Consider the following 56,107-nt stretch of genomic DNA (forward strand, 5'->3'; position numbering starts at 1 on the left):
CGGATCGCGTGGTTCTGCTCCTGCGCCTTGTAGGTGGTCTCCGCGCGGGACGGGACCTCCTTGTCCAGCGGACGCCCGTCGAGCTCCCACTTCTTGCGGCCGCCGTCGAGCAGCTTCACCGCGTCGTGGCCGTACAGCTTGAAGTACCAGTAGGCGTACGCGGCGAACCAGTTGTTGTTGCCGCCGTACAGGATCACCGTGTCGTCGTTGGAGATGCCCTTGGCGGACAGCAGCTTCTCGAAGCCGGCGCGGTCCACGAAGTCGCGGCGCACCTGGTCCTGGAGCTCGGTGCGCCAGTCGACGCGCACCGCGCCCGGGATGTGGCCACCCTCGTAGGCGGTGGTGTCCTCGTCGACCTCGACGAACACCACACCGTCGGTGTTCAGGTTCTCCTCCGACCAGGCGGCCGAGACCAGGACGTCTTCACGGCTCATCGAGCTGCTCCCTGTTTCCTTTGGTTACTACGACGGGTGTTTCTAGGTGCGGACGAGGGCTGGTGCGTAGCGGCGCAGGAGCAGGAACATCTCGCAGCCCAGGCACAGGCCGAGCGCGGCGTTGAGCAGCGCGGCGGCGAGCGCGAAGGACGTGGCGACCACTCCGAGCGCGGTGAGTCCGGTGGCGTACCCGATCGTCCCGACCACGGCGAACGCGAAGCCGACCGCCTGGGCGAACCTGAGCGGCGCGGCCTCCTCGCGTTCCGCGGAGGGCGCGAGGCGCGGCAGCACGGCGACCCGGAAGACCTGCGTCCACGGGTTCCACCGCAGCGAGCCGAACGCGCCGAGCGCGAAGACGACCGCCTGCAACGCGAGCAGCCACCACCACGACGTGAGCAGCACGACCACCAGCACGGCGGCGGTGGCCCACGCGGTGAAGCGCGGTCCTCGCGGGTCTACGGGGGCATCCTTCGGCACGGCGAACCTCCTGACGGGGACATGGGGTCCGGATCAGGCGGTAACCACGGGCGGCCTTCCACCGTTAGACGGGTGGGAGCGCCGCCGGGGACCGCCCGGTCAGCTCGCCGCGCGACACAGGCTGCTGCGCACGCGGCACAGGTCCACCGCGAGGCGCTTGGTCAGCAGCGTGGTCATGGCGTCGAGGGTAGCCCGTCGTCCCTGCTGTCGGGAGTGGCGTCCACAACATGGGAGATCGCTGGTTCACCCGTTCGGTCGGGGCAGATGTGAGCGAAGCGCATCGATCAGCTCGCCGGTTTTCGGAACGCCGCCGACCCGCAACAGCTCCACCCCGGACGGCGTCAGCGCGAGCGTGGTCGGGGTCCGCAGCACGCCCAGCCCGGTCGCGACCTCCGGCCGGTCGGTGACGTCCAGCTCCACGTGCCGCAACCCGTCGGTGCGCGCGGCGAGGTCGGTCAGCAGCGCCTTCGTCTGCCGGCACGGCGTGCAGAAGGTCGTGGACAGCTGCACCAGCGTGACCGGCGCGGCCGGGTCGAGCAGCGCGCGCACCGGCTCGGGCAGCGCGACCTCGCGGCCCGCGCGCACCCGCCCGTCGCGCACCTTCTTCACCACGCCGACCGCGGCGACCAGCACCGCGACCGCCACCACCGCCCACACACCGGTCATCGTCAGCCGCCGTTCCCGTCCAGGGGGATGTCGTTGATGGTGCCCTCGACGGTCAGCGCGCCGCTCTCCACCCGCACCGCCGTCGGCGTCACGGTGAACGGCAGCACGCCGGGGTCGATCTCGACGCTCAGCGCCTGCTTGACCACGCCGAGCACCTCGGCGAGCCCGGCCAGCGACGTGTCGTCCAGCTGCACGTCGTTCGCGGTGATCTGCACCTTGCCGCCGTTGAGCGACACGGTGCCGTAGGCGGTGATGCGCAGCTTGCGGCCGGCCAGCGTGGTGTTGCCGCTCAGCTTCACCGCCGCCGCGGTCGGCGTGGGCGTCGCGTCGGGCGCCTGCTCGGTGCGGGTGTCCGGCTCGATCGCCATGTCGGTGAACGGCGTGACCTGGTTGACCACCCGGTTCAGGTCCGAGGCCTTGATCTTGACGCTGCCCTTGACCTGGTCGATCCGCCCGCCCTTGGTGTTGCCCGCGAGCAGGTCGGACAGGCCGATCCGGACGTGGTAGAGGTTCGCCCTGATCTCCAGGTCGCGCAGCTTGTCGGCCACCGGCACGCCGGCCGCGCTGATCTCGATGTCCTTGTAGTCACCGCCGAGCGCCTGGGTGAGGAACGGGAAGCCGTTGATCCGCACGTCCGGGTCCTCGCTCAACCCGAACTTCTGCCGCATCTTCTGCGCCACCTGGTACTCGCCCGCCGCCGCCAGCCCGAAGTCGGCGGCGACCAGCAGCGCCCCGAGCACCAGCAGCGTGATGATCAGCTTGCGGCCGCGGGCGGGGCGGCGCTTCGTCTTGGCCACGGGGGCGCTCATCGACTTCCTTCGGTTGCGTGGTCCAGCCAGCGGGCGATCCGGTCGACCAGGGCGGGCGTCATCGCCGACTCGGCGTGCCGGACGCCCGGCTCCAGCCACAGCTCGGCGCCGCCGCCTGCCGCGCGGTGCAGCGCGACGCCGTGCTCCGGACCGAAGTAGTGGTCCTGCTCACCGTGCACGAACAGCAGTGGGGTGGGCGTCACGCGGTGCACGACCTCCAGCGGGCTCTCCGGCGCGGTCGTCCACGGCGGACCCAGTCGCACGCCCAGCGCGCGGGCGGCGAGCCTGCCGTGGGGCTGTTCGAGCAGCCAGTGCACCCGGCGCATGGCGACCGTGTCGCGCACCCACCACCTGCTGGGACTGCTGACCGCCGCCACCGCGTCCGGTTTGTCCGGGTGCAGCGCGGCGTGCCGAAGCGCGACCGAAGCGCCCATGGAGAACCCGACCACCACCACGCGTCGGTACCCGAGGTCGCGGGCCAGCGAAACACCGGCGGCGATGTCGTGGACCTCGTCACCGCCCACCGAGGACCGGCCGTCGGACCGGCCGTGCCCGCGGAAGTCCAGCGCGACCACGCCGCCGTGCCGGGCGAACCGCTCCAGCACCCGGCGCACGTACGGCTTGCGCACGTGGTTGGTGAAGCCGTGACCGACCACGAAGGCCAGGTCCGTCACGGACGGTGTCGAGCGGACGTGCACGCCGCGCAGCAGCACGGCGTCGTGTGACAAGGACGTAACAGGGGTGACGCTCGTGGAAACAACTGTGACCCTGGCCTGTTGACCTGGGTCTTTCGTCGTGTGCACCGGTATCGTCTCCGTCATCCGCAGGCAACGGGGCCCGGTCACCGTACTTCGCCTTGCCTGGTCCGGTGACCAGACACCGGCCGAACAGGAGGGCGCCCGCGATGAGCATCGACGTGCTGCTGCTGACAACCGACCCCGACCCCGAGGCGGTGCTGCCCGCGCTGGCGCTGCTCCCGCACGAGGTCAGGCCGTTGCGCCCCGAGGTTTCGGCCCTGCTGGAGGCCGGTCCGCACGACGTCGTGCTGGTGGACGCGCGCACCGACCTGGTCGGCGCCCGGGGCCTGTGCCGACTGCTCGACTCGTCCGGTGTCGACGTGCCGGTCGTCGCGGTGGTCACGGAGGGTGGCCTGGTCGCGGTGAATTCGGACTGGAGCGTGGACGAGATCCTGCTGCCGACCTCCGGCCCGGCCGAGGTGGACGCCCGGCTGCGGCTGGTGCGCTCCCGGCGCGGCGCGAGCCGTCCCGACGGCGACGGTTCCATCCAGCTCGGCGAGCTGGTCATCGACGAGGCGACCTACACCGCCCGGCTGCGCGGCCGTCCGCTCGACCTCACCTACAAGGAGTTCGAGCTGCTGAAGTACCTGGCGCAGCACGCCGGTCGGGTGTTCACCCGCGCGCAGCTGCTCCAGGAGGTGTGGGGCTACGACTTCTTCGGCGGCACCCGCACCGTGGACGTGCACGTGCGACGGCTGCGCGCCAAGCTCGGCCCCGAGCACGAGTCGCTGATCGGCACCGTGCGCAACGTGGGCTACAAGTTCGTCCGCCCGCCGCGCCCGGGCGCCCGTCGCGGCTCCGTCGAGCACAGCGACGACACCGCGCACCGGGACGAGGAACTCAGCCGAGTGCGCTGACGCTCGGCTAACCTCGATCTTGTGCCTTCCCTGACGTGGTTCGACGCGCCGTCCCCCGAGCAGGTCGACGAGATCACCGACCTGCTCGGGGGAGCCCACGAGGTCGACGGCGTGGCCCCGGTGGGCGAGGCCGTCGTGCTGCGGCTGCGGCCCGGCGCGACGGGCAGCGCCCACCTGCTCGCGGTCGAGGGCGGCGTGCTCGTCGGCTACCTGCACCTGGACGTGGCGGGCGACGCCGACGGCAACCCGGTCGCGGAGCTGGCCGTGCGCCCGGAGCACCGGCGGCGCGGCGTGGGTCGCGCGCTGGTCGAGGCGCTGCTCGAGCGGGCACCGGGCGTGCGGGTCTGGGCGCACGGCGGTCACCCCGGCGCGGTCGCGCTGGCCGCCCGGCTCGGGTTCGCGAAGGTGCGCGAGCTGCTCAAGCTGCGCCGGCCGCTGGCCGACCTGCCCGAGGCGGTGCTGCCGGCGCACGTGGCGCTGCGCGCGTTCGTGCCCGGTCGGGACGAGGAGGCCGTGGTGCGGGTCAACGCGCGGGCGTTCTCCTGGCACCCCGAGCAGGGCTCGATGAGCGTGGAGGACGTGCGGCGCAAGGAGGCCGAGCCGTGGTTCGACGCGGAGGGCTTCCTGCTCGCGGTCGACGCGGACGACGTGCTGCTCGGTTTCCACTGGACGAAGCGGCAGTCCGACGAGCTGGGCGAGGTCTACGTGGTGGGTGTGGACCCGGATGCGCAGGGTGGTGGGTTGGGCAAGGCTCTTACCCTGGCCGGACTTTCCTACCTTCGTGGCCAGGGACTACGGACCGTGATGCTCTACGTGGAAGCCGATAACGCTCCGGCCCTGTCCGTGTACACCCGGTTGGGGTTTGCGACCTGGGACTCCGATGCTCAGTACGCCCGGTAGTGACAAACCTGTCACGCGACGCAAACGCCCAGGTCACGGGGTCACCCTAACGGCGGTGTGACTAGTCACCTCCCGTGTGGAGTTCACCTCTCGTTCACTTCCTCCTCGGTGCCTGTCCACCATCGCTACCTACCGTCCGTGGCGAGCGGCGAAACGCGTCGCCCAGCTTCCGTATGGTGGAGGAACCCACGTGAAGACCCAGCGGCACGGCGCCGTTTTCGGCCTGCTCGCGGCCGGTGCGCTTCTGCTCACCGCTTGTGGCAGCGACAACAACGCCCCGACGGGCGGCACGTCCGCGACGGCAGGTTCGACCACAGCGGCCGCCGTCAAGCCGGAGTGCGGTGGCAAGCCGAAGCTGAGCGCTGAGGGCTCGTCCGCCCAGAAGAACGCGGTCGACTCCTTCGTCCAGGCGTACAAGGCGGCCTGCGCCGGCCAGGACCTCGCGTACAACGCGTCCGGTTCCGGTGCGGGTGTCAAGAACTTCAACGCCGGTCAGGTCGACTTCGCCGGCTCCGACTCGGCCCTGAACAAGGACAAGGGCGAGGTGGACGCCGCCGCCACGCGCTGCAAGTCCAACCCGGCCTGGAACCTCCCGCTGGTGTTCGGCCCGGTCGCCATCGGCTACAAGCTCGACGGCGTGAAGGACCTCGTCGTCAACGGCGACGTCACGGCCAAGATCTTCAACGGCACCATCAAGAAGTGGAACGACGCGGCCATCAAGGCGCTGAACTCCAGCGCGACGCTGCCGGACAAGGACATCAAGGTCGTCTACCGGTCCGACGAGGCCGGCACGACGGACAACTTCCAGAAGTACCTGAAGACCGCCTCCAAGGGCGCGTGGACCCAGGGCGACGGCAAGGCCTTCAAGGGTGGCGTCGGCGAGGGCAAGGAGAAGTCCGCCGGTGTCGCGCAGGCCGTCGCGTCCGTCGACGGTGCGGTGACCTACGTCGAGCTGTCGTTCGCGCAGGACAACAAGCTGTCGATCGCCAAGATCGACGCCGGTCAGGGCGCGGTCGAGCTGTCCGACACCACGGTCGGCAAGGCCATCGAGGGCGCGAAGATCAAGGGCGAGGGCAACGACCTGGTCCTGGACCTCGACTCGATCTACGGCACCACCGCCTCGGGCGCGTACCCGCTGGTCCTCGCGACCTACGAGATCGTCTGCTCGAAGGGCTACGACGCCGACACCGCCAAGGCCGTCAAGGCGTTCCTCACGGTGGCCGCGACCACCGGCCAGGACAGCCTGACCGCCGCGGGCTACGCGCCGCTGCCCAAGGCGTTCCAGGACAAGGTCCTGACCGCCATCAAGGCGATCGCCTGATTCCCCGTTAGATTCCAGGCGACGTCGCAGCGATGAACGACCGCACCGTGGCCAAGAGCCCCGCGGGCACCGGTACTGCCGGTGCCCGCGAGGGCTCGCCCGCCGCACGATCCGACTCGGAGGCTCCGATTCCCCCGACCACGGAAGCCGAACAGAACTCTCCCCACGTCCGGCCGGGCGACCGGATCTTCCGCGGTCTGGCCACGGGCTCGGGCGTTTTCATCGTGGTCCTCATCGGGGCCATCGGCCTGTTCCTCCTCATCCAGGCCATCCCGTCGCTGGCACTCGACCAGGTCAACTTCCTGACCAGTCGCGAGTGGTCGACCGGCGACGTCAACAACATGCGGTACGGCATCCTGGACCTGCTCCTCGTGACCGTGGTGTCCGCCGCGCTCGCCCTGGTGATCGCGATGCCGATCGCCCTGGGCATCGCGCTGTTCCTCACCCAGTACGCGCCGCGCAAGTTCGCCCGGCCGTTCGCGTACGTGATCGACCTGCTCGCCGCGGTCCCCTCGATCATCTTCGGTCTGTGGGGCCTGTTCGTGCTCGGCCCGAACCTCACGCCGATCGGCGAGTGGCTGGTCGACACGCTCGGCTTCATCCCGCTGTTCGCCAAGGGCAACGTGAGCATCGAGCTGGGCGGCACGATCTTCACCGCCGGCATCGTGCTCGCGGTCATGATCCTGCCGATCATCACCGCCGTGTCCCGCGAGGTCTTCGACCGGACCCCGCCGCAGCACATCGAGGGCGCGATCGCGCTCGGCGCCACCAAGTGGGAGGTCGTGCGCACGACCGTCCTGCCGTTCGGCAAGGCCGGTTACGTGTCCGCCTCGATGCTCGGCCTCGGCCGCGCGCTCGGCGAGACCATCGCGCTGACCATCATCCTGAGCAGCACCTCCGCCGCGTTCGGCTGGAGCCTGTTCGACGGTGGCGCGACCTTCGCCTCCAAGATCGCGCTGGCCGCGCCGGAGTTCAACGACCCGCGCTCGGCGGGCGCCTACATCGCCGCCGGTCTGGTGCTGTTCGTGCTGACCTTCCTGGTCAACGCGCTGGCCAGGTCCATCGTCGCCGGTCGCAAGGAGTACGAGTGAGCACCGACACGGCGGACCTGAACCGCCTCGCGACGCCGCCCACGTTCCAGAGCGTCAGCGGCGCCCGGAAGTTCAAGAACGGCTTCGCGACCTTCCTGGTCGGTCTGGCCTTCGCGATCGCCGTCGTCCCCCTGGTGTGGGTGCTCTACACGGTGATCCAGCGCGGTCTGCCCGTCGTGCTCGACGCCGACTGGTGGCAGAAGTCGCTGTCCGGCCTGCTGTCCCGGCAGAAGGGCGGCGGTGTCTACCACGCGATCTACGGCACCATCGTGCAGGCGCTGGTCTGCGGCGTCCTCTCGGTGCCGATCGGCCTGTTCATCGCGGTCTACCTGGTCGAATACGGCGGCCGGTCGCGGCTGTCCAAGGCGACCACGTTCATGGTCGACATCCTCACCGGTGTCCCCTCGATCGTCGCCGCGCTGTTCGTCTACTCGCTGTGGATCACCACGTTCGGCTTCGGCCGCAGTGGTTTCGCCGTGTCGCTGGCCCTGGTGCTGCTGATGGTGCCGGTCATCGTGCGGACCACCGAGGAGATGCTGAAGATCGTCCCGGACGAGCTGCGCGAGGCGTCCTACGCGCTGGGCATCCCCAAGTGGAAGACGATCGTGAAGATCGTCATCCCGACGGCGCTGTCCGGCATCCTGACCGGTGTGATGCTCGCCCTGGCCCGCGTGATGGGCGAGACGGCGCCGGTCCTGGTGCTCGCCGCGTACGCGCCGTTCATCAACTACAACCTGTTCGACGGTCCGATGGCGTCGCTGCCGCTGCTCATGACCGCGGAGCGGAACAACCCGACGGACGCCGGCTTCGACCGGATCTGGGGTGCCGCGATCACCCTCGTCCTGATCATCACCCTGTTCAACCTGCTGGCGACCGTGATCTCGCGGTGGCTGGCCCCGAAGACGAAGTGAGCGGGCGATGGCCAAGCGCATCGACGTCAAGGACCTGAATCTCTTCTACGGCAAGTTCCACGCCGTCGACAACGTCTCGCTCGCCGTGCCGCCGAAGAACGTGACCGCGTTCATCGGCCCGTCGGGTTGCGGCAAGTCGACCGTGCTGCGCTCGCTGAACCGCATGCACGAGGTCGCCACGGGCGCCCGCGTCGAGGGCAAGGTGCTGCTGGACGGCGAGGACATCTACGCCTCCACCATCGACCCGGTGCAGGTCCGCCGCACCATCGGCATGGTCTTCCAGCGCCCGAACCCGTTCCCCACGATGTCGATCCGCGACAACGTGGTGGCGGGCCTGAAGCTGGCCGGCGTCAAGAACAAGAAGCAGCTGGACGAGGTCGCCGAGCGCTCGCTGCGCGGCGCGAACCTGTGGAACGAGGTCAAGGACCGCCTCGACCGCCCGGGTGGCGGCCTGTCGGGCGGTCAGCAGCAGCGTCTGTGCATCGCGCGCGCGATCGCCGTGCAGCCCGACGTCCTGCTGATGGACGAGCCGTGCTCCGCTCTGGACCCGATCTCGACCCTGGCGGTCGAGGATCTGATCACGGAGCTGAAGAAGGAGTACACGATCGTCATCGTGACCCACAACATGCAGCAGGCGGCGCGGGTCAGCGACCAGACGGCGTTCTTCAACCTGATGGGCGTCGGCCAGCCGGGCCGCCTCATCGAGATCGACGACACGGAGAAGATCTTCTCCAACCCGAGCCAGAAGGCCACGGAGGACTACATCTCCGGCCGCTTCGGCTGATCCACCCCGGCACCACCCGAGAAGCCCTCCCACCCGCTGCCGCAGGTGGGAGGGCTTCTCGCTCGTCCGGGTGATGCCACCCGGCGGAACCGGGTGTATGCCATGGACGTCATAGTCGAGACATCGTTCCGGCACGCGCGGTAACGTGCAGGCCGGAAATGTGCGATCGGCAGGGGGTTCGTGGTGGCGCCAGCGGAGGCGTGGAGCGCGCAGTCCATGCAGTCCATGACGGCCGACATGCGTGGCCTGAAGCAGGCCGCCGATTCCGGCTCGTTCGCGATCAGCGAGGCCGGCGCGCAGGCCTACGTCAAGGCCATCGGCGACGCCCTGAGTGATCTCCGGAAGATGGAGTCGAGCCTCATCGACCTCCAGCAGGCGACCAAGCTCGGCACCAGCCCGGACGCCGTCTCGATGAGCCGCTACAACGTGGAGAGCGCGAACGGCGGCGCGGGGACCACGGGTATCGTGCCTGCGGTCAACCAGCTGCGAGACGCCCTCCTCGACGCACAAGCCGCGATGCAGAAGGCCGTCGAGAACTACCGGAACGTCGACGACGGTCACGCGAACAACCTGAAGCGATACTGAGGTGAGGGTTCAGTTGACCAGGACCACGGCTGTCCGAGTGGCCGCGCCGCTCTTGCTGCTCGGTGTCGTCCTCGCCGGGTGCACCACCGACGAACCCGGGAACGCGACCGCCGGCACGACGACCGCGGGCACGAGCGCGGCGGCCACCACGACGAAGAGCGTGCCGACCACGACCGCTTCGAGCGGTCCGTCGTTGGCGGACGTGAAGACCTGCGACATCTACCGGGAGCTGGCAAGCCAACTCGGCCTGTCCAAGATCGAGCAGGCGGACAAGGACAGCTGCTACGCCGACGTGTCCGCGAGCGAGTCCGTGCAGTTCGACCTGCACCCCGACAAGGGCCTGGCGGACTACGTCAAGAACGCCCAGACCGAGGTCTCGGAGACCACCGTCAATGGTCGCAAGGCGCTGTTGGCGAAGAAAGCGCTGACCTCCACCTCGTGCGTGGTGGCGATCGAGGTCACGGCGAAGTCGCGCGTGGACTTCGTCGGCACGTCGAACGACTCGCTCGACAAGTCGTGTGAGAACGCGCAGAAGGTCGCGAAGGCCGTCGAGCCGAAGTTGCCCAAGTAACAGCCAGGTCAGTCGGGAAGGAGAAGAGCCGTGGCATCGCCGAACTCGTCGCAGCAGCCGCAGCCCAACAGCCAGGCGTCGCGCACCACGTACGCCGGCCAGAACGACGCGCAGTTGCGTGCCGAGTACGAGCAGGCGCAGAAGGACAACCCCGGCGTCTTCACCACCATCTTCGACTACATCAAGTACAAGCAGCAGTCCCAGCAGTACCAGGACAAGCAGGAGCAGAGCCTGGAGCAGGTGGTCGAGAACTTCCGGCCGCCGATGGCGCCCGCCGGGTCGTTCTACATGGGTTACGACCACCCGGCGCTCAAGTCCATGGTCAACGACAACATGGACCCGGCGATGGCCAACCAGCAGGGCGAGGCCTGGAACAAGCTGGGCAACACGCTGGTCGACCTCCAGGCCAACCTGAGCACCGCCACGGCCGCGAGCAAGGACGCCTGGCAGGGCAAGGCCGCGTCCGCCGCGCAGGGGTACTTCACCAACGTGGCCACGTGGTCGGGCAACGCGGCGCAGGGGGCGCAGCTCACCGGGAACAAGCTCTACACCCAGAGCACGGCCGCCGAGCAGGCCAAGAACAACATGCCGGAACCGGTCGACTTCAGCACGGCCGACGCGTACAAGATGTTCTTCGCCGAGCCCAACCCGTTCAAGTGGGCCGACACGGTCGACAAGATCGAGCAGAAGTTCGAGGAGAAGCAGCAGGCCCACGAGCGGGCGGCCGAGGTGATGACGACCATGTCCACCTCGTTCCAGGAGTCCGGGTCCACGATGCCCGCGTTCTCCGCGCCGCCCGCCATGCAGGGCTCGGGCAGCGGCGACGGCGACACCGACACCAACGGGACCGGTGACGGGATCGGGAAGCGGCCCTCGGTGGGCGTGCCCAACGGCACCGGCAACACGGGCAACCCCAACGTCGTCCTCCCCGGCGGCAGCACCTTCAACGAGGGCGGCGGCAACACCAACCTCACCGGCGTCGGCACCTTCCCGGGCACCGGCACCGGGAACCTGCCCGGCGGCGGCACGCTGCCCTCGGGCACTCCCGGCGGCACGCCCGGAATCCCCGGCACGCCAGGGCTTCCCGGTGGCGGCGGCGTGCTGCCGCCCGGCGTGAACCCGCCCGGCACGACGCCGCCCGGGACCCGTCCCGGCACGCGTCCGGGCGGGCTGCCCGGTGGCGCGCGACCCGGCACGGGCGGGTTGTCCGGTCGGGTGCCCGGCGCCGGCGGCGCGGGCGGTGGTGGTGGCGCCGGCCGTGGTGGACTCGGTGGTCTCGGCGGCGGGGTTCCCGGCGGCAAGGGCGGTTTCGGCCCCGGTGGCGGTGGTTTCGGGCCCGGTGGCACGGCGACGGGTTCGCTGCCCGAGGGCGGGCGCAGCGGTGCCGGCGGGTTCGGGCCGAACGCCGCGGGCGGTCTCGCGGGTGCGGGTGCCGGCGCGGCCGGTGGGCGTGGCGCGGCGGGCATGGGCGGCATGGGTGGCGCCGGTGGCCGCGGTGGTGAGGGCGAGGAGGACAAGGAGCACAAGTCCGCCTCGTACCTGGTCGAGACCGAGGACGTCTTCGGTGACGGCACCATGGTCGCGCCGCCGGTCATCGGCGGGTGAGCGTGTTCCAGTTCGCCCTGTCCCTGGCGGCCGCCGACATCCTCTGGGAGGACCTGGAGCTCGGCAGCCGGCCCTACCCGTTCGACTTCCCCTACCTGGGACAGACCTTCGACGAGCGGCGCGGCATCCGCGGCGCCGTGCACCGGGACCTGGAATCGCGCGGCCTGATGTCGCGCGGCCGGGTCGTGCCGGAGGTCGAGGAGGCGCTGAACCTGTTGGTGCGCTTCGACTTCTCGCTCAACGCGATCGCGTCGCTGGACGCGCGCAACGTCGAGCGGCAACTGCTGGCGCGGGCCGGCGCGAAGGGCGAGCACGCCGCGATCGCGGTGCTGGACGAACGCCAGTTGAAGGTCGACCTGATCCGCTCGGGTCAGCTGGTGCGCACCGTCGTGGACCTGGTGCCGCCGTCCCGACCCGGTCCCGGCCAGTCGATCACGGTCGCGATGCCGGGTTCCGCGCCGCCGCCGCCACCGCGCAGGGACGAGGACTTCGGCGAGGCCACGTTCACCCGCGCGATGACGCCGACGAGCGGTGACGCGACGCAGACCCGCGCGTTGCAGGCGGTGTTCGAGCGGCCCCGGTTGCGGGCCGGGCAGTTCGGCGTCACGGTCCGCGGCCGGCACGGTCGGGAGTCGCGCGCGCCGCAGGTGGCGTGGTTCGACAACGACCAGGGTCGGTACATGGCCCAGACGCGACAGGGGCAGGACGGCCGAAAATGGCTCACCCACGCCCCTGCCGACAACCCGCGCATCGCCGTCCAGCTCACCCAGGAGCTGACCGGCCTGCTCGGTTAAACCTCGTCGGAACCGCCGTAGCCGGGCATCCGACCCGTGACGACGAAGACGGTCCGCTTGGCCACCGACACCGCGTGGTCGGCGAACCGCTCGTAGAACCGGCCGAGCAGGGTGGTGTCGACGGCGGACGGGACGCCGTGCTCCCACTCCTTGTCCATGATCACGGTGAACAGGTGGCGGTGCAGGTCGTCCATCGCGTCGTCCGCGTCCTCGAGCGAACGCGCCCGCGCGACGTCCTGGGTGCGGATGATGTCGGTGGCCTCGCGCGCCAGGTGGACCGCGATGCGACCCATCTCCGCGAAGTACGGCTTGACGTTCTCCGCGAGCACCGGGTTCGGGTGGCGGCGACGAGCTGCCTTCGCCACGTGCAGGGCGAGATCACCCATGCGCTCCACGCTTTCCGCGGCGTGGATCACCGCGAGCACGGTGCGCAGGTCGGTCGCCACCGGCGCCTGGAGGGCGAGCAGGGCGTACGCCTGCTCCTCGATGCTCGACCGGACGTCGTCGATCTTGACGTCGTCGCCGATCACCTGTTCGGCGAGGCCGAGGTCTGCCCCGAGCAACGCCGAGGTGGCGCGCTCCATTGCGTCACCGGCCATCGCGCACATGTCGGCGAGCCGTTCCGCGAGTTGTCCGAGCTGGTCATGGTAGGCCTCACGCATGGGGGCAGCCTACGTCGAGGTGGTCGCGGCAGCGACCCACCTCGGTGAACCGAAGATGAACCCGAAGCGTCCAGATGGTCTAGGCGCAGGGATTTTGGGCACCGTTCACAATGGACAGATCCGGTGGTGGCGTGGTCTTGGTCTGCTCGCCACCGCCGCCCGGTTTGGGCGTCTCGAACTTCTCCGTGAAACCCGGTGACAGCAGCAGTTGCACCGCGCCGCCCATGCTCTCGTCCAGCACCAGCTCGGCCTCCGGCACCGCCGCCTTCACCGTCGCCGCCCAGTCCTCGCGACCGGTGGCGTACTTGATGACCGTCTTGCCGGTCGCCGGACCGCCGCCGGACAGCACGACGTCGAAGCCGTACTCCTTCAACTGGTTCGACGTGGTGCCGGCCGCGCCGTCGACGCCGCCCTCACCGTTGAGCACCTGGACCTTGACCTGCTTCGGGTCGATCACGGCGCCCTGCTTGGGCGCGGCCTGGGTCGGGCTCGCGGGAGCCGCGGCGGCCGACGTCGTCGGTGTCGCGTCCGGGGTTTCGCCGGGCAGCGGGGTGCCGTCGATGATCGCCTGGAACAACGCCTTGGCCTCGTCGGTCTTGAGCTCCTCGGTGTTGTCGTCCGGCGAGAGCGTCGGACCTTCCTCGGTGTAGTGCGGGATGGTCACGAAGCTGACCCGGCCGGCGTCGAGGCTGCGCAACGACTCCGCCAGCGTCAGCATGTCGTTCACGCCGATGTTCTGGCCGACCGTCGCCGCCGCGAACGCGTTGAGGAAGGCGTTGAGCTTGCCCGGGTTCAGCAGGATCTCGCTCGACAACGCCTTGCGCAGCAACGAGGACAGGAACTGCTGCTGGCGGTGGATGCGGTCGTAGTCGGAGAACTGGTCGGTCTTCACCGTCCGCGCCCGCACGTAGTCCAGCGCCTTCTGGCCGCTGATCTCGTACTTGCCGGGCTTGTCGAAGATCATGCCGAGCTTGGCGTCGTCCATCACCTTCGGCACGCACACCTCGACGCTGCCGACCGCGTCGACCATGCCCTTGAACCCGGCGAAGTCCACCGAGATGAAGTGGTTGATGGTCAAGCCGGTCAGCTCGGTCATGAAGGTGCTGACGCACTTCGGCCCGCCGTCCGCGTAGGCCTGGTTGGCCAGCACGTTCTCCTCGGGCTTGAGCTGCTCGCCGGTGTAGGAGGCGGTCTTGTAGTCCCAGCGCTCGCACGCGGGCCGGGTGATGCGCATGTCGCGCGGCACCGACACGACCACGACGCGCTTCCGGTCCGCCGGGATGTGGGCCAGCATCAGCACGTCCGAGCGCGCGCCCGGCTCCTGGTCCGAGTCGCCGACGCCGTCCTGCGGCTTGGCGCCCGCGCGGGTGTCCGAGCCGACGATCAGGAAGTTCTCGTCGCCCAACTGCTTCTCCGCCTCGTGCACCGCGGCCGAGTTGGTGTTGAGCGCGTCGATCTCGGTGAACTTGCTGTCGATGTAGCGCATCGCGCCCCAGCCGAGGCCGGTCGCGAGGAACACCGCGACGGCGGCGACCAGCGAGACGATCTTGACCGACTTGACGATCCGGCTGTGCTTCTCGGTGCGCACCCGCCGGCCGCCGCCCTCCCCGTCCACCGGTTCGGCGAACTGGGTGGCGTCCTCGTCCTCCTCGGACTTCCACGGCATGAGCTTCTGCCGGCGTTCCTTGCGCTGGCGCACCTGCTCGGCGAGTTCGTCGTGGACGGCGGAGAACCGCGCGAGCGTGTGGTCCACCTCGCGCCGCTTCTTCACGTCGTCGGAGATGGCCTCCATCTCCGTGGTGAGGCTCGCCGGGTCGACCTGGTCGCGGCGCTCGGGCTGGTCGGCGGGACGGTCCGGCGCGGCGCTCTCGGCGTGCTCGACCGGTTCCTCGGGCGCGAGCCGGCGCGGGGCGTCGACCGGGGTGCGCCGGGAGGGCTCGCCGTCGACGCCGGGGTGCCGTGCGGCGTCCTGAGGCGCGCCAGGACGGCCGTTGTCGGCGCCGGGCTGGGGAAGGCGGCGGGACGGCTCCCCGTCGGCCCGGGGGCCGTTCTGGGGCTGCGCGAAGCGCCGGGAGGGCTCGCCGTCGGCGCTGGGGATCGGGAGCCGGCGGGACGGCTGGTCGGGCCGGCCCGGTTGCCCGGGTTGACCGGCCGGGCCGGGTGCCGGCGGTTGCGGGAACCGTCGTGAGGGCTCGCCGTCGGGACCGCTGCGCCGACCGTTCTCCGGCACGGGCGGTCGCCGCGGTGGCTCGCCGGGCCGCCGGGGGCCGGCCGGGTCGGGCTCGGCCGGTCGACGGGCACCGCTCGGTTCCGCGTCGCCGGGCCGGCGCGCGCCGGGGTCGGGCTCCGCGAGTCGACGCGCGCCCTCGGCCGCCGGGTGGTCGGGTTCGGCCAGGCGTCGGGGACCCGTGGCGTCCGGGCCGCGCCGGACGCCGCCGGGGTCGGGTTCGGCGAGCCGTCGCGGACCGCTGCCGTCCGGACCACCGGGCCGTCGTTGCGCGCCCGTGTCGGAATCGGCCGGTCGACGCGGACCGCCGTCGGGTCCGGTGTGGTCGGGCTCGGCGAGTCGCCGGGGGCCGCTGCCGTCCGGACCGCCGGGTCGGCGCGGACCGTCCGGTTCGGCCAGGCGGTGCGGACCGCTGCCGGGCTCGGCGAGCCTGCGGGGTCCGGTGCCGTCGGGGCCCGGTCGGTGCGGACCACCGTCGGGTTCGGCCAGTCGTCGTGGGCCGCTGCCGTCGGGACCGCCGGGTCGACGTGGACCGTCCGGTTCGGCCGGCAGGTGGGGGCCGCCGTCGGGGCCGGCGAGTCGACGCGGGCCGGTGCCGTCCGGGCGGCGCGGGCCGTCCGGTTCGGTCGGGCGGTGCGGACCACTGCCCGTCGGGTCGCCGGGCAGTGGTCCACCCGGGCCTGGTTCGGCGAGTCGGCGGGGCGCGGGGCCCGGTTCACCGGGGCGGCGCGGGCCGCCCGGAGGGCCGGCGAGTCGGCGCGGGGTGTCCGGTTCGGCCAGGCGGTGCGGGCCGCTGCCCGCCGGGTCGACCGGTCGGCGGGGAGCGCCGAAGTCCTGGTCCGCCGGGCGGCGCGGGTCGCCCGCGTCGGGAAGTCGGCGTGCGCCACCGGGTTCGGCGACGCGGTGCGGACCGCTGCCGTCCGGTTCGGCGAGTCGGCGCGGGCCGCCGGCCTCGCGTGGGCCGGGCTCGGGGAGTCGCCGTGCGCCACCGGGTTCCGCGACGCGGTGCGGGCCGCTGCCGTCGGGTTCCGCCGGGCGGCGGACGGGTGGTGGCTCCGGAGGGCGGTGCGGTGCGCCGGGGTCCGGCTCGGCGAGTCGGCGCGCGCCACCGAGGTCCGGACCACCGAGGTGGTTCAGTCCACCCGGGTCCGACTCGACCGGGCGGCGGGCTCCGCCGAGGTCGGGGTGGCGTGGTCCGGCCGGGTCGGGCTCGGCGAGTCGGCGTGCGCCGCCGGGGTACGGGTCCGTCGGGCGCGGCGGTCCGCCGGGGTCCGGGTCGACGGGGCCGCGCGTGCCGAAGTCCGGCGCCGCGGGGCCGCGCGGGCGACGCCTGCCCGTCGGCTCGGGTTCGACCGGTCGGCGCGCACCCGGCGGGTCGTCCGGGGCGAAGCGGGGTGGCTCCGGCTCGGCCGGCACGTCGCGCGCCCGGCGGCGACCGCCGTCCTGGGAGCGGGCCCGGCGGCCCGTCGGCTCGGCGTCGTCCAGCCTGCGGCGACCGGCGCGCGGCGCGGCCTCGGGTGGTTCCGGCGCGGCTCGACGGCCCGTCGATTCCGGGGCGGGGCCGGGTGGTTCGGGCGCGGCACGGCGGCCGGTGGACTCTGGCGCGGCACGGCGTCCGGTCGGCTCCGCGGCTCGGCGACCCGGTGGTTCGGGCGCGGCGCGGCGGCCGGTGGACTCGGGGGCGGTGCCCGGCGCCTCGGGCGCGGCGCGGTGGCCGTTGTCCGACTGGTCGGGCGGGACCGGACGAGGGATGTTCGTGCGGCTGTGCTGCTCCAGCAGTTCGGAGACGCTCAGTCCGCCACCGCCCTCCAACGACCTGCGGCGACGTCCGGTCGGCCGGTCGTCCTCGGGAGGCTGCTCACCTCGGGGTCCGGGGCCGCCGCGGCGGGGCTCGTCGGGCACCCGGTCTCCCTTCAGCTTCGGTCACTAGTGGGTCGTCATCACGAGTTGACGACGGCAAGGACACATTGGTTGCACCAACGGCGTGTCAGTTGCGTTGGCGATACTACGGATGACGGCCACTCCTGACGACCACTCCCGGTGATACAGGGGTGGTTCGTCGTTCGATACGCGTCGCAGACTACGTCCGGAAGAGTGAGCTTTCGCTCACCGATCAGTAACCGGCCACCCGCGATTCAGCGATCCCACGTCGCCCGGAAGCGGCACCGGCGAGGCGGACCCGGCCGCCCTCCCGGTACGCGACCGCGTTGCGTCCTGACTGCTTGGCGGTGTACAGGAGGCTGTCGGCGCGCAACAGCTGTTGCTCGGGGGCCACCGGCGCCCGCGCGGCGGGGTCCTCTCCGTCCGACTCGCACGCGAGGCCGACGCTCACGGTGACCCGCAGCCCCGGCGCGAGGGACTGCCAGGCGTGACGCTCGACACGCAACCTGGCGGCCTCGGCGATTTCCACGGCCGTCGTCACGTCCACCTCCGGCAGCACGAGGACGAACTCCTCGCCGCCGTAGCGCGCGCAGAACCCGCCCTTGGGCAGGTCCTCCTGGAGCAGTTCGACCACCCGTTGCAGCACCCGGTCGCCCAGCAGGTGCCCGAAGGTGTCGTTGACCTGCTTGAACCAGTCCAGGTCGATCAGCGCGATGGCGAGCCCGGGCGTGCTGGCGCCGCGGCCCGACTCCAGGTCGACCAGCCGCTGGTCCAGGTAGCGGCGGTTGTAGCTGTCGGTCAGGCTGTCGCGCAGGCTCTGCTCGCGCGCCTCGGCGTGCTCGCGGCGGAGCCGGTCGACCTCGCGGCGCAGCTGCTCGGGGATCTTCGGCTGCTCGTCCTGGTCGGCGCAGGCCAGGTCGAACGCCGAGCGCAGGTGCTGGTAGGCCTGCCGCCACTGACCCCGGGAGGCGAGCAGCGTCGCGATGGACTCGTGCAACTGCACCAGGCCGTTGCCCTCGGCCTGGGCGACGTCGGCCGGCCCGTCGCGGTCGGGTTCGGCGACGTCGGGTCGCAGTGCGGTCATCGTGCTCACCTCCCTACTTGCCAAGGTGTCGTCCCTGAAGAGGCGGCGCTTGAGCCGGCGGGACACGTCGCAGGAGGATTTCCCTCTACTGGTTGACCGTGCACTGCTCCGAACCGGTGAGGTTCCGTGATCAAGTTGGCTGTTCGTGTGCCGTGCGTGGTCACTTCGCGCAAGGGGCGAAGCCGTACGCCTTGTCGTTGAGCAGCACCACGTGCTGCGAGCCGATCTGGCTGCCGATCTCGACGCCGTCCTGCACCACCGTCAACGTTACGGCCACGACGAGCACCACGCCTCGCGGGTGTTCGTCCCCTTTCGGTGGAGTCCAATCGGGGTCCAGGCGCAACGTGGACAGCGTCGGCTGCACCTTGATGGTGCCCTCGGGCAGTTTGCAGTCGGTCTGCGGGAAGTCCGGGTGCTGGGTGTCCTCGAGCAGTGCGTGCTGCTTGGCCGCACCCTCCGCGCCCGCGGTGTTGAGGGCGCTGAAGTAGCCGGTCACCAACTGCCGGTCCGCGTCCGTCACGGTGATCGGGCCGGCGCTGCCCGCGATCGCCGAACTGCACCCCGTCAGCAGTAACGCGCACGCCGCCAGCACGGCCGCCCGCACCGGCTCACCCACCCGAGTGCATGACGTCGGCGCCCTCCGGCACGGTCGCGTCCTCCGGGTCGTCCAGCCAGCCCTCGGGCAGCACGACCTTGGCCGGCGAGCCCTGCCTGCCGCGCGGGCCCTCGGCGTCGTCCGGGAACGGCGCGGTCGGGTCGAGGCGGTCGACCAGGTCGTCCAGTTCGGCGAGCGTGCTGACCATCGCGAGGCTCCGGCGCAGTTCGGCGCCCACGGGGAACCCCTTCAGGTACCACGCCATGTGCTTGCGCAGGTCGCGGACGCCCTTCTGCTCGCCGAGGTGGTCGGCCAGCAGCGCGCCGTGCCGGCGGAGTACCTCGCGGACCACGCCCAGGCTCGGCCCGGGCGGTGGCGGCTCGCCGCGGAACGCGGCCTGGAGTTCCCCGAACAGCCACGGCCGGCCGAGGCACCCGCGTCCGACCACGACGCCGTCGCACCCGGTCGCGGCGACCATGTCGAGCGCGTCCCGGGCGCTGAAGACGTCCCCGTTGCCCAGCACGGGCACGTCGGTCACCGCCTCCTTGAGCCGCGCGATGGCGCTCCAGTCGGCCTGCCCGGAGTACCGCTGCGCGGCGGTCCGGGCGTGCAGCGCGACGGCCTGCGCCCCCTCGTCGGCGGCGATCCGCCCGGCGTCGAGGTAGGTGAGGTGCTCGTCGTCGATGCCGATCCGGAACTTCACCGTCACCGGCACGCCCGCGGGCTCGGCGGCCCGCACCGCGGCCCGCACGATCTGCCGGAACAGCTGCCGCTTGTAGGGCAGCGCGGCACCGCCGCCCTTGCGGGTCACCTTGGGCACCGGGCAGCCGAAGTTCATGTCGAGGTGGTCGGCCCGGTCCTCGCCGACGATGATCCGCGTGGCCTCCGCGACGGACGCCGGGTCGACGCCGTAGAGCTGGAGCGACCGCGGGTTCTCGTCCGGGCCGAACGTGATCATCTCCATGGTCTTGGAGTCGCGTTCGACGATGGCGCGGGCGGTGATCATCTCGCACACGTACAGCGAGGTGGGACTGCCGAACTCGCGGCACAGCTGCCGGAAGGCCACGTTGGTGATACCGGCCATCGGGGCGAGCACGACCGCCGGATCGACCTGGTGGCGGCCGATCCGGAGCGTGGGTGCGGGGTGCAGGGCGGTGGACATCGCCTCCCATTGTCGCCCAGCGGGTCCAGTGGCGGTCGCCACAACGGAAATCCGGTGCGACTCGGTTCGTGCCCGGAGCGGGCCGGGTGTGGTCGGCCGCACACCCCGAGCCGGGGGCGAGGCCGCCGGAGATCGCTACCCGGCCGACCTCCGTTCGACTGCGCACGGGGGCGCGGCGGTGTCGCGGGTTCCGGACCGCCGAGGCGTGACGTCACCCCCGACGCGCGGTGCGCGGAGCCGGAGCCGGAGGTGGGAGGTCATGGGGGCAATTGTGCCGAGGAGCACCGACAGTTTCGGGTTTACGCAGGTCAGCGGCCTGGGTGGGCGGTGCGCCACGTGATCGCCCGCCGTCCTTCGTCGCTCGTTCGGGCCGGGTTCACCCGCGGCCCCTAGCGTCCGGCAGCGGACCGAAACCGGTCTATACCTGTTATCCGAGGAGGCAGGGTGCGAGGCACACTCGCGTTGGTGCTGGGTCTGGCCGCGGCCGTCGTCGTGGTACCCGCCACCGCGCACGCCGCTCCGAAGACGCCCAAGGTGCTCGTGATCGGCCTGGACGGCGCCCGGTACGACAAGTTGCTCGCCGAGAACACCCCCAACGTCCACTCGCTCGCGCAACGGGGCTACTCGTCGCGCAGCGCCCTCTACGGTTCGGGCATGGCGCCCACGGTCAGCGGTCCGGGGTGGTCGACCATCCTCACCGGCGTCTGGCCGGACAAGCACAAGGTCAAGGACAACTCGTTCGGCGGCAACGCGCTGGCGAACTTCCCCAGCTGGCTCTCGCGCGCCCAGACCGCGAAGCCCGCGCTCGACACGTACGCGGCCGTGGACTGGAAGCCGATCTCCGACTACGTGCTGCGCGACGGTCAGGACCGGAAGTTCGTCCTCGACGGCGACAGCGCCGGGTACCCGGGCTCGGACGAGAAGGTCGCGGTGGACGCGGAGAAGCACCTGCGCGCCGACCAGGCCGACGCGTCGTTCGTCTACTTCGGACAGACCGACGAGGCGGGTCACGCGCACGGCGCGGAGTCCGGCCAGTACGCGGCGTCGTTGCGCACCGACGACGCGTTGATCGGCAGGCTGCTCACCGCGATCCAGGCGCGGCCGACGTACGCGGCCGAGGACTGGTTGATCATGATCAGCGCCGACCACGGGCACACCGCGGCCGGCGGGCACGGCGGTGACACGCCCGAGGAGCGGATGACGTTCGTGATCGCCGCGGGTGGCGGCGTGCCGACCGGGACCCCCGCGGTGCAGCCGAAGATCGTGGACATCTCGGCGACCGTGCTGCGGCACCTGGGCGTGTCGGCGTCGCTGGACGGGTACGCGCTGGGTCAGGTACCGGTGGACCCGTTCGACTCGGTGACGTTGAAGGCGCGCCAGGACGAGACGGGCGTGCCGGCGTCGGTGCTGGGGTGGACGCACACCGCGCCGTCGGGCTGGACGGTCCGGACGACCGGTCCGCAGGGCGTCGCGGAGTGGCAGGGCTGGTCGTTCACCACGGACGACTTCTGGACCCGCACCGCGCCGGGGCAGCAGCGCGAGGCCAACGTGCGGGCGCGCGGGGTGTTCGCGGTGGCGGACCCGGACGAGTGGGACGACAAGGGCTCGCCGTCGGCGTCGGGCAAGTTGGACACCAGCCTCGTGTCGCCGGGGTACGACGTGAGCGGCGCGTCGTCGGTGAAGCTGGCGTTCGGGTCGCACTACCGGCAGGACGGCACCCAGAAGGCGGCGGTGACGGTGTCGTTCGACGGCGGTGCGGCGAAGACGGTGCTGTCCTACGGCCCCGGGACGGCCGACGTGCTCGCGGGTCAGGTGGCGTTGACCGTGCCGGTGCCCGCGGGCGCGCGGTCGATGGCCGTGACCTGGCGGTTGTACGACGCGGGCAACAACTGGTTCTGGGCGGTGGACGCGCCCGGCGTGACGAAGTGATCCCCGCGGGTCCCGTGCCCTCGTGGCACGGGGCCCGTCACCGGGCCTCCACGACCGAGAGCACGGTCGGGGTGGGGATCACCCTGGTGAGTTCCAGGCCCGCGGCGGCGAACAGGGCGCGGAAGTCGTCCTCGGTGCGCTCTTTTCCGCTCAGTGAAGCCATCATCATCAGGTCCAGCGCTTTGCCCTGGTGCGGTTCGTCGCCCGGCGGGAGGACCGCGTCGACCACCAGCACCCGCCCGCCCGGGTTCAGGGCGCGGCGGCAGTGGGACAGGACGGTGGCGCACCGGTCGTCGGGCCAGTCGTGCAGGATCCGCTTGAGCACGTGGACGTCGCCGGGCGGCACCTCGGTGAAGAAGTCGCCCTCGGAGGTCGACCAGCGGTCCGCCGGCAACCCGCCGAGGCGGTGCCCGGCCAGCACGTGGGCCTGGTCGTGGAGCACGCCGCGCAGGTCGGGCCGGGCGGTCAACGCGGCCAGCAGGAACCCGCCGTGCCCGCCGCCGACGTCCACCACGGTCGCGTCGGTCGGGAAGTCGCAGCACGCGGCGATCGGGTCGTTCTCGATGTCGGAGAACGCGGCCATCCCGTCGTGGAACACCGCGGCCGTGTCGGGGTTGCGGGCGAAGTGCTCGAAGAAGGGGACGCCGAAGATCCGGTCGAACACCGGGTCGTTCCTCAGGCAGTCGGCCAACTCGCCCGCGGGGCGCCACATGGTCTCGTCGGTGAGCATCAGGACGGCCGATCGGACCGAGATCGGCGCGTCGGTGCGCAGCACGTCACCGGCGGGCGTCAGCCGGAACCGCCCCTGGCTGTCCTGGGCGAACAGGCCTTTGGTGGCCAGCAGGCGCAGGACCCGGTAGAGCCCGTCCTCCGCCGTGCCGGTGCGTTCGGCCAGTTCCGCCGCGGTGCGGGGGCGGTCGAGGTGGTCCGCGACCCCGACCGCGGCGGCGGCGCGGAGGGCGGCGGGGTAGAGGTAGCCGAGCGCCTGGTCCACGACGAGCGCGGCCGACCGCCGTGCCTCGAACGCCTCGCTCATGGGCAACTCCTCGGAAATCGACCGGCCGGCATCCGATCCTCCAACGCCCGTGCCCCAGCCACCACCGCCCGTGGCGTGACTACGGCTGTCACTCGTTCGGTGGTGGAATCGTCACCCAGGGTCGGTGCCGCAGTGGCAGTCCCGTTGCACCCCGAAGCGGAACCCCGCGCAGCCAGTCTTGTTCGGGGACGGGCGCGTAAACGGGGGTAAGTGGGGGATTCGATCTTGAAGCCGCTGAGCCCAGGGCTGTGACCTGGGGTTTTGGTGGGCCGCCAGGGACTCGAACCCTGAACCCGAAGATTAAAAGTCTCCTGCTCTGCCAATTGAGCTAGCAGCCCTCGACGCACACCTTACCGAGTGGGAGTCAGCCGTAGGGGCGGGTGGTCGTGTCCGCTTCGCCGTGTCTGCGCTCACGTAGCGGGACCCTGGTTCGGGGGTCGGGTGTCACCGCAGGTCCGGGGCATGGCCTCAATCGTCAGGACATCCCAGTGCGACACGCCATGTGCGGAACTTGGGAAAAGGTATCTACCGCCCCATTTCCGCGGTACGATCCCGCCATGTCTGAGCTGCCGGAAAAGCCATCTAAGGATCGCACCGCGGTCGAGCTGTTCGCTGGCGCCGGCGGGCTGGCGATGGCGGTGCGCAATGCCGGCTTCCGGCCCTTGCTCGTCAACGAGTTCGCCAAGCACGCGTGCGCCACGCTCAGGGCCAACCAGATCCTTCCCCGGGAGCGGGGCGACGTGGTGCCCGCGGCCGGGGATTCCCGTTTGTTGGTCGAAGGGGACGTCCAGAGGTTGGACATGCGCTACCTGAAGGGCGCGGTGGACGTCCTGGCGGGGGGACCGCCTTGTCAGCCGTTCAGCCTCGGTGGTGTGGCGAAGGGCGAGGAGGACAAGCGCAACATGTTCCCCGAGATGTTCCGCGCCGTTCGGGAGATCGAACCCAAAGCGGTGATCTGTGAGAACGTCAAGGGTTTGTTGCGACCGTCGTTCAAGCCGTATTTCGACTACATCCTCCGTGAGTTGGAACTCCCATTCGAGGAACGCGAGGACACGAACTGGGAGGTGCACGACAAGCAGTTGCGGGAGCGGATCAGGCGGGCTGATGTGGATCCCCATCAGCGCTACAACATCGTGTTGAGTTCTGTCAACGCGGCGGACTACGGCGTTCCCCAGGTTCGGAATAGGATTATCGTCGTCGCCTTCCGCGCGGACTTGGACGTCGACTTGGACGCGTTTCGAGCCGCTGTCGAGCCGACTCATTCGGAAGACGCGCTCATCCGCTCCATCTTGAACGGCGAATACTGGGAGAAGTTCGAGGAGATGCCGCCGGACCACGTTCGTGAACGTGTCGAGGGGTTGTACAAGGGGAAAGAACCGGCGGACGACGGCAAGCTCCCTTGGCGCACCTTGCGGGACGCGATCTACGGAAAGCACGATGAGCGTGGGGTGCTTCGGGATCCGCTTCCGCCTGTTCCGTGGGACAGGCTTGACCGGATGGATTTCGATCCGGGGTTCAGGTACCATGCGGGTTGGCCGGGAGCCCGCTTTTACCACGGACATACGCCGAACTACCTCGATCGCCCGGCGAAGACCGTGAAGGCCGGCGTCCACGGGGTCCCCGGCGGCGAATCCGTGATGCTGACCGACGACCTGGATTCGGGGCGGTTCAGTTCGTCGGACGGCTCGCTCGACGAGACTTTGAAGAAGTGGCCGTACAAACACCGCTACATGACGGTGCGAGAGACGGCGCGTGTCATGACCTTCCCGGATCAGTGGCACCTCGAAGGTCCACGTGGCGAGAAGATGCGCCAACTGGGTAACGCCGTCCCCGTGCTGCTCGGCGAGGTCTTCGCCAAGGCCGTCGCCGCGGTCTTGGACGAGGCGGAGAAGCGGTGAGCACGACCGCCAAGGCGGGTTGGAACGATCGGGTGCCGTCCGACCGCGCTTGGAAAGCACGTCCCGGTCGGAACAAGGCGGCGGTGTCGGCTGAACAGGATCGCGCCGCTGGGGGAAAGGATCGCCGCTGGATCGACCTGGGCGACGGACGGTTCGCGAGAGCCTCCGTCGAACTCAAGGTCCTCCCGCGCACGCGGCGGATTCGCGCCTATCTGCGGTGGTATGACAGCGGCAGGTCACCGACCAGGTATCTCGGAGAAGTGGACGGTACGCGCCGGGCGGGCAACCTCGCCGACGGTTGGAGGATTGCCGGGGAAAGGGGATTCCTGACCGAGCGGCCGCTGCCCGAGGATTCCTGGGCCGCGTCCCCCGCGGTCCGCTCCTCGATGCGGGGGAACAGGGGTAAGGACACGACCCCCGAGTTGAGGCTGCGCCGGATGCTCTACCGGGAGGGGTTGCGTTACCGGGTCGGAGTGAGGCCGGTGGCGGAACTGCGCAGGACGGCGGACGTCGTTTTCACGTCGGCCAAGGTGGCGGTTTTCGTCGATGGTTGTTTCTGGCATGGTTGTCCCGAACACCACCGACCCGCGCGGACCAACAGCGACTTCTGGCGGGAGAAGATCGAGGGAAATCGGCGTCGTGACGACGAGACGGACGAGGTTCTCCGGGGCGGGGGTTGGACCGTGGTCCGGATTTGGGAGCACGAGGACGCCGAACCGGCGGCGGATCGGATCGCCTCGATCGTCCGTTCGGTCAAGACTTGATCTTCTCGGTCGAGCGCGATACTCCCGGGATCAACTCGATCGGTTGTCCGAGGCCTCGAAATCCGATCGGATCGCCGCTTTGCGCACTCCGATGGTCGGGTGGGATCGGGCGGTGGTGGTGGACGGGGCGATCGCGCCGTATAGGGCGGTGATCTGGGCGGACGTCACGACGTACGGCCGCGGGTGAACGGTCGTAGACCACTCGTCCAGTGCCTTCAGGGGTAGTGGGGAACGCGACGCCACCACGACGACGCTGCCGGACGACTCCCTCAGGAACACCGTTGCGGTCGAGATCGCCGCCACGTGCGGGAGGACCTCGGCGGCGGCGGTCGCGGCTCGGCGGGTGAAGGTCAGGTCTTGGCCGTCGTGCAGGTTCGTGGTCAGCACGCCCTTCGGGGTCAGGACCTCGGCCGCTTCGGCGAAGAACTCGACGGTGGCCAACTCCGCAGCGATCTCACCCGCCCTGAACACGTCCAGCACCACCAGATCCGCGGTTGCCCTTGGCAGGGTCCGGATGCCTTCGGCACCGTCCTCGATCCGTACCGGTACATCGGTCGGCAGGTGGGTCAGCACGAACTCGACCAGCGGCCCGTCCAGGTCGAACACCACCTGCTCTGATCCCGGCCGGGTGGTCGACACATATCTGGGGAGGGCCAATCCGCCGCCGCCCACGTGCACGGCGCGCACTGGCAGGCCGGTCGGCAGGGTCTGGTCGATCACCGCGGCCATCCATGTCACGTACGGCATCCGCAGGTGGGTCGGGTCCGCCAGATCCACGTAAGACTGGAACACGCCGTCCACCGCGAGTGTCCAACCCCGCGGCGCGAACGGGTCCGGGAGCAGTTCGGCCTCGCCGAAGCGGACCCGGCGGCGCGGCACCTCTCGGCGGTCGGTCGTCATCGCGTCGATGGTAGGACCGTCTACCGTGGTACGGGTGCGGGTGGTCACGTGGAACGTCAACTCGGTGAAGCAGCGCGCACCTCGACTGCTGCCATGGCTGGACGAGCGACGTCCTGACGTCGTCTGCCTCCAGGAGACCAAGCTCGCCGACGACGCGTTCGACGCGCTGCTCGGAGCTGAACTCGCGGTTCGTGGCTACGAGTACGCGGCGCATGGCGAAGGGCGCTGGAACGGTGTCGCGATCCTGTCCCGAGTCGGTCTCGCGGACGTCGTGCGCGGCCTTGAAGGCGAGCCGGGCTTCCCCCACCCGGAAGCGCGCGCCGTGGCGGCGATTTGTGGCGGCGTCCGGGTGCACTCGGTGTACGTGCCCAACGGCCGAGTGCCGGACTCCGACCACTACCACTACAAACTCGCGTGGTTGGCGGCGTTGAAGGACGTCGTCGCGGACGGCCCCGACGAGGCACTGGTGTGCGGCGACATCAACGTAGCGCCCACCGATGCGGACCTCTACGACGCGGCCGCGTTCAAGGACAACACGCACATCACACCCGCCGAACGCGCGGCCGTCGCGGCGTTGGGGTTGCGCGACGTGGTGCGGGAGCGGTGGCCGGACGAGCGGGTGTTCAGCTACTGGGACTATCGCGCGGGCGCGTTTCACCAAGACCTCGGTATGCGCATAGACCTGGTTCTGTCGACCGACATCACCGCGCGACGGGTCATCGCCGCGTGGGTGGACCGGCACGCGCGCAAGGGTAAGGGACCGAGTGACCACGCGCCGGTCGTGGTCGACCTGGACGACGCGCCGGACGGTGATCTCGGCCCGATGGTGCCGCCACCTTCCGTTCGCGCCCGTTGATTCGGTCCGGCCCCGGATTCAAGCTGGACATGATGCCGACTCGCATATTTGGGCGTTCGGGCTGGTCGGAGGTGTGACGTGTGAGCTTCGAGTCGCGCGAATACCGCTCCCGCGGAAGGTTCCACACTGGTGTGTCCGAGCGCCGAGTCGGTGCCTATAACGCACCGTAGACGGGTTTTCAAGGAATGCTTCCCGTGTTGCCCTTCAGGGGCTACAGTCCTTGGCACGTGTCTCCGGTCGGTTCACTTCGGACATTCGACTCCGGGTGATTCGACGTGTCGTCACGCTTTTGTTCTCCGTTTCTTGGTTCGGCTTGGGGAGAGGGGTATCGGGTTCGTGAAGATCACGCCATCGGCGCGCATCCTCAAGATGCTCGGCGAGATCGAGTTCGATCCGTGGCAATGCATCGCGGAGTTGATCGACAACTCGTTCGACGACTTCACGGAGATCGTCCGGGAGGGAAAGCCCTGGGCCGGGGGGTTCAAGGTTTCGGTGACCCTGCCCGCCTTGAGCGCGAAGGCCGCCGAAGCCCGCATCCTCATCGAGGACTCGGGGCGGGGCATGAGCTACGAGCGCTTGGAGCAGTCCGTGCGCGCCGGCTGGTCGAGCAACGACCGTTTCGACAAGCTGGGCTTGTTCGGCATGGGGTTCAACGTGAGCACGGCGCGCCTCGGTCGGCGGACGAGGGTGCTGACGACACGGGCGGGGGACCCGAACTGGATCGGTGTCGAGATCGACCTCGACCGCATCGGTGACGACTACGAGGCCGAGGACATCACGGAACCCAAGGACGATCCGAACGAGCACGGCACCAGGGTCGAGATCAGCAAGCTCCACCCGGAGCGTGCGGGCTGGCTCCAGCGCAACGCCGCCAACCTCCGCACCACGCTCGGCAAGACGTATTCCTGGATCCTGGACAACCGCCCTTTCGAGCTTTGGGTCCAGCGCGTGCAGGTCAAGCCTCGTCGACACTGCCGATGGGGCGACGACAGGTTCGTCGTCTACGGCGGCGGCGCCTCCTCGGTGAAGATCCCGGCGTACATCGAGATCGACCAGAAGTTCGACCCCGCGGAGGCGTGCGCGGATTGCGGTAACTGGCAGTCGCCGGAGAAGGGCAGGTGCGACGAGTGCGGTGGTGCTCGACTCGTGCGTCGGGAGCGGCGGATCCACGGCTGGCTCGGAGTGCAGCGGCACCTGGACAAGCGCGAGTTCGGGGTCGACTTCATGCGCAACGGTCGGAAGATCCTCCAGTGGGACAAGCAGTTGTTCGACTGGAAGAACCCCAACGACCCGCTCGGCCTGGTCGACACCGAGTACCCGATCGAGTTGGCGAACCAGGGTGGCAGGTTGATCGGCGAGATCCACTTGGACCACGTCCCCGTCACTTACCAGAAGAACGCCTTCGAGTACACCGATCGTAGTTGGCGTGCCGCGGTCGACTACCTGCGAGGTGTGGGCCCGCTACAGCCTGAGAAGGCCAAACGCGCCTCATATCCAGACAACACGAGTCCGCTTGGGATCCTGTTCAAGGGATACCGTCGGAACGCTGCGGGCCTGCGGTGTCTTGTGCCCGGCGACGGTACCCGGCCCATTCATGAGGAAACCCGCAAATGGGCGCAGAAGTTCCATCAGGGCGACCCCGCGTTCCAGAGCGACGAGCGCTGGTACGAGGCGGTTGTGAACCACGAGGAGCAGGGCACACGGGCCAAACTGCATAAGGCCCAGGCTCACACCGCGCCGAAGGCGGACGAGGACGCGGTCCGGGAGGCGTTGGGCCTGGACCTGGACTCGTCGGAACCCGAGCGGATCGTTCCGGAGTCGCCGGTGCGTCGACCCGAGACGTTTCAGGATCGGCTGGTCCGGTACGGGGAAGCGTCGACCCTGGTGCCCGAGTTGTCGCGGGATTTCGGCCTGCCGAGGTTGGGGCACCTGGAGGTGGAGACCCGGCGACTGGCAGGCCTGCCGCTCACCGACGCGAACGGTGAACCCGCGCCGGTCCTGTTGGTGCAGGGGGCTGGTGGTACCGCGACTGCCTTCCTCGACTCCGGTCACGAGGCGTTCGTCAAGCTCGGTGTCCAGCCCGCGGAGTTGCTCTTGGTCGAGATCGCGGCGGTGCTGAAGGTCCGCGGTGAGACCGGCCGCAACCACGCGCAGTTGGTGACCGAACTGCGCGGCAGGTGCCTGCCGGACACAGTCGTCGACTTCGACGTGATCAGCGCCCAGGCGCGTGAAGTGCTGACCGAGGTGCGTCGACTGATGACGTCGGCTGTCGAGTCGGACGCGGGTCGGGCTTACCAGTACCTCTCGCCCGACGAGTTGACCACCACGGAGAACGAGGTGATCGCCAACGGACGCCCGGAACTCCTCGACAAGCTCGGGGTCAATGGTGAGTTCCTGCTCTACGTGCCGCCGCTGTTCATCGTCAGGTTGCTGGAGTCCTGGCCCGAGGCGTTCATGGACGGCAAGGTCTTCAGAGGACCGTACGCGGGAGTGTCCTCCCCGTCGGCGCAGCGTCTCAGCCTCGCGCGGGTGGCCGGCTACCTGAACGACGTCGCCACCTTGGTGAGTTTCAACTCCCGACCCGCCATCGCGCAGCTCCAGCGCACGTTGCTGAGCATCAAGCTCTTGGCGGACGAGTTCCCGGAGGAGTCGTGAGCCGAGGATTCCTCTCTCCGGAGGAGTTGCTGGAGGGAGGCCCCGCCGGTCTGGTGCACGCGTTGGAAAGGGCGTTGTGGCACCTGGGCTTCGAAGACGTCAGGGTCATCGACGGCACGGGCGATCACGGTGCCGACCTGTTGGCGGTGCGGAACCGTCAGCAGTGGGTGTTCCAGTGCAAGTGGTCCAGCCGCGGTCTCATCGACCGGGAGGGCGTGGACGATGTCGAGCGCGCGTTCACCCGGTACCGGGCGGATCGTGGAGTTCTAGTCACCAACACCGGTTTGAGGGCGAGCGCGGAGGAGCGGCGGGCCGCTCTGGAGGGCATCGGTGTCAAGATCGCCGTGTGGGACTCGCCCACGTTGGCGGAGATCTGGACCCGGATGCCGGACCGGGTGCCGGCTCGCTACGAGCCGAGGGATTACCAGATCGAGGCGATCGAGGCGATCGAACGCGATCTCGGGACCCGGGGGGCCTCCCTGCTGGTACTCGCCACTGGTCTGGGCAAGACGGTCGTGGGCGGTGAGGTGATCAGGAGGTTCCTGGACCGACGGCCGGACGCCTCCGCGGTGGTCACCGCGCACACGAAGGAACTCGTCGAGCAGCTCGAGCGCGCGATGTGGCGTCACCTCGACAAACGTACTCCGACGCGCCTGCTGACCGGCGACGTCAAGCCGCGAGCACTCGACGGTGTGGTGGTCGGCACGGTGGAGTCGGTGCTGGGTGTGGTTCGCGCGGGTCTCGCGCCCGACTTCGTGATGGTCGACGAAACCCACCACGTGGGCGAGCACGGGATGTTCGCCGAACTGCTCGACCGCTGCCCCGGCGCTCTTCAGCTTGGCGTGACCGCGACGCCGTGGCGGGGTGACAAGTTCGACATCACCGCGAGGTTCGGTGCGCCGAGCTTCCTCATGGGCATCGCGGAGGGGATGGCGCGGGGGTACCTGTCGACCGTCGACTACAAGCTCTTCGTGGACAACCTGGATTGGGAAGCCGTTCGAAAGGCGAGCAAGCACGGCTACTCGATCCGGGAGTTGAACCACATGCTCTTCCTCCCCCAGCGGGACGAGGAGATCGTGGAACAACTGCGCGAGGTGTGGCGGCGGACCGTCGAACCCAGGGCGATCGTCTTCTGCCAGACCATCGAGCACGCCGAACGCATGGCGTCGCTGTTCGCGACGTCGGACCACGCGTGGAGGCGCGCCGCCTGTCTGCACAGCAAGCAGGCCAGGCAGCGCAGACAGGTCCTGCTCAACGAGTTCCGGTTGGGGCGGGTCCCCATCATCACGTGCGTGGACGTTTTCAACGAGGGGGTCGACGTTCCGGACGTGAACCTCATCGCTTTCCTCCGGGTCACGCACAGCAGGCGGATCTTCGTGCAGCAATTGGGTCGCGGCCTTCGCCTGAGTCCCCTGAAGGAGGCTCTGTCGGTGCTCGACTTCGTATCGGACATCCGGAGGGTCGCGGCCACACTCGACCTGAAGAGGTCGCTGGAGGCCGAGGCGGAGTACCTGAGGATGAACACCCGGTCGGGGGGCGGAGTGCGCTTCAGTGACAGCTCCGCAGGCAGCCTGCTCGACCATTGGATCAAGGACGCCGCGGACCTGGAGACGGCGGCGGACGAGGTCCGACTTCAATTTCCACCGTTCGAAGGGGGTTTCTGATCGTGGCCATGGCAGATGAGACCAAGCGGAAGATCGTGGCCGAACTGTTCCGCAGGGCGAGTGAGGTGGGGTGGCGCAACCTCTCGGACCAGGAGCACAGTCGGTTGTACAACAAGTGGGTCGACGAGGACGGGATCGGCGGCCTTCTCCGCAGCGAGTCCATGTCGGCTAACCAGGTTCGAACCTGGCTGAAGGACAGCGTGATGAAGGAGTACAGCCGCGCGATGTACGGCGTGGGCCTGTTCAAGGACTTGGTGCCGGATCCGGCACTCGCGGTTGATCACCTCGTCAAGCGGGCGCTGGGCGACGAGTGGCGCAATCTGTCCACCAAGCCAGCGATCAAGCCGCTGCGGGTGGTAGTGGGCAGCCAGGACGGCGAACACGCGAACTTCACCTGGGGCGCTCAGCGCGACCTGAAGCATCTGGTGTGGGCGGCCTTGAACGCGACCGCGCGTATGGGCAAGGAGAAGTGGGTGTTGTGCCTGGTGGAATCCTTCGAGGCGCCGACTCCCGCCGATCAGAAGCAACTCGACGTGAAGATCGGCGAGCAGTGCGGTTGGGTCGTGACGCACGTCCGGGGTTGGTGAACCCCCGACTTGGACGCGAACGGGATTAAGGCCGAGGCCCTGCGAGTGGCGTTGTCGCCCTTGGACGCCCGTGCTACCGCGATCGTACGGGCCAAAAGAAACGGGGCGACGTTGCGGGCGATCGCTCGTGAACATGGGATGTCGGCCGAGCGGGTTCGTCAGATCGTGGGCGAATCCGCGAAACGGGTCGGCGCGGAGTACGACCTCGTGCGGCCGGGCTGGAGGGAGGCGGCACGGGAACTCCTCGGCCGGGAATTGGCGGTGTCGGCGGCGACCTTCCTCAGCGTCGTGGGCGACGCCGAGGATTCGGTCCTCTGCCTGCTCGCCGAGGAGGTCGGCGCGGTTGAGGTGCGGAGCTGGGCTGGTACGAGTTCGCGTCTGTGGACGATCTCCCAGGACCTGGTCACCCTCGCGCTACGCGCGCTGGTAGCCCAGGCGCCGTTCGCTGCGGCCGAGCTGGCGCCAAGGTGCGAGGCGTTGGGGTTGACCTTCGTCGTCGGGGAGGTCGAGCGGATCCTGGGGCACGCGAAGAGCGCGCTCGTCTGTTCACCCCGAGGGGAGTGGCTGCGCAGGAAACGACGATCCGCGGACGGCGCGTACCTGTGGTTTCTCGAGGAGGGAGAGCCGAGACGGATCGAGGAGGTCGCCGAAGCCCTCGACCTTCCCGTCAGGGCTCTCGGCGAGGCCATGCGCCGGGACGGCCGGTTCGTGCGAGTCCGACCGGAGGGGACCTGGAGCCTGGACAGCTGGCCGGACGCGGCGAAAGCCGTGTACCGCAACGCCCTCGATGTAGTGGTCGACGTGCTGGGGGAGACCGGTCCGCTCACTTTCGAGCACCTCGCGTCCCGTGTCGTCGCGAGGTACCCCGTCACCACGGGACGCGTGCGGCAGTGCCTGGACAGCGAGCTGATCGGACTCACCGCGGACGGCCGGATCGATCTCGTCGAGCGCGGAGCGGTCCCTCGAGAGGAACCCGAACCGAAGAGGCCGGAGACCGTCTGGGTCGACGAGATCAACCAGCGGGCGGCCTTCCTGGTCCGTGTCGATCAGGAGGTCTTGCGGGGCAGCGGGGTGCCGATCCACCCCTGGATTCCCTGGTATCTCGGTCTTCGCCGGGCTCCTGCGGAGTCGGCGTTCACCGGCGCCGACGATCTCGGTCCATTGGTGGTGCGGCGGAGCACCAGTGGCTCGCACCTGTCGAGTCTCCGGTCGAGGGCGCGGGCTCTCGGGGTGGTCGAGGACTGCCGGTTGATGGTGGTGCTCGGGCTCGACGATCGATCGGCCGGGGTCTCGCACGACTGCGAAGACGAGCGTTGCCCGGCGACACAAGGGCGCCGCTGACAGCGCTTCGGGGCGGGTTCGGGGTTGCGCGGCCGCGGTTCGGGATCATGGTCCGACCGCACACCGAGGAGCAGCCGTGACCGACGTGACCGAGGACTACCTGGCCGACGAGAGCCTGCACGGGGTGATGCGGGGGTTGGCGTTGCCGCCCGCGTTGCGCGCGCAGTACGGGCACCGGCTGGTGGACCGGCCGTTCTTCCTGGACCGGGTGACGGCCGACGCGGTCGCGGCCGACGTGCGGGCGTTCTTCGAGCTGCTGTACTCCCTGCCCGGGCGGATGTTCGGCGGCAGCGTGCCGCGGTTCGCCCGCGCGCTCGGCATCCCGCCCGAGGAGGCCGAGCTGATGGGCGACGACCGGCCGCCGGTGTACGGGCGCGCCGACCTCTACCGGGTCGGCGACGGGTTCCGGTTGTTGGAGATCAACGCGGGGGCGCAGCTCGGCGGGCACGACCTCGGCGAGATCGCCAGGGTGCTGAACGACGACCCGACGCTGGCGCCGTTCGTCCGCCGGCACGGGCTGCGGCACGTCAACCCGGTGGAGAAGCTGATCGAGGCGGTCGGGTCCGACGGCACCATCGCGTTCCTCGAGGAGGGCGGGATGCTCGAGAAATTCGGCCGCGGTTTCGCGTCGTTGCGGGAATCCTTCGCCCGGCTCGGCGTCGAGGTGCTCCTCGGCGAACTCGAGGACGTGACCGAGCGCAACGGTTACCTGCACCTGCGCGGAACCCGGTTGGACAAGGTGATCCGGTACTTCTCGGCGCGCCAGGCGGTCGACTACGACGTGCTGCGGAAAGCAACCGGAACTTTCCTCTTCACGCCTTTCTCCAGTTACCTCTACGGCAACAAGTCGACGCTCGCGCTGCTGTCGGAGCACCGGGAAACGCTCACCGCCGGCGAAGGCGAGTTGGTGGACCGGTTGTTGCCGTGGACCCGGTACCTGGACCGCGTTCCGCGCGACCACGTCCGGGAAAACCGCGCGGACCTGATCCTGAAAGCGGCCGGGGAGTTCGCCGGAACCGGGGTGCACGCGGGTTGGCTGCACGACGACCGGGAGTGGGCGCGGCTGCTCGACGAGGTGGCGGGGCAGCCCTACGTGGTGCAGGAACGGGTGCGGCCGGTGCTGGACGTCGTGCCCGGTGACGACCGGCCGTGGCTCACCTGCTGGGGCTGGTTCGTGTCCGAGACGGGCTTCGCCGGGATGAGCATCCGGGCGATGCCGCAGGAGGACGGCGCGGTCGTCAGCTACGCGGGCAATCCGCTGACCCACGTGTCCGGACTGCTCGTGCACTGAGCGCGCCCGGGCCATCGCGTTCGGTCAAAGCGGTCCCACGTCGAACATCACCCGGATAGTGTTCGTGGCACACATCTGGGGGGTGCATGGCGCATTTCTTCGCTACGGCGTTCAGCTTCCCGGTGGCGTTGCTGAGCGTGCTGCTCGTGGTGGTCCTGTGTTACTGGGTGCTGATCGTCCTCGGGGTCGCCGACGTCGACTCGCTGCACTTCGACCTCGGTTTCGGACTCGGTGGAACCAAGGCGGTCATCTCCGCGTCGATACTCATCGCAATCTCCTGGTTCACCTGTCTCGGGGGCGCCGTGCTGCTCGAAGGATGGGAACTCTCCACCGCCCTGTACATCCTGATCGGGTTCCTGCTGCTGGTCGTCGCACTTCTGGTCGGCCTCATCGTGACCCGCATCCTGATCACCCCGATCCGGAAACTGCTCCCCGAGGACGGTGGCGACTCGCGGCTGGACTTCGTCGGCCGCACGTGCGTCGTCCGGACCACCCGGGTGACGCAGACGTTCGGGCAGGCCGAGGTGGCCGCCGACGACGGGTCGACCGCGGTCGTGCAGGTGCGCCAACCGGGCCAGGACCCGCTCACCGCCGGTGACACGGCGGTGATCTTCGACTACGACGCGGTCGGCGAATTCTTCTGGGTAGCGCCGCTCACCACCCACAGCTTGGGGGACCACTGATGGATGTCATCACCACCGGGTTCGGCATTCTCGTCGCCGTGATCCTGGTCGTCGTCATCGCCGTGCTGATCATGTTCAGCCGCCTGTTCCGCAAGATCGACCAGGGCAAGGCGTTGATCATCTCCAAGGTGAGCAAGGTCGACGTGACGTTCACCGGCGCCGTGGTGCTGCCCGTGCTGCACCGCGCGGAGGTCATGGACATCTCGGTGAAGACCATCGAGATCCGCCGCGCCGGCACCGAGGGCCTGATCTGCCGGGACAACATCCGCGCCGACATCCGCATCACGTTCTTCGTCCGGGTCAACAAGACCGTCGAGGACGTCATCAAGGTGGCCCAGGCCATCGGCACCACGCGCGCGTCCGACGAGACGACGTTGCAGGAGCTGTTCAACGCCAAGTTCTCCGAGGCGCTCAAGACGGTCGGCAAGCAGCTCGACTTCGTGGACCTCTACACCAAGCGCAACGAGTTCCGGGACCAGATCATCGAGGTCATCGGCACCGACCTGAACGGCTACAGCCTCGAGGACGCGGCGATCGACTACCTCGAGCAGACGCCGATGTCGCAGCTCAACCGCGACAACATCCTGGACGCGCAGGGCATCCGCAAGATCACCGAGCTGACCGCGATCGAGCACGTGCGGACCAACGAGTACCAGCGCGGCGAGGAGAAGGAGATCACCCGCCAGAACGTCGAGGCGCGCGAGGCGATCCTGGAACTCGAACGGCGCCAGGCGGACGCGGAGATCAAGCAGAAGCGCGAGGTCGAGACGCTGCGGGCGCGCGAGGAGGCCGAGATCGCCAAGGTGCAGGCCGAGGAGCGGCTCAAGTCCGACACCGCGAACATCCGCACCGAGGAGCAGCTCGGCATCCAGACCGAGAACAAGGCGCGCGAGATCGCCGTGGCGGAGAAGAACCGCGAGCGGGTGATCGCGATCGAGACCGAGCGGATCGAGAAGGACCGCCAGCTCGAGGTCATCGGCCGCGAGCGGGAGACCGAGCTGTCCCGGATCTCCAAGGACAAGGAGGTCGAGGGCGAGAAGCGGGCCGTCGCCGAGGTGGTGCGGGAGCGGATCGCGGTCGAGAAGACCGTGGCCGAGCAGGAGGAGAACATCAAGCGGTTGCGCGCGGTCGAGGAGGCCGAGCGGTTCCGCCAGACCACGATCATCACCGCCGAGGCCGAGGCGCAGGAGAGCCTGGTCAAGGACATCAAGGCGGCCGAGGCGGGCGAGGCCGCCGCGAAGTTCAAGGCGCGCGAGGAACTCGTGCTCGCCGAGGCGCGGCAGCAGACCGCCGAGCTGGACACCCGGGCGATGATCCGGCTGGCCGAGGGCAAGCAGGCCGAGTCGGCCGCGAAGGGCCTGGCCGACGTGCTGGTGCGCGAGCGCGACGCCGAGGCGATCGAGAAGATCGGCCGCGCGGAGGCCTCGGTGGAGCGGGAGAAGGCGCTGGTCGCCGCGGAGGCGGCGGAGAAGGTCGGGCACGCGGAAGCCGTGGTGGAGCGGGAGAAGGCGCTCGTCGCGGCCGAGGCGATCCGCGAGAAGCTGAAGGGCGAGGCCGAGGGTCTCACCGACAAGGCGGGCGCGATGGCCGCGCTGGACGACGCGACCCGGGAGCACGAGGAGTACCGGCTGCGGCTGGAGGCGGACAAGGAGATCCGGCTCAAGGGCATCGAGGCGCAGCGCCAGATCGCCGAGTCCCAGGCGATGGTGCTGGCCACCGGCCTGGAGAAGGCGGACATCGACATCGTCGGCGGCGAGAGCATGTTCTTCGACCGCATCGTCGGCGCCGTCACGATGGGCAAGAGCTTCGACGGTTTCGTGGAGCACTCGGACGTCGCGCGGACGCTGGCCAAGCCGTGGTTGAACGGCACCGCCGACTTCACCAAGGACGTCACGTCGATCCTGGGCTCGTTCGGCACCGAGGACATCAAGAACCTCACCGTGTCCGCGGCGCTGCTGCGGCTGATCGACTCCGGCGGCCCGGACGCCGGGAAGTGGCGTGACCTGCTGGCCACCGCGCAGCGCCTCGGGGTCGCGGACCGCCCGGTCGCGGCGCTCGCGCAGTCGTGACGACCGGGGTGGACGCGGGCCTCGACGCCGGCACCTACGAGGTGCTGCGGGCCCGGCTGGCCGAGCAGGCCGCCGGGCTCGCCACCCGGGCCGAGGCGCTCAACGCGCGCCGGCTGGAGGTGTTCGGCGGCGCGGACCTGGGCCTGCTCGGCACCGAGCGGATCCGCACGGCCAACAACTGCGTGCCGCGCGACGTCGTGGTGGTCGCGGGCCTGATGCTGTTCGGCTACAACGTCTACATCGGGCTCAAGCCCGAGACCACCGTGGACGACGTCTTCTCGCTGCACCGCTTCAGCCGCGACGGCGACGCGTTCTGGTTCGAGGAGGCCGGTCCGGACGAGCTGCCCGGCCTGCTGCGCGACCCGCAGTTCCGGCGCGACTTCGCCGAGTTGTACCGGTACTACCGGGAAACCCGGCTGGTGCAGCTGAGGCTGGTCGAGGGCAAGCTGCTCGCGGTGTTCCAGACCGGCGCGCGCACCGAGGACATCCGGGTGCTGCGCTGGCGGGTCGACGTCGACGGCACGGTGTCGTACCTGGACAACCGGGGCGAGCGGGACCACGTGTTCCCGCCGTCGCACGACTTCGAGTGGACGCCGACCACGCGCGAGCACCACGTGCTCGGCAGGCACCCGCACATCTCGATCCAGGACGAGGTGTTCGTGGAGACGGTCGGCGGCGACCTCACCATCAAGGTGGAGGACAACACCGAGACCGGCGAGGGCATCTACCGCGAGCCGGTGGACGAGCCGTTGCAGTCGCTGGCCGACGCGGACGTGCACTTCGCCCGGGTCGGTCCGCTGATCCTGCTGCGGGTGCGGCCGTACAACGAGACCGCGTGGCGGCACCTGGTGTTCAACACGCGCACCAAGGGCGTCGAGCGGCTCGACGGCATCGGCCAGGCGTGCCACCGGCTGCCGGAGGACCAGGGGTTGATCTTCCCCGGCGGCTACTACCTGACCACCGGCGAGGGCAAGACGTTCGACACCCGGGTCGAGGAGTTGGAGTTCGAGCGGGTGATCCGCTCGGCGAACGGCGAGGACGTGCTGTTCGCGTTCCACGCGCGGCGCGACGGCCGGTCGCTGCTGCTGCCGTACAACGTGATCCGCAAGGAGGTCGCGAACCCGTTGCCCTGCAACGGGTACTCGCTGTTCGAAGACGGCACCCTGGTGTTCTTCCGGGCGCTGGACGCCGAGCCGACGCGGGTGCACCTGATGCAGGTGTGGCAGACGCCGTTCCTGTCGGACGCCTACGCCGCCGCGCAGCCGGTCGGCACCGGACCGCTGGAGAAGGTGGGCAACGCCGATCTCGTGCGCGGCATCTCCGACTGCCTGTCGGTGAGCCGGATGGCCCGCGGCCCGGCGCCGTCCGTCGCCGTGTTCGAGGACCTGATCGCGGCCTGCACCAGGGTGTTCGACGGCTACCACTGGCTCGGCGAGTCGGAGCTGGGCGACCTGCGGTCACCGCTGACCGAGGTGCGCGGCACGGCCGAGCAGGTGCTGGACGAGTTCGAGACCGTGCAGGCGCTGACCGCGCAGGCGGCGACCGCGCTGGACGGCGCGGTGGAGGAGATCGCGACCCTGGTCCGGCACGCCAGGGGCGAGATGCCGCAGGGCGCGGACGCGTGGGTGCGGCAGCTGGCCGACCTGCGCGCCGCGCAGGGCAGGCTCGTCACGTTGAAGGAGCTGCGGTACGTCGACCTGGCCGCGATCGACTCGGCGCTGGCCGGGTTGGACGAGGAGATCGGCTCGACCGCCCGGCGCGCGGTCGAGCACCTGAGCCGCGACGACGCGTTCGCCGGGTACCACGACGGGGTCCGCGACCTGGTGGTCAGGGCGGAGGCGATCCGGACGGTCGCCGAGTCGGCGCCGGTCACCGAGGAGCTCGCCGAGCGGCAGCACGGGCTCGAGGTGCTGACCGAGGTGGTCGGCTCGCTGGACATCGCGGACGCCACCGTGCGGACGTCGATCCTGGAGCGCATCGGCGAGGTGCTGGCCGGGCTGAACCGGGCACGGGCCACTGTGGACGGTCGACGGCGGCAGCTGCTCGCGGTCGAGGGGCGGGCCGAGTTCGCCGCCGAGTTCGCGCTGCTCGGCCAGTCGGTCACCGGCGCGCTCGCGGTCGCGGACACTCCGCAGCGGTGCGACGAGCAGCTGGGCAGGCTGCTGCTCCAGCTGGAGAACCTGGAGTCCCGGTTCGGCGAGTTCGACGACTTCCTCGCGGAGCTCGGCGCCAAGCGGACCGACGTCTACGAGGCGTTCTCCTCGCGCAAGCAGGCGCTGCTGGACGACCGGGCCCGGCGGGCGGACCGGTTGGCCGACTCGGCCGACCGCATCCTGACCAGCGTGACCCGCCGGGTCGCCGCGCTGGGTTCGCTGGACGAGGTCAATACCTACTTCGCGTCCGACCCGATGGTGGCGAGGATCCGGTCCGTCGCGGCGGAGTTGCGCGAGCTGGGCGACCAGGTGCGGGCCGAGGAGCTGGACGGCCGGGTGCTCGCCGCGCGGCAGGAGGCCGGGCGGGCGCTGCGCGACCGGCTCGACCTGTTCGACGGGGAGACGATCCGGTTGGGGCGGCACCGGTTCGCGGTGAACTCGCAGCCGCTGGACCTGACGTTGGTGCCGAAGGACGGCGGGTTGTCCTTCGCCATCACCGGCACCGACTACCGCGCGCCGGTGCTGGACGAGGACTTCGCCGTCACCCGGCCGTTCTGGGACCAGCTGGTGGTCTCGGAAACCGCCGAGGTGTACCGGGCCGAGCACCTGGCCGCGTCGATGCTGGTCGAGTACCCGACCGGCGAACTGCACGCCGCGGCGGCCGACGGCACGCTGGCCGACCTGGTGCGCACCACCGCCGAGTCGCGGCTGGACGAGGGCTACGAGCGCGGTGTGCACGACCACGACGCGACGCGGATCCTCGACGTGCTGCTGCGCCTGCACGCGGGCGCGGGCGTGCTGCGGTACCCGGCGGCGGCCCGGGCGGCGGCCCAGCTGTTCTGGGCGCGCGCGACCGAGGACGACCGCGGGCGGCTGACCAGGCGGGCCGCCTCGCTCGGCCGGGCGCGGGCCCGGTTCGGGCACTCGGCGGCGATGGACGACCTGTGCGCCGAGCTGGCGGTGCTCGCGGGCGATCCGCTCGCGGGCGAGTACCTGTTCGAGGAGCTGACCGCGTCGCCGTTCGGGTTCGCGACCAGTGCCGCGGCCCGCGCGCTGACCGAGGAGTTCCACCGCGCGCTGGGCAACCGCGCGGAGTTCGACGCCGACCTGCGCGCGTTCGAGCACGACCCGGAGGCGCGGCGGGCGCTGGTGGAGGGCTGGTACGGGTCGTTCCTCCAGGGCCGCACCCCGCCGGAGCTGCCCGAGGCGATCGCGCTGGAGCTGTGCCGCGACCTGCCGCGGCACGAGTCGTCCGCCCAGCTTTCGTCCACTGTGGACGGACTGCTCGGCGCGCACCCGCGGGTGGTCGACCGGTCGCTGGAGCTCAGGCTGGACGAGCTGCTCGCCCGCACCAGGGCGTTCCGCGAGCAGCGGGTTCCGGGGTTCCGGGCCTACCAGCGGCGGCGCAACGAGGTGGTGGCGCGGGAGAGGGAGCGCCTGCGGCTGGACGAGTACCGGCCGCGGGTGATGAGCGCGTTCGTCCGCAACCGGTTGCTGGACGAGGTGTACCTGCCGCTCATCGGGGACAACCTGGCCAAGCAGCTCGGCGCGGCCGGTGACGCCAAGCGCACCGACCAGATGGGCCTCCTGCTGCTCATCTCGCCGCCCGGTTACGGCAAGACGACGCTGATGGAGTACGTCGCGAACCGGCTCGGGCTGGTGTTCGTCAAGGTCAACGGCCCGTCCCTGGGGCACGACGTGACGAGCGTCGACCCGGCGGACGCGCCGAACGCGACCGCGCGCCAGGAGGTCGAGAAAATCTCCTTCGCGCTCGAGTCGGGCAACAACGTGCTGCTGTACCTGGACGACATCCAGCACACCTCGCCCGAGCTGTTGCAGAAGTTCATCTCGCTGTGCGACGCGCAGCGCCGGATGGAGGGCGTCTGGGAGGGCCGGACCCGCACCTACGACCTGCGCGGCAAGCGGTTCGCGGTGGTCATGGCGGGCAACCCGTACACCGAGTCGGGGCAGCGGTTCCGGATTCCGGACATGCTGGCCAACCGGGCAGACGTGTGGAACCTGGGCGACGTGCTGTCCGGTCGCGAGGACCTGTTCGCGCTGAGCTACCTGGAGAACGCGCTCACCTCGAACCCGGTGCTCGCGCCGCTGTCCACAAGGGACCGAGGCGACATCGACCTGCTGGTGCGGATGGCGCACGGCGAGCCCGTCCGGTCGGACCGGCTCTCGCACCCGTACACCTCGGTCGAGCTGGAACAGGTGCTCTCCGTGCTGCGCAAGCTGATCCGGGTGCAGGAGGTGGTGCTGGCCAACAACCGGGCCTACATCGCCTCGGCGGCCCAGTCCGACGCCTCGCGCGTCGAACCGCCGTTCCGGCTCCAGGGCTCGTACCGGAACATGAACCGGCTCGCGGAGAAGGTCGTGCCGGTGATGAACGACGCCGAGCTGGACGCGGTGGTGGACGACCACTACCTGGGCGAGGCGCAGACGCTGACCTCGGGCGCCGAGGCGAACCTGTTGAAGCTGGCCGAACTCCGGGGCGCGCTCACCGCCGAGCAGGCCGCGCGGTGGGCCGAGGTGAAGGCGGGCTACCTGCGGGCGCGGGCGTTGGGCGGCGCGGAGGACGACCCGATGAGCCGGGCGGTCGGCGCGGTGGGCCTGCTGGCCGACCGGGTCGGCGACGCGCTGGACCGGTTGGCGGACAAGGGCTGAGCGCCGCCGCGGCGGTACCGGGAGTCGTTGCCCGGTACCGCCGCGGAACGCGCCCCGGTTCTGCGACCCTGGGCCCATGACACTGCGGTTGGCGGTCGCGCAGAGCACGGTGCCGGAGGACCCGGCGGACCGGGTGGCGTTGCGCGCAAGCACGTGGTGTGCTCGACCGGGCCGGACGGGTTGACCGAGGCCGACTGGAGCCGGACCGCGTGGGACGTGCTGCGGGAGGAGGCCGAGGAGATCGCCGCGCTCGCGGGCGAACTCGGGATCTGGGCGGTGTTCGGCTCGATCCACCGGCTGTCCGCCGGCAACCGGCCGCACAACAGCCTGTACGTGGTGTCGGACCGGGGCGAGCCGGTCGGCCGGTACGACAAGCGCTTCCTGTCGCACACCGAGGTCGGTCACCTGTACGCGCCGGGTGTCGCGCCGCTGGTCTTCGAGGTCGACGGCTACCGGTTCGGTTGCGCGCTGTGCATCGAGGTCGACTTCAGCGGGGTGTTCGCCGAGTACGAGCGGCTGGACGTGGATTGCGTGCTGGTGTCGGTGATGGTGGACGACGAGCCGAGGTCCGTGGTGGCGCAGGCCTACGGCACCTTGTTCAACTATTGGGTCGCCTACTCGGTGCCGGCCCAGTTCAGCGCCACCGCGCCGGCCGGCCTGGTCGCGCCGGGTGGTCGGTGGGTCGCGCGCTGCGCCGGTGACGGCAGGCCCGGCCTGGCGGTCGCCGACCTCGACCGGGACGCGCCGGAGTGGCACACCGCGCTGAAGCTCGCCCGACCGTGGCGGCGCACGGCGACCGCGGGCCTCTACGAAAGCCGTGTCGTGCAAGGGGATCCGCGCAGCGACACCCGGACGGCGTTCTGAGGCGCTAGTCGTCGCAGCCCAGGCCGTCGAGGTCGACGTCGAGCCCGAGGCGTTCGAGCTCGGAGTCGTCCAGGTCGAGCAGACCCTGGTCGCGCAACCAGTCGCAGGTCGCCTTCACGTCCACCGGGAACAACCAGGGCAGGCACTGGCCGGTGCGCTGGTACTGGCCGCACCACGGTGGCACGGGGATCACGGTCCGGTGCGTGCCGTGCCCGCGCTCCTTGCGGGTCGTGGTGGCGGGTTCGGTCTCGTCCACCGGCACGTCCGTCGCGGGCGGCGGCACGGCGGTCGTCGTCGGCTTGGCGACCTGGAGCGTGGTGGTGAACGTGGCGCTCAGCTCGCCCGCGCGGGTGGGCGCGGCGTCGACCCGGCGCACGTCGACGGGGCGCGGCCGGTTCACGGTGATCACCATGAACACCAAGGCCCCGATCGCGAGCACGGCCATCAGGCCCACAAGGGCCGTGCGTCTGCCATTGCTCATCCCAAACACCCGCTCCGACTTCTCCCACGGTGCCACGTGGAATCGCCCGACGAGGTACCGGCGTTACGCGTTCGTGGTTTTCGAGACGCAGCGTGGGAGCGCGACCACGTTCAGCCGCTGCGGTCCGGCCCGGCGCGGTGCAACGTCACCCGCAGGACCACCCGCCGGTCGCGCACCATGGCCGCCCGGTAGTCGGCCCAGTCCGGGTGCTCGCCGGAGATCCGCCGGTAGGTGTCGACCAGCCCGTCCATCGCCTCGGGCAGCGTGATCACCTCGGCCGTGCCGTCGACCTGGATCCACTCGCCGAAGAACCCCTCGTCCAGGAAGCACAGCGCGACCCGCGGGTCCGCCCGCACCTGCCGGACCTTGTACGCCGTCTCCCGGGTGCTGATGAGCACCCGGCCCTCGTCGTCCACCGCCGCGACCACCGGCGACATCTGCGGCGAGCCGTCCCGCCGGTTCGCGGACAGCACCGCGCGCGGGTGGCGGCGGATGAAGTCGCGTGCCTCGTCCAGGTCCATGGCCCCATCCTGGCCCTCGGCGCGGCGACGCGCCTGTGACACGATGCGGTCCATGCCGAACGCGCTGCTCGGCCCCGGATCCGTGACGTGGCAGTTGCACGCCGACCCGGCGATGTGGGCGGCGGGCATCGCGAGCCTGTACCTCCAGGCGCTGCACCCGCGCGCGGTGGCGGGCGTCGTGCAGAACTCGACGTTCCGGCAGGACCCGGTCGGCCGGTTGCGGCGCACGGCGGCGTTCGTCGGCGTCGTCTCCTACGGCACGACCGACGAGGTCGAGGCGGCCGCGGCCAGGGTGCGCGCGGTGCACCGGTCGTTGCGCGGCCGGGACGCCGAGGGCAGGCGGTTCCGGGTGGACGACCCCGAGCTGCTGCTCTGGGTGCACTGCGCCGAGGTGCACTCGTTCGCGACCGTGGTGCGGCGCGCGGGGTTCCGGCTAACCGACGCGCAGGTCGACCGGTACTACGACGAGCAGCGCCTGACCGCCGGGCTGGTCGGGCTGCACCCGGACGAGGTGCCCGGCAGCGCGGCGGCGATGGCGGAGTACTTCGCCGGGATGCTGCCCGCGCTGCGCCGGACGGCGGATTCCGAGCTGGTGTACCGGTTCCTGCACCGCCCGCCGGTGCGTGGACCGCTGCGCGCGGCCGTGCGGGCCTACGAGCCGCTGCTCGGTCACCTGGCGTACTCGGTGCTGCCGCCGTGGGCGATCGCGCTGCACGGCCACCACGCCTACCCCGAGCAGGCGGCCACCGCGCTGCTGCGGTCCGCGCGCGCCGCGACGCTGCTGGTGCCGGGCCCGATCCGGTGGCGGTGGTCCGGCGGGCACGTGAACGGCGCGGTACGGCGGTGGGGCCGGCAGGTCACGCCGCGGCGCGGAGTGCCGCAGTCGTAGTTCTCACAGTCCGCGGTGGGCTGTTCGGTGCAGTGGATTGGACCACTTGCGGGGCACGGCGATAGGGATCGGCTATCGGTTGTGCCTAGCCTGGTGCCGGGACGCGCGGATCCGCGTCCCGACCCCGAGTTCGCGAGAGGTTGGCGGCGCGATGCTGTTCCGACGACTGCTGTCCGCTACCGCGGTGGCGGCACTGGTGACCACCGCGGCGTGCGGTGGCGCCGATCAGGGCACCTTGAAGGGCAAGGCCGAAACCGGTGGCCTGACCATCGGGATCCGGTACGACCAACCCGGGATCGCGCAGCGCAGGCTCGACGGCAAGTACGTCGGGTTCGACGTGGACGTGGCGAAGTTCGTCGCCGGGCAACTGGGCGTGCCGGAGTCCGGCATCACGTGGAAGGAGGCCCGGCCCGCGGACCGGGAGCGGTTGCTGACCGGCGGCGAGGTCGACTTCGTGGTCGCCGCGTACTCGATCACCGACAAGCGCAAGGAGCAGGTGGGCTTCGCGGGTCCGTACTTCCAGACCGGTCAGGGTCTGCTGGTGCGGTTCGCCGAGGAGGCGATCACCGGGCCGGACGCGTTGAACGGCAAGAGGTTGTGCTCGGTGGCCGGGTCGACCTCCGCGCAGCGGGTGGAGGGCGAGTTCTCCCGCGACGTCGTGCTGGTGGAGTACGGCCAGTACTCGGACTGCGTGGTCGCGCTGCTGGCGGGCAACGTCGACGCGGTGACCACCGACGAGGCGATCCTGGCCGGGTACGTGGCGGAGAACCCCGAGGTGCTCAAGCTCGTCGGCGGCACGTTCACCACCGAGAAGTACGGCGTGGGCCTGCGCAAGGGCGATACGGCCGGTCGTGCGGACGTCAACGCGGCGCTGGCCAGGATGGTGAGCGGCGGGGAGTGGCGGCGCGCGCTGGAGCGCAACATCGGCCAGTCCGGCGTGCGGCTGCCCGACCCGCCGGAGATCACCGAGAAGTGACCCCGGTCACCGGGGCGTGCGGACCCGTGGTGGAGGGTCGTCGGGACCGCCGTTTCGCGGGCCGACGGGCGGTTTTCGCGGAGCTTGCGCGCTCCTGAACGACAGCCGCCTCTTCAGTGGTAGTGCTGGGCTTGAGCAAGCGATACAGTCGCCGACGCAGGCCGTGGTTTCTGTGTTCGTGTCTCACGCTCGCGGAACAACACGCGGGCGTGCCGTCCTCCGCTTTCCTCGGCGGAGACACCGCCCCGGGACGGCCGGGGTTGCACGGTGCAGCCCCAAGCTTTCCTGCGATGGGAGCAGGTAGATGGCACAGGGCACTGTCAAGTGGTTCAACTCCGAAAAGGGCTTCGGCTTCATCGCCCAGGAGAACGGCGGTCCGGACGTCTTCGTCCACTACTCGGAGATCCAGGGCAACGGGTTCCGCACCCTGGAGGAGAACCAGAAGGTCGAGTTCGAGATCGGCCAGGGCACCAAGGGTCCGCAGGCCCAGAACGTGCGAGCAGTCTGACACCGGCACGAAGAGGCCCCCGGTCGGGTTCCGACCGGGGGCCTCGGTGTCCGTGGCGGGCTAGTAGCCGCGCTGGCGGGCCTCCCACTCCAGTCGCTGCATGACCCACTCGGTCGCGAGCGCCTGGGGCGAGGTCTGGCGCTCCGCGGCCAGTTCCTTCAGCTGCTCGTTCGCCATCAGCTGCAACCGCAGCTGGTAGACCTGCGCGTTGCCGAAGCTGGAACCCGCCGTCGTCTCCGGGTCCAGCGCCGTTTCCGGCGCCAGCGCGGCGAGGTACGAGCTCAGGTCGTGGTCGTCGTGGACCGGCTCTTCCGAAGCGGGAGGCCGGTGCTTGCCGGACTTCGAGCGTCCGAGGGATCCAAGAGGCACCGCGCAACGATAACGGTAAGGTCGCGGAACCGCGCCAAGTGTGATCTCTACCACAGGGAGAGGCCCCCGCGCCAGGGGGAGGAACGCGGGGGCCGGAGGGGATCTCCACAGGTGCTGACCGGGGGTGTGTCAGCAAATCGGATTGTTGCACGTGCACGGGGAGCTGGGGAGTGGTTCTCCGCGAAATCTTCAGCCCGCCGTTGCCCGGAACCCGCGCAGCCGCAGGCTGTTGGTCACCACGAAGACGCTCGAGAACGCCATCGCGGCACCGGCCAGCATCGGATTGAGCAATCCCAGGGCGGCCAGCGGCAAACCGGCGACGTTGTAGGCGAACGCCCAGAAAAGATTTCCCTTGATGGTCGCCAACGTGCGGCGGGACAACCTGATCGCGTCCACCGCGACCCGCAGGTCGCCCCGGACCAGGGTCAGGTCGCCGGCCTCGATCGCCACGTCGGTGCCGGTGCCCATGGCCAACCCGAGGTCCGCCACCGCCAGCGCGGGCGCGTCGTTCACGCCGTCGCCGACCATCGCGACGACCTTGCCCGCGGCCTGCAACCGCCGCACCACGGCCACTTTCTCGTCCGGCAGGACTTCGGCCACCACTTCGGTGATGCCCACCTCGTGGGCGACCGCGCGCGCCACGACCTCGTTGTCACCGGTCAGCAGCACGGGTTCCAGCCCGAGCGCGCGCAACCCGCGCACCGCCTCGGCACTGGTCGGCTTCACCGTGTCGCCCACCGCGAGCAGCCCGATCGCGACGTCGTCCGCGGCCACCGCGACCACCGTCCGCCCGGCGTCCCGCAACCGCGTCGCGTCGGCCTCCAGCGCGCCGAGGTCCACCGCGCGCAGCCGGCCGACGAACACCTTGCGGTCCTCCAGCACGGCCGTCACGCCGACGCCCTCGCGGTTGGCGAAGCCGGTGACCGGCACCAGGTCCACCTCGGCCCGCGCGCCGCGCACGATCGCGGCGGCGATGGGGTGCTCGGAGCCTTCCTCGGCCGAGCCCGCCACCCGCAGCACCTCGGCCCGCGTGACGCCGTCGGCCGCCACCACGTCGACCAGCACGAGCTTCCCGGTCGTGACGGTGCCGGTCTTGTCCAGCACCACCGTGTCGACCCGCCGGGTGGACTCCAGCACCTCGGGGCCCTTGACCAGGATGCCCAGCTGCGCGCCGCGCCCGGTGCCCACCAGCAACGCGGTCGGCGTCGCCAGGCCCAGCGCGCACGGGCACGCGATCACCAGCACCGCGACCGCCGCCGTCACCGCGAACTCCAGCGGCCGGCCCGCCACCAGCCACGCGGCCAGCGTGACCACCGCGATGCCCAGCACCACCGGCACGAACACGCCCGAGATCCGGTCCGCCAGCCGCTGCACGGCCGCCTTGCCCGACTGCGCCTGCTCGACCAGCGCGGCCATCCGGGCGAGCTGGGTGTCCGCGCCGACCGACGTCGCCCGCACCACGAGCCGCCCGCCCGCGTTGACCGTGCCGCCGACCACCGGGTCGTCGACGCCGACCTCCACCGGCACCGACTCGCCGGTCACCATCGACCGGTCCACCGCCGACGAGCCCTCGGCCACCACGCCGTCGGTGGCGATCCGCTCGCCCGGCCGCACCACGAACAGCGACCCGGCGGTCAGCGCGGACACCGGGACCCGCACCTCGACGCCGTCCCGCAGCACGGCCACGTCCTTGGCGCCCAGCGCCAACAACGCCCGCAGCGCCGCGCCCGCGCTCCGCTTGGACCGGGCCTCGAGCCAGCGGCCGAGCAACAGGAACACCGTCACCCCGACGGCGACCTCCAGGTAGATGTCGCCGGTGGTCGAGGGCCGCGGCACGAGGCTGAACCCGTGGCGCATGCCCAGTTCGCCCGCCGTGCCGAACACCAGCGCGTAGACCGACCACAGGTAGGCCACCACGACGCCCATCGACACCAGCGTGTCCATGGTGCTCGCGCCGTGCCGCGCGTTGACCGCGGCGGCGCGGTGGAACGGCCACCCGCACACCCACACGACCACGCTCGCCAGCGCGAGCGAGAACCACTGCCACCCCGGGAACTGCCAGGCCGGGACCATCGAGAGCACGACCACCGGCAGGCCGAGCGACGCCGCGACGAGCACCCGCGCCCGCAGTTCGCCGGCGTGGTCCTCCTCCTCGACCTCGGGCGTCGGCTCGGCCGCGTCGTACCCCGCCGCGCGCACCGTGGAGACCAGGTCGGCCACCGCCAGCCCGACCGGGAACTCGACTCCGGCCTTCTCGGTCGCGTAGTTGACCGAGGCGGTGACCCCCTCGAGCTTGTTGAGCTTGCGCTCGATCCGGTTCGCGCAGGAGGCGCACGTCATGCCGGTGATGGCGAGTTCGACGTGCCGCCTGGACTCCGTGGTGGTCATGTCAGCCGGCCAGCTCGTAGCCCGCCTCGGTGACGGCGGCGCTCACCTCGTCGCGGGTCAGCTCGCGGCTGCTGGTCACGGTGACCGCGCCGCTGTCGAGCACGACGTCCACCGCGGTGACGCCCTCGACACCGGTCAGCTCCTCGGTGACGGAGCTGACGCAGTGGCCGCAGTGCATGCCGGTGACGGTGTAGGTGGTGGTGACGGACATCGGAGCCCCACTTCCTCTCGATTGTGGCTCCAATATACCCCTAGGGGGTAGCCGTACCGTCCGGCGGGGGCTCCAGCCCGGTGATCTCCCCCTCCAGGCGGACGACGAGTTCCTCCAGCCCGGCGAGCATGCCGTCCAGTTCGCTCATCTTGTCGTTCATCAGGGCTTCCAGGTTCGCCTCCAGCGCGGCGAACGACTCCGGGGTCGGCACCGGCGGGGCGGTCGCCCCGACCTCCGGCGCTTCATCCGATCGGGGGCGTGGGTCCGGCTCGGTCATGGGTACACCCTAGGCAGTCGTGATCCGGGTGGGCTTTCACGGAAAGTGACGCCCGGTCGTCACTGAATCACTCTGCGGGGGGCTGCGGCGATTCGACGGGCTCGCTTAGCCTCGCGCCAACCTCAAGTCGGGGAGGCGTCATGAGCGGGTCCCTAGAAGTACGTCAATTCCTGTGGAACCAGGACGAAACCATGTCGAGGCCGGGCGGCGGTGGGGTGCCGACCCAGCGGAACGGCGCGGAGCCGTCCCGCGTCTCGGACGACCAGGTGCACCGGGCGCGGTTGTCGGTCGCACGGGGCGCGACGAGCGCCGAGGACTGCCGGTTGCTGCTCGACATGCTCGGGCTGTCACCGGGTGAGGACGGGGGAGCGCCACCCGTCCAACGCTAGGCGGGGCGGGCGGCCGTCGGGACTCCTCCCGGCGGCCGCCCGACGAGCACCCCGGTGCCGCCGGGGGCTCCCGCATGCTCCGAGCATTGCTCGCGACCCGGTTCTGTGACACTGTTATGGAATGAGCCCTGTCGCGGAGCGGACTCAGGAGCCGCTGGTCAGACTGGGTGGTGCCTTCATGGTGTCACCGGAACTCGCCGAGCAGGAGAAGGCCGTCGGCCTGCCTCCTCGAACGCTCTACTTCCGCGGTCGCACGGCGGTGCTCGGCAATCCCGAGCCCGGCGTCGTGGCGGCCGTGATCGCGATCTTCCCGGAGTGGCTGGTCGAGGCGGCGCTGGTGCGCTCGCTGCCGGCCGACCGGGCGGTGGCCGCCTACCTCGAGGCCTGCTGGACGTGGTCGCGCGGCGCCTTCGCGTCCGTCGAGGACCCGGGCCGGGTGGCCGACCTCGGCTTCCGGGTGGCCGACGCGGTCGACCCCGGCGCCCTGGCCCTGTTCCGCGGCTGGCGGGACGCGCCCCGCCCGGCCGACGACCCGGCGCGGCTGGGCCACGTGCTGATGCTGCTGCGCGAGTTCCGCGGCGGGATCCACTTCGCCGCGCTGCGCGCCGTGGGCCTCACCGTCGCGCAGGCCGTCGCGCTGGACCCGGGTGGTGGTCGCCCCCGGTTCGAGCGCACCGCGTGGCGCCCGGAGGACTACGAGCCGGTGCTGGCGTCGGTCGAGGGGCGGGACGACCTGGCGCAGCGGTGGCGGACGGCCATGCGGCTGACCGACGAGCGGTTCGACGAGGCGCTGGGCGTGCTGACCGACGCCGAACGGGTCGAGTTCGCCGACCGGATCCTCGCCCTGGGCTGACCCGGCGGGCCATGACGGGGGTGGAAATCGCAGGTCAACAACTTGTGCCACCCCCGTTTTGGAGATGACGGGACACGTGCCCTATGCTTACGATGCTTCCACCGGACAGCGTGGAGGGCCTGGAGATGAAGGTGGCCCACTAGGGCTGACCGGTCGGAACTCAGGTCCCCATCGTCTAGCGGCCTAGGACCCCGCCCTTTCAAGGCGGTAGCGCGGGTTCGAATCCCGTTGGGGGCACGCGGTACAATAGAAAAAGCAAGGCCCAGTGGCGCAGTTGGTTAGCGCGTCGCCCTGTCACGGCGAAGGTCGCGGGTTCGAGTCCCGTCTGGGTCGCAAGGCAGTTCGGCTCTTGGCCGGGTTGCTACCTGGCCAGGTAGCTCAGTTGGTACGAGCGACCGCCTGAAAAGCGGTAGGTCGGCGGTTCGACCCCGCCCCTGGCCACCAGCCTCGTGGAGAAGCCCCATCCGGATTTCCGGGTGGGGCTTCTCCCTTTTTCGGGTGTTATTCCGGTGATTTTCGCGGTTCGGCCGGCGGTGTGAAGACGATCACCGCGAAAGCCTGGTCGTCGTGTGTTTTCCGGCGCGGCCAGCGGAGGTGTTCCGGATCGCCTTCCTCGGCTGCCCTGATCGCGTCGAGCACGGCTTCCGGGCCCTTTTCCGCGGTGATCTCCAACACTTCCGGCCAGTCGAACAGGTGGTAGTCGTCCACGCCGCACGAGACGCCGTCGGTGGCGATCAGCACGGCCCGCACCTCGGCGCGGGGCCAGCTGCGGCGCACCGCCCGGTGGGCGGCCTCCGGTTCGGCCCGGGCGACCCAGAAGCCGCCGTCGCGGTTGCGCCACTCCTCGATCCGGCCGGGGTTGCGGTGGGCGCGGACGAGGCGGTCGTCGCTCACGACCTCGTGGCCGCGGTCGGTGAAGACGACGATCGGGCTGTCCGCCAGCACGAGGGCGTCCACGGTGTCGTCGGTCCAACGCAGTGCCGCGACCGTGCTGGACGGCGAGTCGGCGGGGATGAGGTCGAAGCGGTCCCGCAGGCGGGTGATCGCGGCCGCCAGTGCGTCGGCCAGGTCGCCGTCGAGGGCGGTCGTTGTGGTCAGCTCGGCGGCCAGGTGCCTCGAGTGCCACCCGCCGTCGCGTTCGCGGGGGGTGGGCGAGGTGGCGCCGTCCAGCAGCACCACGGCGTTGCTCAGCAGGACGATCCGGTCTTCGGTGGGTCTGGGCCTGCCGTCGTGTCCGACTCCGGCCCGTTCCGCGCAGTTGATCTCCGGCACGTGTGCCGAGCCTAGTTGTCAACCGGGGTTGACAGAACGGCTGTTGTCAACCAAAGTTGACGGCATGACTGAGGCAACAGCACTCGCCTCCGCCGCGGGCGACCAGGACCCGAGGGTGGGGCTCCGCGCGGTCGGCGCGTTGCGCCGGTTGCTCGAAACGCTCGAGGCCGTCCAGGTGCGCAACGCCCGCGCCCGGGGCTGGTCGTGGCAGGAGATCGCCGCCGAACTCGGCGTCAGCAGGCAGGCCGTCCACAAGAAGCACGGGGGCAACCGATGATCGGGGAGAGGTTCACCCGCGAGGCCAGGGAAGCCGTCCACCAGGCCGTTCGCGAGGCACAGCGGCTGCGCGCGCCGGCCGTCGGGCCGGAGCACCTGCTGCTCGCGGTGTTCGGGGAGTTGGACGCGCTCGGGTTCGAGGTCGACCGGGCCGAGGTGGAGGCGGCGTTCGCGACCGCCCGGCGCAAGGGCGGGTTGACCGAGGCCGACACCGAGGCGTTGCGCGGACTGGGCATCGACGTCGACCTCGTCGTGGCGTCGGTCGAGGGCGCGCACGGTGAGGGCGCGCTGGCCGTCGCGCCACCGCGGCGCAAGCGGCTGTTCGGGCTGCCGTTCGAGCCCGCGTCCCGGAAGGTGCTGGAACGGGCGCTGGTGGAGGTGCGCGACCTCCGGCACGGCTACCTCGGCGCCGAGCACCTCGTGCTCGCCCTGGCGGCGGGCGGCGGGGTGGTGGGCGAGGTGCTCGGCGCCCGGGGGGTGGACTACGTCGAGGTCAGGACGCGGGTCGCGAACCGACCCAGGTGACCGGCGGCAGGAACGCCTGGGTCAGCGGGCCGATGGCGAGCGCGTAGACCACGGTGCCGACGCCGAGCGTGCCGCCGAGCAGGAAGCCGATCACGAGCACGCTCAGCTCGACCACCGTCTTGACCAGGCGCAGCGAGGTGCCGGTCCGCGCGCAGAACCCGGTCGTGAGGCCGTCGCGCGGGCCGGGACCGAGCCGGGCGCCGATGTAGGTCGCGGCGGCCAGGCCGTTCAGCACGATGCCGCCGATCAGCAGGGCGATCCTGGGCAGCAGCGCGTCCGGCGCCGGGACCAGGGCCAACGTGGTGTCGACGGCGATGCCGATCACGAACACGTTGGCCACCGTGCCGACGCCCGGTCTCTGCCGCAGCGGGATCCAGCACAGCAGCACCAGCGCGCCCACGATCACGGTGATCGTGCCGAAGCTCAGGCCGGATCGCTTGGTCAGGCCGTCGTGCAGCACGTCCCACGGGTTCAGGCCGAGCGCGGCCCGGATCTGGAGCGCCATGCTCGCGCCGTAGAGCCACAGGCCCGCGACGAGTTGGGGCAGTCGGCGGACGGGTTTGACGGTGACGGGGACCTGGGTCAAGGCAGCGAGCATGTGGCCATACTGTGCGCTGATTGGCTATGTTTTCCAGGGCCAAAGACGAATAATTGGCTACATGAGCATGGACATCCCACCGGGTGGACGCATATCGGGGTTCCGGTTGGCCCGCTTGCTCGGCGAGTGGCGACGTCGGGGCGCGCGGCAGGGTTCGTCGGACCTGGCGGCCGCGATCAGGCTGCTGGTGCTCGACGGGCGGCTGCCGGCCGGGACCAGGCTGCCAGCCGAGCGCGAGATGGCGGACGCGCTGCCCGTGTCCCGGACCATGATCACCGCGGCGCTCGACCAGCTGCGGACCGAGGGGCTGGTGTCGTCGCGGCGCGGCGCCGGGTCGTGGATCAGCCTGCCGTCGGGGTCGCTCGGCACGATCCCCGACACCCCGCTGGTCGGGACGTCGATGCTGGACCTGGCCCGCGCCGCGCCGCCGGCCCTGCCCGGGCTGCTCGACGCGTACGACGCCGTCCGGTCGCGGTTGCCCGCCGAGCTGGCCGAGCACGGGTACTACGAGCACGGGCTGCCCGCGTTGCGGGCCGAGGTCGCGCGGCGGTTCGAGCAGCGCGGGCTGCCCACGTCGCCGGACCAGATCGTGATCACCTCCGGAGCCCAGCACGCTCTGGCGTTGACGTTGCGGCTGTTCACCGGACCGGGTGACCGCGTGTTGGTGGAGCAGCCGAGCTACCCGAACGCGCTGGACGCGATCAAGGCGGTCTCGGCGATCCCGGTGCCCGTCGGGATGACCTCCACCGGGTGGGATCTGCCCGGCGTGGCCGCAGCGTTGCGGCAGGCCGCGCCCCGGATGGCGTACCTGGTGGTGGACTTCCACAACCCGACCGGGCACCGGCTGTCGGCCCAGGGGCGCGAGGAGCTGGCGGACATCGCCCGGCGGGCCCGGACCCCGCTCGTCGTGGACGAGACCGTGGTGGAACTGGACCTGGACGGCGACCCGCTCGACGGGCCGCCGCCGATGGCGTCGTTCGCCGAGGACCTCGTGGTGACCACCGGGTCGGCGTCCAAGTCGCACTGGGGCGGGTTGCGGATCGGGTGGATCCGGGCGTCGACCGAGGTCGTGCACCGACTGGTGTCCTCGCGGACGGCGTTGGACCTCGGGTCGGCGGTGATCGACCAGATGGTGCTGGCGGAGCTGATGTCCTCGCCGTCGTACACGTTGCAGCCCCGGCGGGACCTGCTGGCCGTGCAGCGGGACGTGCTGTTGGCGGGGTTGCGGGAGCACTGCCCGGGGTGGCGGTTCTCGCGGCCGGCCGGCGGGTTGAGCGTGTGGTGCGAGTTGGACGCGCCGGTGAGCACTCGGATCGCGGTGATGGCGCAGAACCACGGGATCCGGTTGGCGCCGGGGTCGCGGTTCGGGGCGCACGGGGGGTTCGAGCGGAGTTTGCGGCTGCCGTACGTGCTGCCGGTGGAGGTGCTGCGGGAGGCCGCGCGTCGGCTCGGGGTTGTCGCGGCCTCGGTCGCCGGTGCGGGTGCCGCTGCCGAACCGATGTCCGTTCCGGTCGCCTGAGCCTGGGCCTAGCCGGGGTTTTGGCTGGTCCCGGGGGTGCTGGGAGCCGGGTGGTCCCGCCGGCGTCGCGGTCGCGGGATGTGGCCTGCCGGTGGCCTGCGGTGGGGACGCTCCAGGGATTGGCGTCCCGCACCGCAGGCTCCCGTTCGGTCCCGGGCGCGTCACAGGGGCAGCGTGAGCGTCGGGACCATGCCCGTTCCTGCCGGGGCGCGGTCGGCAGGACGGGAGTCCTGGGTGTGCTGCGAGGGGGGTCTTGCGGGAAGTGCGCTACGTCGGCGGGGCTGATCAGGGCACACGGGTGCCGTGAAGGTCAGTCCGGTGACGTGCTGGGCAGCCCGGGGGTGCTGCCTGGAGTGGGCCAGTCGTCTCTGCGCTCCGCCGTCCACGTGGGCTTCGGCTGGAGGTGGGACTGGGCCGCGGTCAGCGCGACCGCTCCGCCCCGGTGGCCGTTCGAGCCGTCGTGCGCCGCGGAGGAGGCGGCG

The 56,107-nt window shown here is 70.6% G+C and carries 53 protein-coding genes and 4 tRNA genes (2 of these 57 only partly in view); 34 read left to right on the plus strand and 23 right to left on the minus strand.

Going from position 1 to position 56,107, the window contains the following annotated elements; all coding sequences use genetic code 11:
• The 6 genes from AB0G50_RS06135 to AB0G50_RS06160 all read right to left on the minus strand — a co-directional run.
• A protein-coding gene (locus tag AB0G50_RS06135; protein ID WP_360102837.1) for a sulfurtransferase crosses the window boundary here: on the minus strand, positions 1–434 show its 5' portion. It extends 412 nt beyond the left edge of the window; only the first 434 of its 846 coding nucleotides appear in the window; it begins with the start codon at positions 432–434; its stop codon lies off the left edge, out of view.
• A gap of 42 nt (positions 435–476) precedes the next feature.
• Positions 477–911 (minus strand): DUF4395 domain-containing protein, encoded by a 435-nt coding sequence (locus AB0G50_RS06140; RefSeq protein WP_360102839.1) that lies wholly within the window; start codon positions 909–911, stop codon positions 477–479.
• A 99-nt stretch (positions 912–1,010) separates the two neighbouring features.
• Positions 1,011–1,088: a putative leader peptide gene (locus AB0G50_RS06145; protein ID WP_360103130.1), complete on the minus strand. Its 78-nt coding sequence runs from the start codon at positions 1,086–1,088 to the stop codon at positions 1,011–1,013.
• A gap of 66 nt (positions 1,089–1,154) precedes the next feature.
• Positions 1,155–1,577 (minus strand): thioredoxin family protein, encoded by a 423-nt coding sequence (locus AB0G50_RS06150; RefSeq protein ID WP_360102841.1) that lies wholly within the window; start codon positions 1,575–1,577, stop codon positions 1,155–1,157.
• Positions 1,578–1,579: 2 nt separating this feature from the next.
• Complete coding sequence (locus AB0G50_RS06155) at positions 1,580–2,386, minus strand: DUF2993 domain-containing protein (protein ID WP_360102843.1); 807 nt, start codon at positions 2,384–2,386, stop codon at positions 1,580–1,582.
• A complete protein-coding gene (locus AB0G50_RS06160) occupies positions 2,383–3,114 on the minus strand; it encodes an alpha/beta fold hydrolase (RefSeq protein WP_360102845.1) in 732 nt (243 codons plus the stop codon). Before AB0G50_RS06160 ends, AB0G50_RS06155 begins: the two co-directional genes overlap by 4 nt.
• Before the next feature lie 176 nt (positions 3,115–3,290).
• On the opposite strand from AB0G50_RS06160, the gene AB0G50_RS06165 reads away from it, so the two are divergent.
• The 10 genes from AB0G50_RS06165 to AB0G50_RS06210 all read left to right on the plus strand — a co-directional run bounded on the left by AB0G50_RS06165 (position 3,291) and on the right by AB0G50_RS06210 (position 12,602).
• On the plus strand, positions 3,291–4,040 hold the full coding sequence (locus tag AB0G50_RS06165) for a response regulator transcription factor (protein ID WP_360102847.1): 750 nt from the start codon (positions 3,291–3,293) through the stop codon (positions 4,038–4,040).
• 21 nt (positions 4,041–4,061) lie between these two features.
• The gene (gene mshD, locus AB0G50_RS06170; RefSeq protein ID WP_360102849.1) at positions 4,062–4,940 is read left to right on the plus strand and encodes a mycothiol synthase; all 879 of its coding nucleotides are present in this window, start codon (positions 4,062–4,064) and stop codon (positions 4,938–4,940) included.
• Between the two features lie 190 nt (positions 4,941–5,130).
• Complete coding sequence (gene pstS, locus AB0G50_RS06175) at positions 5,131–6,261, plus strand: phosphate ABC transporter substrate-binding protein PstS (protein ID WP_360102851.1); 1,131 nt, start codon at positions 5,131–5,133, stop codon at positions 6,259–6,261.
• A 32-nt stretch (positions 6,262–6,293) separates the two neighbouring features.
• The gene (gene pstC, locus AB0G50_RS06180; protein WP_360102853.1) at positions 6,294–7,352 is read left to right on the plus strand and encodes a phosphate ABC transporter permease subunit PstC; all 1,059 of its coding nucleotides are present in this window, start codon (positions 6,294–6,296) and stop codon (positions 7,350–7,352) included.
• Complete coding sequence (pstA, locus tag AB0G50_RS06185) at positions 7,349–8,263, plus strand: phosphate ABC transporter permease PstA (protein ID WP_360102855.1); 915 nt, start codon at positions 7,349–7,351, stop codon at positions 8,261–8,263. The genes pstC and pstA overlap by 4 nt, the downstream gene beginning before the upstream one ends.
• A gap of 7 nt (positions 8,264–8,270) precedes the next feature.
• Positions 8,271–9,047: a phosphate ABC transporter ATP-binding protein PstB gene (gene pstB / locus AB0G50_RS06190; RefSeq protein WP_360102857.1), complete on the plus strand. Its 777-nt coding sequence runs from the start codon at positions 8,271–8,273 to the stop codon at positions 9,045–9,047.
• Positions 9,048–9,263: 216 nt separating this feature from the next.
• Positions 9,264–9,632 (plus strand): hypothetical protein, encoded by a 369-nt coding sequence (locus tag AB0G50_RS06195; protein WP_360102858.1) that lies wholly within the window; start codon positions 9,264–9,266, stop codon positions 9,630–9,632.
• Between the two features lie 37 nt (positions 9,633–9,669).
• Positions 9,670–10,203, plus strand: coding sequence for a DUF3558 family protein (locus tag AB0G50_RS06200; RefSeq protein WP_360102860.1), 534 nt, complete (start codon positions 9,670–9,672; stop codon positions 10,201–10,203).
• A gap of 30 nt (positions 10,204–10,233) precedes the next feature.
• Complete coding sequence (locus AB0G50_RS06205; protein ID WP_360102862.1) at positions 10,234–11,808, plus strand: hypothetical protein; 1,575 nt, start codon at positions 10,234–10,236, stop codon at positions 11,806–11,808.
• Positions 11,805–12,602, plus strand: coding sequence for an ESX secretion-associated protein EspG (locus AB0G50_RS06210; protein WP_360102864.1), 798 nt, complete (start codon positions 11,805–11,807; stop codon positions 12,600–12,602). Before AB0G50_RS06205 ends, AB0G50_RS06210 begins: the two co-directional genes overlap by 4 nt.
• Here the strand turns inward: AB0G50_RS06210 and phoU are convergent.
• From phoU to dusB, 5 genes are all read right to left on the minus strand, one after another.
• Entirely contained in the window at positions 12,599–13,264 is a 666-nt protein-coding gene (gene phoU / locus AB0G50_RS06215) for a phosphate signaling complex protein PhoU (RefSeq protein WP_360102866.1), read from the minus strand. The two genes, AB0G50_RS06210 and phoU, sit on opposite strands and share 4 nt — an antisense overlap.
• Before the next feature lie 79 nt (positions 13,265–13,343).
• Positions 13,344–17,393: an LCP family protein gene (locus AB0G50_RS06220; RefSeq protein ID WP_360102868.1), complete on the minus strand. Its 4,050-nt coding sequence runs from the start codon at positions 17,391–17,393 to the stop codon at positions 13,344–13,346.
• Positions 17,394–17,604: 211 nt separating this feature from the next.
• Positions 17,605–18,456 carry a GGDEF domain-containing protein gene (locus AB0G50_RS06225; protein ID WP_360102870.1) on the minus strand — a complete coding sequence of 284 codons (852 nt, stop codon included), beginning with the start codon at positions 18,454–18,456 and terminating at the stop codon, positions 17,605–17,607.
• A gap of 160 nt (positions 18,457–18,616) precedes the next feature.
• The gene (locus AB0G50_RS06230) at positions 18,617–19,072 is read right to left on the minus strand and encodes a hypothetical protein (protein ID WP_360102872.1); all 456 of its coding nucleotides are present in this window, start codon (positions 19,070–19,072) and stop codon (positions 18,617–18,619) included.
• A complete protein-coding gene (gene dusB, locus AB0G50_RS06235) occupies positions 19,065–20,213 on the minus strand; it encodes a tRNA dihydrouridine synthase DusB (protein WP_360102874.1) in 1,149 nt (382 codons plus the stop codon). The genes AB0G50_RS06230 and dusB overlap by 8 nt, the downstream gene beginning before the upstream one ends.
• 444 nt (positions 20,214–20,657) lie before the next feature.
• On the opposite strand from dusB, the gene AB0G50_RS06240 reads away from it, so the two are divergent.
• Positions 20,658–22,142, plus strand: a complete 1,485-nt coding sequence (locus AB0G50_RS06240; RefSeq protein WP_360102876.1) for an alkaline phosphatase family protein — start codon at positions 20,658–20,660, stop codon at positions 22,140–22,142.
• 37 nt (positions 22,143–22,179) lie between these two features.
• Here AB0G50_RS06240 and AB0G50_RS06245 read toward each other — a convergent pair whose 3' ends face one another.
• Complete coding sequence (locus tag AB0G50_RS06245; RefSeq protein WP_360102878.1) at positions 22,180–23,178, minus strand: methyltransferase; 999 nt, start codon at positions 23,176–23,178, stop codon at positions 22,180–22,182.
• 262 nt (positions 23,179–23,440) lie between these two features.
• Positions 23,441–23,516 (minus strand) — tRNA-Lys (locus AB0G50_RS06250).
• Positions 23,517–23,735: 219 nt separating this feature from the next.
• Here AB0G50_RS06250 and AB0G50_RS06255 point away from each other — a divergent pair.
• Both AB0G50_RS06255 and AB0G50_RS06260 read left to right on the plus strand, forming a co-directional pair.
• A complete protein-coding gene (locus AB0G50_RS06255) occupies positions 23,736–25,076 on the plus strand; it encodes a DNA cytosine methyltransferase (protein ID WP_360102880.1) in 1,341 nt (446 codons plus the stop codon).
• Complete coding sequence (locus tag AB0G50_RS06260; RefSeq protein ID WP_360102882.1) at positions 25,073–25,840, plus strand: very short patch repair endonuclease; 768 nt, start codon at positions 25,073–25,075, stop codon at positions 25,838–25,840. Before AB0G50_RS06255 ends, AB0G50_RS06260 begins: the two co-directional genes overlap by 4 nt.
• Positions 25,841–25,870: 30 nt before the next feature.
• On the opposite strand, the gene AB0G50_RS06265 is transcribed toward AB0G50_RS06260, so the two are convergent.
• Positions 25,871–26,740, minus strand: coding sequence for a fused MFS/spermidine synthase (locus AB0G50_RS06265; RefSeq protein WP_360102884.1), 870 nt, complete (start codon positions 26,738–26,740; stop codon positions 25,871–25,873).
• 34 nt (positions 26,741–26,774) lie between these two features.
• Between AB0G50_RS06265 and AB0G50_RS06270 the strand changes: the two genes are divergently transcribed.
• From AB0G50_RS06270 to AB0G50_RS06315, 10 genes are all read left to right on the plus strand, one after another.
• A complete protein-coding gene (locus AB0G50_RS06270) occupies positions 26,775–27,596 on the plus strand; it encodes an exodeoxyribonuclease III (RefSeq protein WP_360102886.1) in 822 nt (273 codons plus the stop codon).
• Between the two features lie 336 nt (positions 27,597–27,932).
• A complete protein-coding gene (locus AB0G50_RS06275; protein ID WP_360102888.1) occupies positions 27,933–30,251 on the plus strand; it encodes an ATP-binding protein in 2,319 nt (772 codons plus the stop codon).
• Positions 30,248–31,915 carry a DEAD/DEAH box helicase family protein gene (locus AB0G50_RS06280; protein WP_360102890.1) on the plus strand — a complete coding sequence of 556 codons (1,668 nt, stop codon included), beginning with the start codon at positions 30,248–30,250 and terminating at the stop codon, positions 31,913–31,915. The genes AB0G50_RS06275 and AB0G50_RS06280 overlap by 4 nt, the downstream gene beginning before the upstream one ends.
• An 8-nt stretch (positions 31,916–31,923) precedes the next feature.
• Positions 31,924–32,502 (plus strand): hypothetical protein, encoded by a 579-nt coding sequence (locus AB0G50_RS06285; RefSeq protein WP_360102892.1) that lies wholly within the window; start codon positions 31,924–31,926, stop codon positions 32,500–32,502.
• A 138-nt stretch (positions 32,503–32,640) separates the two neighbouring features.
• The gene (locus tag AB0G50_RS06290) at positions 32,641–33,843 is read left to right on the plus strand and encodes a hypothetical protein (protein ID WP_360102894.1); all 1,203 of its coding nucleotides are present in this window, start codon (positions 32,641–32,643) and stop codon (positions 33,841–33,843) included.
• A 76-nt stretch (positions 33,844–33,919) separates the two neighbouring features.
• Positions 33,920–35,134, plus strand: coding sequence for a hypothetical protein (locus AB0G50_RS06295; protein ID WP_360102896.1), 1,215 nt, complete (start codon positions 33,920–33,922; stop codon positions 35,132–35,134).
• Positions 35,135–35,220: 86 nt separating this feature from the next.
• Positions 35,221–35,817 carry a hypothetical protein gene (locus AB0G50_RS06300; protein ID WP_360102898.1) on the plus strand — a complete coding sequence of 199 codons (597 nt, stop codon included), beginning with the start codon at positions 35,221–35,223 and terminating at the stop codon, positions 35,815–35,817.
• Complete coding sequence (locus AB0G50_RS06305) at positions 35,817–37,886, plus strand: flotillin family protein (protein ID WP_360102900.1); 2,070 nt, start codon at positions 35,817–35,819, stop codon at positions 37,884–37,886. The genes AB0G50_RS06300 and AB0G50_RS06305 overlap by 1 nt, the downstream gene beginning before the upstream one ends.
• Positions 37,883–42,709, plus strand: a complete 4,827-nt coding sequence (locus AB0G50_RS06310) for a DNA repair ATPase (protein ID WP_360102902.1) — start codon at positions 37,883–37,885, stop codon at positions 42,707–42,709. Before AB0G50_RS06305 ends, AB0G50_RS06310 begins: the two co-directional genes overlap by 4 nt.
• A 153-nt stretch (positions 42,710–42,862) precedes the next feature.
• On the plus strand, positions 42,863–43,573 hold the full coding sequence (locus AB0G50_RS06315) for a carbon-nitrogen hydrolase family protein (RefSeq protein ID WP_360102904.1): 711 nt from the start codon (positions 42,863–42,865) through the stop codon (positions 43,571–43,573).
• Positions 43,574–43,577: 4 nt separating this feature from the next.
• On the opposite strand, the gene AB0G50_RS06320 is transcribed toward AB0G50_RS06315, so the two are convergent.
• Together AB0G50_RS06320 and AB0G50_RS06325 are read right to left on the minus strand one after the other, a co-directional pair.
• On the minus strand, positions 43,578–44,054 hold the full coding sequence (locus tag AB0G50_RS06320; RefSeq protein WP_360102906.1) for a hypothetical protein: 477 nt from the start codon (positions 44,052–44,054) through the stop codon (positions 43,578–43,580).
• A 110-nt stretch (positions 44,055–44,164) separates the two neighbouring features.
• The gene (locus AB0G50_RS06325) at positions 44,165–44,575 is read right to left on the minus strand and encodes a TIGR03618 family F420-dependent PPOX class oxidoreductase (RefSeq protein ID WP_360102908.1); all 411 of its coding nucleotides are present in this window, start codon (positions 44,573–44,575) and stop codon (positions 44,165–44,167) included.
• Positions 44,576–44,627: 52 nt separating this feature from the next.
• Here AB0G50_RS06325 and AB0G50_RS06330 point away from each other — a divergent pair, with 52 nt between their 5' ends.
• From AB0G50_RS06330 to AB0G50_RS06340, 3 genes are all read left to right on the plus strand, one after another.
• Positions 44,628–45,464, plus strand: coding sequence for an oxygenase MpaB family protein (locus tag AB0G50_RS06330; protein ID WP_360102910.1), 837 nt, complete (start codon positions 44,628–44,630; stop codon positions 45,462–45,464).
• A gap of 151 nt (positions 45,465–45,615) precedes the next feature.
• Positions 45,616–46,440, plus strand: a complete 825-nt coding sequence (locus AB0G50_RS06335; protein WP_360102912.1) for a glutamate ABC transporter substrate-binding protein — start codon at positions 45,616–45,618, stop codon at positions 46,438–46,440.
• Between the two features lie 304 nt (positions 46,441–46,744).
• Positions 46,745–46,948, plus strand: a complete 204-nt coding sequence (locus AB0G50_RS06340; protein WP_360102914.1) for a cold-shock protein — start codon at positions 46,745–46,747, stop codon at positions 46,946–46,948.
• A gap of 60 nt (positions 46,949–47,008) precedes the next feature.
• Here the strand turns inward: AB0G50_RS06340 and AB0G50_RS06345 are convergent, their stop codons facing one another.
• From AB0G50_RS06345 to AB0G50_RS06360, 4 genes are all read right to left on the minus strand, one after another.
• The gene (locus AB0G50_RS06345) at positions 47,009–47,317 is read right to left on the minus strand and encodes a hypothetical protein (protein ID WP_360102917.1); all 309 of its coding nucleotides are present in this window, start codon (positions 47,315–47,317) and stop codon (positions 47,009–47,011) included.
• 189 nt (positions 47,318–47,506) lie between these two features.
• Positions 47,507–49,705 (minus strand): heavy metal translocating P-type ATPase, encoded by a 2,199-nt coding sequence (locus AB0G50_RS06350; RefSeq protein WP_360102919.1) that lies wholly within the window; start codon positions 49,703–49,705, stop codon positions 47,507–47,509.
• Position 49,706: 1 nt separating this feature from the next.
• On the minus strand, positions 49,707–49,916 hold the full coding sequence (locus AB0G50_RS06355) for a heavy-metal-associated domain-containing protein (protein WP_360102921.1): 210 nt from the start codon (positions 49,914–49,916) through the stop codon (positions 49,707–49,709).
• 40 nt (positions 49,917–49,956) lie between these two features.
• A complete protein-coding gene (locus AB0G50_RS06360; RefSeq protein WP_360102923.1) occupies positions 49,957–50,193 on the minus strand; it encodes a hypothetical protein in 237 nt (78 codons plus the stop codon).
• A gap of 140 nt (positions 50,194–50,333) precedes the next feature.
• On the opposite strand from AB0G50_RS06360, the gene AB0G50_RS06365 reads away from it, so the two are divergent.
• From AB0G50_RS06365 to AB0G50_RS06385, 5 genes are all read left to right on the plus strand, one after another.
• A complete protein-coding gene (locus tag AB0G50_RS06365) occupies positions 50,334–50,582 on the plus strand; it encodes a hypothetical protein (RefSeq protein WP_360102925.1) in 249 nt (82 codons plus the stop codon).
• A 121-nt stretch (positions 50,583–50,703) separates the two neighbouring features.
• On the plus strand, positions 50,704–51,435 hold the full coding sequence (locus AB0G50_RS06370) for a hypothetical protein (RefSeq protein ID WP_360102927.1): 732 nt from the start codon (positions 50,704–50,706) through the stop codon (positions 51,433–51,435).
• Positions 51,436–51,599: 164 nt separating this feature from the next.
• Positions 51,600–51,672, plus strand: a tRNA-Glu gene (locus AB0G50_RS06375).
• Positions 51,673–51,694: 22 nt separating this feature from the next.
• Positions 51,695–51,768: transfer RNA gene (locus AB0G50_RS06380), tRNA-Asp, on the plus strand.
• Positions 51,769–51,802: 34 nt separating this feature from the next.
• Positions 51,803–51,879: transfer RNA gene (locus AB0G50_RS06385), tRNA-Phe, on the plus strand.
• A gap of 57 nt (positions 51,880–51,936) precedes the next feature.
• Here the strand turns inward: AB0G50_RS06385 and AB0G50_RS06390 are convergent.
• Positions 51,937–52,707, minus strand: a complete 771-nt coding sequence (locus AB0G50_RS06390) for a protein phosphatase 2C domain-containing protein (protein WP_360102929.1) — start codon at positions 52,705–52,707, stop codon at positions 51,937–51,939.
• 64 nt (positions 52,708–52,771) lie between these two features.
• Here AB0G50_RS06390 and AB0G50_RS06395 point away from each other — a divergent pair, with 64 nt between their 5' ends.
• Both AB0G50_RS06395 and AB0G50_RS06400 read left to right on the plus strand, forming a co-directional pair.
• Complete coding sequence (locus AB0G50_RS06395; protein ID WP_360102931.1) at positions 52,772–52,984, plus strand: helix-turn-helix domain-containing protein; 213 nt, start codon at positions 52,772–52,774, stop codon at positions 52,982–52,984.
• Positions 52,981–53,508: a Clp protease N-terminal domain-containing protein gene (locus AB0G50_RS06400; protein WP_360102933.1), complete on the plus strand. Its 528-nt coding sequence runs from the start codon at positions 52,981–52,983 to the stop codon at positions 53,506–53,508. The genes AB0G50_RS06395 and AB0G50_RS06400 overlap by 4 nt, the downstream gene beginning before the upstream one ends.
• On the opposite strand, the gene AB0G50_RS06405 is transcribed toward AB0G50_RS06400, so the two are convergent.
• Positions 53,477–54,106, minus strand: coding sequence for a hypothetical protein (locus AB0G50_RS06405; RefSeq protein WP_360102935.1), 630 nt, complete (start codon positions 54,104–54,106; stop codon positions 53,477–53,479). The two genes, AB0G50_RS06400 and AB0G50_RS06405, sit on opposite strands and share 32 nt — an antisense overlap.
• Positions 54,107–54,167: 61 nt before the next feature.
• Between AB0G50_RS06405 and AB0G50_RS06410 the strand changes: the two genes are divergently transcribed.
• Positions 54,168–55,625: a PLP-dependent aminotransferase family protein gene (locus tag AB0G50_RS06410; protein WP_360102937.1), complete on the plus strand. Its 1,458-nt coding sequence runs from the start codon at positions 54,168–54,170 to the stop codon at positions 55,623–55,625.
• Between the two features lie 310 nt (positions 55,626–55,935).
• On the opposite strand, the gene AB0G50_RS06415 is transcribed toward AB0G50_RS06410, so the two are convergent.
• Positions 55,936–56,107 carry the 3' end of a hypothetical protein gene (locus AB0G50_RS06415; protein WP_360102939.1) on the minus strand. Its footprint extends 824 nt past the window's final position, so only the last 172 of its 996 coding nucleotides appear in the window; its start codon lies beyond the right edge, outside the window — the gene reads right to left on this strand; its stop codon occupies positions 55,936–55,938.

The organism is Actinosynnema sp. NPDC020468, from assembly GCF_040642015.1.
Classification (GTDB): domain Bacteria; phylum Actinomycetota; class Actinomycetes; order Mycobacteriales; family Pseudonocardiaceae; genus Actinosynnema.

Excerpts from the sequence above, each read along its gene's own strand:
- AB0G50_RS06145 (WP_360103130.1), bottom strand. The coding sequence starts at position 1,088 with ATGACCACGCTGCTGACCAAGCGCCTCGCGGTGGACCTGTGCCGCGTG.
- AB0G50_RS06150 (WP_360102841.1), bottom strand. The coding sequence starts at position 1,577 with ATGACCGGTGTGTGGGCGGTGGTGGCGGTCGCGGTGCTGGTCGCCGCG.
- AB0G50_RS06155 (WP_360102843.1), bottom strand. The coding sequence starts at position 2,386 with ATGAGCGCCCCCGTGGCCAAGACGAAGCGCCGCCCCGCCCGCGGCCGC.
- AB0G50_RS06165 (WP_360102847.1), top strand. The coding sequence starts at position 3,291 with ATGAGCATCGACGTGCTGCTGCTGACAACCGACCCCGACCCCGAGGCG.
- pstC (WP_360102853.1), top strand. The coding sequence starts at position 6,294 with ATGAACGACCGCACCGTGGCCAAGAGCCCCGCGGGCACCGGTACTGCC.
- pstB (WP_360102857.1), top strand. The coding sequence starts at position 8,271 with ATGGCCAAGCGCATCGACGTCAAGGACCTGAATCTCTTCTACGGCAAG.
- AB0G50_RS06195 (WP_360102858.1), top strand. The coding sequence starts at position 9,264 with ATGCAGTCCATGACGGCCGACATGCGTGGCCTGAAGCAGGCCGCCGAT.
- phoU (WP_360102866.1), bottom strand. The coding sequence starts at position 13,264 with ATGCGTGAGGCCTACCATGACCAGCTCGGACAACTCGCGGAACGGCTC.
- AB0G50_RS06225 (WP_360102870.1), bottom strand. The coding sequence starts at position 18,456 with ATGACCGCACTGCGACCCGACGTCGCCGAACCCGACCGCGACGGGCCG.
- dusB (WP_360102874.1), bottom strand. The coding sequence starts at position 20,213 with ATGTCCACCGCCCTGCACCCCGCACCCACGCTCCGGATCGGCCGCCAC.
- AB0G50_RS06245 (WP_360102878.1), bottom strand. The coding sequence starts at position 23,178 with ATGAGCGAGGCGTTCGAGGCACGGCGGTCGGCCGCGCTCGTCGTGGAC.
- AB0G50_RS06255 (WP_360102880.1), top strand. The coding sequence starts at position 23,736 with ATGTCTGAGCTGCCGGAAAAGCCATCTAAGGATCGCACCGCGGTCGAG.
- AB0G50_RS06265 (WP_360102884.1), bottom strand. The coding sequence starts at position 26,740 with ATGACGACCGACCGCCGAGAGGTGCCGCGCCGCCGGGTCCGCTTCGGC.
- AB0G50_RS06285 (WP_360102892.1), top strand. The coding sequence starts at position 31,924 with ATGGCAGATGAGACCAAGCGGAAGATCGTGGCCGAACTGTTCCGCAGG.
- AB0G50_RS06290 (WP_360102894.1), top strand. The coding sequence starts at position 32,641 with ATGTCGGCCGAGCGGGTTCGTCAGATCGTGGGCGAATCCGCGAAACGG.
- AB0G50_RS06300 (WP_360102898.1), top strand. The coding sequence starts at position 35,221 with ATGGCGCATTTCTTCGCTACGGCGTTCAGCTTCCCGGTGGCGTTGCTG.
- AB0G50_RS06305 (WP_360102900.1), top strand. The coding sequence starts at position 35,817 with ATGGATGTCATCACCACCGGGTTCGGCATTCTCGTCGCCGTGATCCTG.
- AB0G50_RS06320 (WP_360102906.1), bottom strand. The coding sequence starts at position 44,054 with ATGAGCAATGGCAGACGCACGGCCCTTGTGGGCCTGATGGCCGTGCTC.
- AB0G50_RS06325 (WP_360102908.1), bottom strand. The coding sequence starts at position 44,575 with ATGGACCTGGACGAGGCACGCGACTTCATCCGCCGCCACCCGCGCGCG.
- AB0G50_RS06330 (WP_360102910.1), top strand. The coding sequence starts at position 44,628 with ATGCCGAACGCGCTGCTCGGCCCCGGATCCGTGACGTGGCAGTTGCAC.
- AB0G50_RS06335 (WP_360102912.1), top strand. The coding sequence starts at position 45,616 with ATGCTGTTCCGACGACTGCTGTCCGCTACCGCGGTGGCGGCACTGGTG.
- AB0G50_RS06340 (WP_360102914.1), top strand. The coding sequence starts at position 46,745 with ATGGCACAGGGCACTGTCAAGTGGTTCAACTCCGAAAAGGGCTTCGGC.
- AB0G50_RS06350 (WP_360102919.1), bottom strand. The coding sequence starts at position 49,705 with ATGACCACCACGGAGTCCAGGCGGCACGTCGAACTCGCCATCACCGGC.
- AB0G50_RS06355 (WP_360102921.1), bottom strand. The coding sequence starts at position 49,916 with ATGTCCGTCACCACCACCTACACCGTCACCGGCATGCACTGCGGCCAC.
- AB0G50_RS06360 (WP_360102923.1), bottom strand. The coding sequence starts at position 50,193 with ATGACCGAGCCGGACCCACGCCCCCGATCGGATGAAGCGCCGGAGGTC.
- AB0G50_RS06365 (WP_360102925.1), top strand. The coding sequence starts at position 50,334 with ATGAGCGGGTCCCTAGAAGTACGTCAATTCCTGTGGAACCAGGACGAA.
- AB0G50_RS06370 (WP_360102927.1), top strand. The coding sequence starts at position 50,704 with ATGAGCCCTGTCGCGGAGCGGACTCAGGAGCCGCTGGTCAGACTGGGT.
- AB0G50_RS06395 (WP_360102931.1), top strand. The coding sequence starts at position 52,772 with ATGACTGAGGCAACAGCACTCGCCTCCGCCGCGGGCGACCAGGACCCG.
- AB0G50_RS06400 (WP_360102933.1), top strand. The coding sequence starts at position 52,981 with ATGATCGGGGAGAGGTTCACCCGCGAGGCCAGGGAAGCCGTCCACCAG.
- AB0G50_RS06405 (WP_360102935.1), bottom strand. The coding sequence starts at position 54,106 with ATGCTCGCTGCCTTGACCCAGGTCCCCGTCACCGTCAAACCCGTCCGC.
- AB0G50_RS06410 (WP_360102937.1), top strand. The coding sequence starts at position 54,168 with ATGAGCATGGACATCCCACCGGGTGGACGCATATCGGGGTTCCGGTTG.